Genomic DNA, 54,054 nt, shown 5'->3' on the forward strand with positions numbered 1-54,054 from the left:
AGCCCCCCCGCCAGCCATCCGGTCAGCATCGCACCGCCCATCTTGCCGGCGCCGGCGAGCAGGATGGTGCCGGTGATGTTCTTGAGAGTGCTGTTCGTCATCGCTGTTGCCACAAAATCAGTGTCGTCCCGGCGGAGGCCGGGACCCATAACCACGAATGGTTTTAGTGGATGGGGTTGTTGGCAACAAGCATCGCGCGATCCGGCGAAATCACGCGGTATGGGTCCCGGCCCCCGTGCGCAATTGCGCACTAGGCCGGGACGACGATGATGGAAAGTCGTGGCCCTCTCACCGCGTCGGGGAGGCGGCGTGGTTACGCCTCGCCCACCGTGTCGAACATTGCCGCGTCCATGGCTTCCGTCGTGGTCTTGCCCGCCCACACCACGAACTGGAACGCCGGAAAATAGCGCTCGCAGGCGTGGATGGCGCCGGCGAGCATGGCTTCGCACTGGCCGGTGGAGGCGATGAGCCCGCCCGGCAGCACCAGGGCCTGTCGGTGCATGATCATGCCGGTGTTGGTCCACAGGTCGAAGTGCCCGACCCACAACTGCTCGTTGACCGCGGCGACGAGCCGCTGGACCTCCGGTCGTCGCGCAACCGGAATCTTCATGTCGAACGCGCAGGCCAGATGCAGCGCCTCGATCTCGCCCATCCAGGTGAAGGAGATCTGGTAGTCGGTCCATTGTCCCTTGGAGACAATCGTGAGTTCGTCTTCGCCGGAGCGTTCGAACGGCCAGTTGTTGCTGGCAGCGATATCCTCGACCACCGCGAGCGGATGGCTTTTGGAATCGATAGTGCCTTCGAGCAGGGACATGCCGTCTCGACCTCTTGCCTTTTTGTTGTCTTTGATACGCACGCGGTTGGTCCGGCGCGCGCTCCCTTAAAGTCGTTAAGGCGATCCCTCGTAGTCGCTGTTGCGATCTCCTCGGAGTCGCTCTCGCGATCTCGGGATCAGCGCGGGCTTGTCGCGGATCAACTGATGTGATTTGCGGAATCTGCGCAACTGGCTGCCGAGTCCGTCCACAAGTCAGGACTCGTTCGTCCACAGCTCATCTCCGCCACAATTATTAACGCGGGGAGGACGAACCGGACGAAGGAGAACAAACCGGAATCGGATTCGCCGGTGGCCCGCCAGTCGTCGATTCCGCCGCGGGCCGACTGGACCACCATCGCGGCATGGGACCATGCGGTTTTCCCATGCGGAACACGCTTGCCGCAGCCCCGAACGGGCGTCATATTTCCGTTCAGGCCGTTCATCCCGGACGGCCGATGTTCTCAGGGCGGGGTGAAAGTCCCCACCGGCGGTAAGGGCCGAAAGGCCTAAGCCCGCGAGCGCCTTCCCCAAAGTCTGTTTCTGAGGGGAGGGGTCAGCAGATTCGGTGCAACTCCGAGGCCGACGGTTAAAGTCCGGATGAAAGAGGACGGTCGGTGGCAGACGCATCGCAGGATGCGGCTGTTTGTCGTTCCGTGTGCCCTGATTCTGGTCCTTAACTGAGGAAAGCCATGAATCAGATGTTGCAAGACCCCCAAGTCCAAACTTTCCAGGTCGAAACGTCCCAACCAACCCAAACGCCGCCGCCGGTTCCACAGGATCCCGCGACGGACCATCCGCGCTTCGCCAAACCGCAGCGGGTGGCCTTCGTGCAGGCGTGCTGGCACCGCGACGTCGTCGAGGAGGCCCGCATCGCCTTCGTGAAGGAGGCGGAGGCGCGCCACCTCAATCATGTCGACGTGTTCGAGGTGCCGGGCTCGTTCGAGATCCCGCTGCATGCGCAGATCCTCGCCAAGACACGGCGCTATACCGCGATCGTCGCGGCCGGCCTCGTCGTCGACGGCGGTATCTACCGTCATGAGTTCGTCGCCGACACCGTGATCAAGGCACTGATGGACGTACAGCTGCGTACCGAGGTGCCCGTGTTCTCCGCGGTGCTGACGCCGCAGCAATTCCACGAGACCGAGGTGCACTACGATTTCTTCCGCAGGCATTTTGCCATCAAGGGCGTCGAGGTGGCGGCCGCCTGCGCGGAGACATTGCTCGGGCTCGAACGTCTGCGCGGCCAGGTCGCCGCGGGAATCGTGTAACGCGGCGCAACGACCGTCCCTCATCCCGAGGAGCGCGAAGCGCGTCTCGAGGGATGAGGGGCGATCGCTGCCGTGTTCGTCATCACCCCAGCGACACCCCCGCCTTGGCGCGGCTGATCCCGAGGGTCAGAATGCGTTGAAGGAGGTCCGGATATTTGAGCCCGGCATGTTGAGCCGCCGTGGCGAATTCCTGGCTCTTGGCGATTTCAGGGTTGGGATTGGCTTCGATGAAATACGGCGTGCCGTCGGCGGTGAGACGAAAGTCGATGCGCGCGTAGCCGTCGAGACCAAGCGTCCGGTAGATGCGTTTCGCGGCCCTCTGGATCTTGGCGGTCACTTCCGGCGCCAGATCCTTCGCAGGCCCGTCGACGATGCCGACCTTCTCCTGATAGTCGGTGTCGTGCTTGGCCTTCTCCGTGGCGATGTGCCGTGACGAGCGGCCGCCCATGCTGCCGAATTTCAACTCCCAGACCGGCAGAACGCGTAAGCGATTGTTGCCGAGCACGCCGACGTAAAGCTCTCGTCCCTCGATGAACTGCTCGGCGATGGCGGCGGATTCGACCCGCTCGTGGATGAAGGCAACCCGCTCCGCCAGCTTCTCGTCGGTATCGACGATCGACGCTTGCGAGATGCCGAAGGATCCATCCATGTTCAGGCTCTTGACGATCAGCGGCAGCGCAAGACGCGTCGGGCGCTTTACCTTGCGGCGCATCGGGAAGACCGCAAAAGCCGGTGCGGCAATCCGGCGGTGATGCACCAGCGTCTTGGACAAATCCTTGCCGCGCGCCAGGGTCAGGCCGCGCGGATTGCAGCCGGTATAAGCGACCTTCATCAGCTCGAGATAGCTCGCAATGTGCTGGTCAAAGGCGACGTTGTTGTGGAATTCCTCCAGCAGCGTGAAAACCACGTGCGGCTTGAACTCCTCGATCGCCTCGCGCACCGGCTTGATTTCCTCCTGCGCGCCCAATGGGCGAACCTCATGGCCCGCCGCGCGCAAGGTGCTCACTACGTCGTATTCGGTTTTCCACGCGTTGATTTCCTGCGCGGTGTGTCCGTCGCTGGAGTCCGGCGGCACGAAGTCCGGATGCATGAGGACCAGAATGCGCAGACGTCTCATAGCGCGATCCATTTTCGCCGAGACGGGCCAAACATCGTGTGCATCGTCTTGGCGGTCACGAGAACGGTAAAATCGAGAACAAGCTTCGGTTCGGGACCGACGGCGCGCAGGTCCAGCTCGCGGCAGCGAGAGATCATCTCGTCGAGCACGGCATCGAGTGTAAGCTGATTCTCGCCCGTCCATCGCGCCACCAGCTGCCTGATATGGGCGCGGTGCCGCCGGATCAAGGCCGAAGCCGGCTTCGACCGGTGATGCCGCGGATCGGCCGAAAATAGCCGGGAGAGATCGCGGTCGTAGGTCTTCGGAGGTGTGAAGGTGTAGAACGCCTGCTTCTTCTTGTAGTGGGCTTCGAGCGTCTGGCTGAGCCGACCCAGCGTATCGACACGCTCCCGCGTCGTGATCAGCGGCCGCTTTCCCGCGATCTCGCCCATCAGCTCGTCGACATATTCGAGCTTCTTCAGTGCCGGCCAGCCGGCATAGCGCGTCCGCCAGTTCGAGCGCGGCCGCAGCCACACCGCAAAGGTCTCGGCGAAATCCTCGTCGGGATGGCTCTGCGCATACCACAGCCGCAGATGCTGGACGTAACGCCGGCTGGCCGGATTGGGCCGGTAATAGCGTGGATAGTGTTTCGACGAGGGGCCGAACAGTTGCTGCCAGCGCCGGCGGCGCTGCAATTGGTAGCCGTGCTGGATCGCATGGCCCGCTTCGTGACGGAGGATGGCCATGCACTCCCGCCATGTTCCGCCCTCGACGTCGAACATCATCTTCTTCTCGAGCTTCATCAGGCGCGGATGAGCGAGATAGAACGGAATGGCGATGCCGGGAACGCCGCCCGGACTGAACCATTCGCTCGACATCCACGTGTGCGGCCGCAGCCGGATATCCCGTTCTTCCAGCTCCTCATAGAGCGTGCTGACGCAGTCCTCGAGCCAGGTGCCCTCGACCGTAACCCTCAGGCTGGAGAGGCGTTGCTTGAGCAACTCGTCATCCGACAGCTTCTCCCAGGCAAATTTCCGGCGTGGCATCGGGCATCCAGAGGGCAGAGATGACTCGGGATTCGGATGATGTCATGGGCGGTCGTCGGCAACAATGGGCAGCGGCGGCGGGTGAGGCCGTGGGCAAGGCGAAGCGTGCCCACCGTCTTCATGGCCGCAATAAAAGGTGGACACGGCGGGTTGCGCCCTTTGCCCACCCTGCGATGTCCCGGAAGCGGGCCAGGCAAGAAATCACAAGCAAGAAATTCAGTCGAACAGGCTCGACACCGACTCTTCCGCGGCGGTGCGCGCGATCGCGTCGGAGATCAGGCTGGCGATCGGCAGCGTGCGGATGTTCGGCGCCTTGCTCACCGCGTCCGTCGGCAGGATCGAGTCGGTGATCACGAGCTCCTTCAGCCTGGAGTTCGTGATGCGCGCGGCCGCGCCGCCGGAAAGCACGCCGTGGGTGATGTAGGCGTAGACGTCCTTGGCGCCCTTGGCGATCAGTGCGTCGGCCGCGTTCACCAGCGTGCCGCCGGAATCCACGATGTCGTCGATCAGGATGCAGGTGTAGCCGGCGACGTCGCCGATCACGTTCATGACCTCGGATTCGCCGGCACGTTCGCGGCGCTTGTCGACGATCGCGAGCGGCGTGTTGATGCGCTTGGCGAGGCCGCGTGCGCGCGCGACGCCGCCGACGTCGGGCGAGATCACCATCGTCTTGGAGAGGTCGAACTTGTCCTTGATGTCGCGCACCATCAGCGGCGCCGCGTAGAGATTGTCGGTCGGGATGTCGAAGAAGCCCTGGATCTGGCCGGCATGCAGGTCGAGCGTCATGACGCGGTCGACGCCGGCCTGGGTGATCAGATTGGCGACGAGCTTTGCCGAGATCGGCGTGCGCGAACCCGATTTGCGGTCCTGCCGGGCGTAGCCGAAATAGGGCAGCACCGCGGTGATGCGGCGTGCCGAGGAGCGGCGCAGCGCGTCGGTAATGATCAGCAATTCCATCAGATGGTCGTTCGCCGGGAACGAGGTCGACTGGATGACGAAGGCATCCGAGCCGCGGACGTTCTCCTGGATCTCGACGAAGATCTCCATGTCGGCGAAGCGCCGTACCACCGCCTTGGTCAGCGGCAGGTCGAGACCTTGCGCGATGGCCTGTGCGAGAGCCGGATTGGAGTTGCCGGCGACGAGCTTGATGGAGCCGTTCTTGGCCGACATGGACGCTTCCTCCCGCGCTTTGCTGGACACGATGTTCAACATCAGAGAATACCCACTGGAAGCACGGTTACGACGGGCGAGGAAATATCAGGCCGGGGGCTGCAATGGCAACCCGGGACGCTACGTTTTCCCTGCGAAATCCCGAGTCCGGCCAACGGTTTGCCCGGAAGTTGGGCCCGTGGTTTCGCGGGGGTTATCGCTCCGCATAGCCGAGCGCCGAGGCCGGCATCTCGGCCGCCGGAGCCTCTAGGATCACGCTCGCCACGGCCGGCCCGCGCAAGCCGGGAGCGGAGCCCGGCGCATCCGGCGCGCCGTTGATCATGTTGGAAAGTCCGCTGAATCCGGCCTGGGCGATCTTCCGCAGCACGAGGTCGTCGGCGGCGCCCCAGGGGTCACGTCCACCCCTGGCCGCGGTCGGTTCCTCGCCGGAAAGGCGCAGCGCGCGCTGCTGGTTGGCGTCGTAGACGTCCCAGACCCAGGCGATCACGGTCTTGCCGCGCACGATCTGGGCAGAGAGGTAGCTGCGCACGCGGTAGGCGGCCGTCCCCTCGCGGGAGACCACGGACAGGCTGCGCAGCTTGGATTCGCTGTCGAGCACGCCGACCATGCGGTCGAACACTTGCGGCGGCGGCCCGTCGATTGATTCGAATGCGACCGTCGCCCCGGATCCGGCGCTCGGCGCCATCGCATAGGAGTTCGCAGCACCACCGCCACCGGCACAGCCGCCAAGCGCGGTCGCAGCCGCCAGCAGCATGATCGCCAGCACCCGCGAACCCGCGCGGCGCAAGATGAATGACGCGTCCCTCATGAGGAGGGCAGCGATATCGTTAAAACGCATTAACGTCTAGGGCGGGAGCACCGCAGGCCACAGTCATCGCGCCGGGCTCATCGCCCCGGAATGACGCGGCGTTGCCCTTGTGTTCACGCTTCGAGCGCGATCGCGTGAACGTGACGGCCGTAATCCGGCTCCTTGCGATGCACCGAGCGGCGGTAGCTGAAGAAGCGTTCGTCGGCGTAGGTGTCCAGACCAAGATCGTCGATCATCAGGATGCCTGCGGCTTCCAGACGCTTCCGGATGAAGCCGGCGAGGTCGAACATCGCGTGGCCCTCGCGCACCGACGGGATGAAGAACATGGCGTTGTCCGCATCCGCGTCGATGAAGCGCGCCACGAATTCATTGCCGACTTCATAGCTGTCCTGGCGGATCAACGGGCCGATCGCGGCGATGATGCCGCTGCGCGTAGCGCCGAGTTTTTCCATCGCTGAAATGGTCGACTCCAGCACGCCGGTGAGCGCGCCCTTCCAGCCGGCATGCGCGCCCCCGATCACGCCCGCGTTGGGATCGACGAACAGCACGGGCCCGCAATCGGCGGTGGAGACGCCGAGCGCGATGCCGGGCACCTTCGTCACCAGCGCATCGCCCTTCGGCCGCGGCCCGCCCGGCCACGGGGTGTCGGCGACGAGCACGTCGGGGGAATGGATCTGGTGCAGGCTGAGAAAGCGTTCCGGCGCGACGCCGACATGCTCGGCCATGCGGCGGCGGTTCTCCGCGACAAGGGCCTGATCGTCATTGGAGCCGAGCCCGCCGTTCAGCGCGGAATAGATGCCGTCCGAGACGCCGCCTTCGCGGGTGAAGAAGGCGTGGCGCAGACCGGGCACCGCCGACAGCAGCGAGGAAGCAAGGCTCATGAGGCGCCTCCGGCGCGTTCGAGATCGCTGAGGCCGGCGATACTCGTCAGCCGCCGCTCGGAGATGCCGAGCACCTTGAACATCGAGCCCATGCCGCTGCGTCCGGTATCGGTCAGGCGCTTGAGTGCGATCGAAATATCGGTGGCGACGTCAGGCGTCGCCTTCTGCATCAGCGCGGCTGCACGGGTTTCGATGCCGACGCGCTTGAGGAAATCGCCCTGCGTCACCGGGCCGTGCACGCGGGCGCCGACATCCTCGGCCGCGCGCGCGAGCGCCTGGAAATCGACATGGGCGGTGACGTCGGCCTGGCCCGGCGCCTTCAGGGGATCGGTGAAGGAGTGGCGCGCGATCGCCTGGAAGGTGTCGCCGGCATCGCTGCGCAGATGGCCGTAGTCGACGATCAGCGCCGCGCCGTCCTGGTCGCGCACGCGCGTCGCGAGCTTCATGATCTCCGCATCGGGCCGCCATTCGAACACGGCCCCGACGGGCGCTGCGCGTACCAGAGACGGCAGCAGCACCTCGAAGCGCGGCGTCGGCTCGGAAGCCGCGCCGAACTGAAGTTTTCCGTTGGCATCGATCTCGATCACGCGCTCGTGCCAGCCGTTCTCGTGACGGACCATCTGGTGGATCGGCAGCACGTCGAAATATTCGTTGGCGAGGATGATGCTCGGTCCCTCGGGCACGTCGTCGATGCTGTCGTGCCAGGCGATGTTGCGCACGCCCGACAGCGTCGCATTCTGTCGTTCGCGCAGGACGGGATTGACCTCGACCATGTGGATGTGAAGCGCCTGGTACAGCGGCGGCAGCACGCGGAGCGCGCGTAGCGCATCCGCCATCATGGTGCCGCGGCCGGGGCCGAGTTCGATCAGCCGCAGGAATTGCGGCGAGCCCATCTGCTTCCACACCGAGGCGGTCCACAGGCCCAAGAGCTCGCCGAACATCTGGCTGACCTCGGGCGCGGTGGTGAAGTCACCTTCTCGTCCCAATGGATCGCGCGAGACGTAATAGCCATAGCGCGGGTGCATCAGACACAGTTCCATGTACCGCCAGACCGGCATGGGGCCCGAGGATTTGATCAGCGCCTTGATCTCGTTGAGTAGCGGCTGTTCGGTCACGGTCTATCTTCTCGAAAGGAATTAACTGATAGCCTTTGCGGGCTGCGGCGCACCGCGCCTCACTGCCAATACAATAAGTATGAGGCCTACAATAAGCATCGGGATCGACAACAGCATGCCCATGGTTAATCCGCCCCAGAGAAAGCCGAGCTGGACGTCCGGTTCGCGGAAATGCTCGCCGGCGATCCGGCTCAGACCATAGATCAGGATGAAGGCGCCGAGGATCATGCCCGGCCGCTTCAGGGCACCGAAGCGGATCATGATCGCGAGCACCGTGAACAGCAAAATGCCCTCCATGCCGGCCTCATAGAGCTGGCTGGGATGGCGCGGTAGCTGGGCGGGGTCATTGGGAAAAATCATCGCCCAGGGCAGCTCCGGGTCGGTGGCGCGGCCCCACAATTCGCCATTGATGAAATTGGCGATGCGGCCCAGCAGCAGTCCGACCGGGGCGACGGCGGTGGTGATGTCGCCGAGCGACAGGATCGAGATGCCGTTGCGATAGGCGAACCACATCACCGCGACGACGCAGCCGAGGAAGCCGCCGTGGAAGGACATGCCGCCTTCCCAAAGCCTGAAGATCGCGGCGGGATGCTCGATGAAGAAGGGCAGATTGTAGAACAGCACGTAGCCGGTGCGGCCGCCGAGGATGATGCCGAGCGTGACCCACAGAATGAAGTCGTCGATCTGCAGCAGCGACATCGGCGCCGGACCGCCCCACAGGCGCTCTTTCTTCAGGAGCGAGCGCGCATAGAGCCAGCCGAATACGATGCCGCAGATATAGGCCAGCGCATACCAGCGGATCGCGAACGGACCGATCTCGATCGCGATCGGCTTGAAGGCGGGAAAGTCGATGAGCAGAAAGGGCATCGCGCCTTCTATGTCTAGACCAGATTGCGGCGATAGAGCGCCAGCAGACGCTCCCAATGCCGCTCGGCGGCGTCGCGGTGATAGACCGGACGCTTGGGAAAGGCGAAGCCGTGATGGGTGCCGGGATAGATCTCGACCTCGGCTTTGGCGCCGTTCATGCCCTGCTTCACCTTCTCGATGATCTCGGCGGGCGCGTAGATGTCGGTCTCGGCGCAGGCGAAATAGAGCTCGGCCTCGGTCCTGCCGGCGGCGAGATGCGGGCTGTCGTCCTGGTCGGTTGCTAGCTGCGTGCCGTAGACCGAGGCGGCGGCCTTGACGCAATCGGGAAAATGCGTGGCGGCGTTGATAGCGTAGCGGCCGCTCATGCAGTAGCCGACGGTGCCGACGACATCTGTGTTCGCCGCGGTCCTGCCCTCGGCATAGGCGAGCAGTGCTTTGGTGTCGTCCATGACCATGGGGATCGTGAGCGAGCCCATCAGCGCGAACATGCGCTTGCGCTCCGGCGCGTTCGGATCGGCCGGCAGCGCGCCGAGCTCCATCACGCCCGAGCGGTAATAGAGGTTCGGCAGCATCACGTAATAGCCGGAGGTCGCGAGCCGGCGCGCCATGTCACGCAGCTCTTCGCGGATCGCCGGCGCGTCCATGTAGAACAGGATGACCGGAAACGGCCCGCCGCGTTCGGGATGGCTGATGAAGGTGGCGGTGTGACCGTCCTTGGTGGGGATCGCGATCTGCTGATCGATCATCTTGAGCGCCTTTGTACTTCTTCTTATGCAGGGACGTTGAGTACGATTGCAAGGAAACCGGGGCATGACAAGGATGCCGCCGATCGGCTCTTGAACCGGCCCGATCGGATTGCCATTGTCTTTCCGCGCGCTCGCGCAGAGTTCATCGAAAGCCGCCAGGAGACCGAAATGACCCAGACCAACAACCGGTTTTTCGACGAGATCGGCCGCCTGATGAACGACGCCGCCGGTGCCGCGCAGGGCGTCAAGCGCGAGTTCGACACGGTGATGCGCACCCAGGCCGAAAAATTCCTGCGCGACATGGATCTGGTCAAGCGCGAGGAGTTCGAGGCGGTCAAGGACATGGCGCGGCTGGCGCGCGAGGAGAACGAGGCGCTGAAGGCACGCATCACGGCGCTGGAGGCCAAGCTCGGCGGGTAACTCCGGCGGCTCCATCGGGTCTATCGGGTTCCGCCCGGCGGCCCATTCTCCTTGTCATTTCCGCGTCTTCCGGGTAAAAGCCCGCCACGTCCGCGGCCCCCGCACCCCTGGAGGCTTGCTGCGGCGTATGCCATGGGCCGCCTTGCGGCCCATTAACTTTTGCAAAAACAAGGACTTAACGTTATGGCGACCGTCAAGGAATTGAAGGCGACCGCACGTCCGAAGAGCGGCAAGGGGGCCGCCCGGGCTGAGCGTCGCGCCGGGAGAGTGCCCGGAGTGATCTATGGCAACAACCAGCCCCCGCTGACGATCTCGATCGAAGATCGTGAACTGCGCACGCGCATCCTCGCCGGCCGCTTCCTGACCACGCTGGTCGACATCGACCTTGAGGGCAACAAGCACCGCGTGATTCCGCGCGACTACCACCTCGATCCGGTCAAGGATTTCCCGATCCATGTCGACTTCATGCGGCTCGGCGAAGGCGCCACCATCCGCATCAGCGTTCCCTTGCACGTGGTGAAGGCTGAGGGTTCGCCCGGCGTGAAGCGCGGCGGCGCCGTGAACATCGTTGCGCATGCGATCGAGCTCGAGTGCGGCGTGGAGAACATCCCGCAGTTCATCGAGGCGGATGTCGGTTCGCTTGAAATCGGCCACTCGCTGCATCTATCCGACATCAAGCTGCCGGCCGGCGTGAAGGCGCTGACCTCCGAGGACGCGACCCTCGTCACCATCGTGCCGCCGTCCGGCTACGCCGAAGAGCAGAAGGCTGCGGCTGCTGCTCCGGCTGCGGGTGCTGCTGCTCCGGCCGCTGGTGCTGCCGCTCCTGCTGCAGGTGCTGCTGCTCCGGCCGCGGCTGCCAAGGCTCCGGCTGCCAAAGCTCCCGCTGCCAAGGCTCCCGCCGGCGGCGACAAGAAGAAGTAACTCTCAAAGCCGGCGCGCGGTCCCTGACCGCGCGCCGAGCGAGGGGCGCGCCGCGTCATGCGACTCTTTGTTGGGCTCGGCAATCCCGGCGCGAAATACGCACGCAACCGGCACAATATCGGCTTCATGGCCGTCGACGTGATCGCACGGCGTCATGGTTTCGCGCCCTGGCGCCGCAGGTTTCAGGGCGAGACCTCGGAAGGTTCGCTCGGCACTGAGCGCGTGATCCTGCTCAAGCCGACGACCTACATGAACGATTCCGGCCGCAGCGTTCAGGAAGCGGCAGGCTTCTTCAAGATCGCGCCGGGCGACGTCACCGTATTCCATGACGAACTCGAACTGCCGCCGGGCAAGGTGCGGGTGAAGATCGGCGGCGGCATCGCCGGCCACAATGGCTTGCGCTCGATCTCCGCCCATATCGGCAACGACTACCGCCGGGTGCGGCTCGGCATCGGTCATCCCGGCGTCAAGGAACTGGTGCACGGCCACGTGCTGTCGGACTTCGCCAAAGCCGACAACGACTGGGTAGCGACACTCTGCGACGCGGTGGCCGAGCACGCGGGATTGGTTGCCAAAGGCACGGACGCGACCTTCGCCAACAGGGTGCACCTCGCCATGCAGGCGAAGGGATTTTTGACCAAGGACGACAACGGCAAGGAATAACGCTCGTGGGATTTAAATGCGGGATCGTCGGATTGCCCAATGTCGGCAAATCGACCTTGTTCAACGCGCTGACCGAGACGGCCGCGGCGCAGGCGGCGAACTATCCGTTCTGCACGATCGAGCCGAATGTCGGCGAGGTCGCAGTGCCGGATCCGCGGCTGGAGAAGCTCGCAGCCATCGCCAAGTCGGGCCAGATCATTCCGACCCGACTGACCTTCGTGGACATCGCCGGCCTCGTGCGCGGCGCGTCAAAGGGTGAAGGCCTCGGCAACCAGTTCCTCGCCAACATCCGCGAGGTCGATGCCATCGCGCATGTCGTGCGCTGCTTCGAGGACTCCGACATCACCCATGTCGAGGGCAAGATCGCCCCGCTCGCCGACATCGAGACCATCGAGACCGAGCTGATGCTCGCCGATCTCGACAGCCTCGAAAAGCGCGTCGACAACCTGTCCAAGAAGGCCAAGGGCAACGACAAGGACGCCAAGGAGCAGCTCGACCTCGTCAATCGTACGCTGGTGCTGCTGCGCGAGGGCCAGCCCGCGCGCCTCGTCGAGCGCAAGGCGGAGGAGGAGCGCGCCTTCGGGATGCTCGGCCTGCTGTCATCCAAGCCGGTACTCTACGTCTGCAACGTCGAGGAAGGCTCGGCCGCATCGGGCAATTCGTTCTCGAAGGCGGTGCAGGACCAGGCCGCCAAGGAAGGCGCCATTGCCGTCGTCATCTCGGCAAAGATCGAATCCGAGATCGCCACCATTTCACGTGACGAACGCGCCGATTTCCTGGAGACGCTGGGTCTCGAAGAGGCCGGCCTCGATCGCCTGATCCGCGCCGGCTACACGCTGCTCGACCTCATCACCTATTTCACGGTGGGCCCGAAGGAAGCGCGCGCCTGGACCATCCATCGTGGCACCAAGGCGCCGGGCGCGGCCGGCGTGATCCACACCGACTTCGAGAAGGGTTTCATCCGCGCCGAGACCATCGCGTATGAGGACTACGTCGCGCTGGGCGGCGAAGCCGGCGCCCGCGATGCCGGCAAGCTCCGCCTCGAAGGCAAGGAATACGTCGTCGCCGACGGCGACGTGATGCATTTCAGGTTTAATACGTAAGATCAGCTTGTCGTTGCCGGGCGCGCGAAGCGCGAGCCCGGATGACGGCTACCGCAACCCGCCGCCCTGATCCCTGATCGCGCCGAGGTGCTCGTTGATACGGAAGATGATCAGGATCAGCTCCGCGAGGATGCGCGAGAACACGATCCCGACGACGACGCTCGCGATCGACGATAGCAGCGTCAGGAAGCCGCCGAACGGGCTGATCGCCATCATCGCGAGGCCGGAGAAGATGCCGGAGAGGCCGAACAGGCAGATCAGCGCGATCACCAGCCAGTAGAAGGTCTTGATGATCGTCGGCGTGATGAAGCGGTCCCATTGAAACAGGTCGCTGAATGAAAACATTGCTCTCCCCAGGGCAATTCAGGTGGTGTCAAAACGGGCCTTGCAAGTGGATTCCGGCCCCCGGTTGATCCGACTCAAGACCAACGCCGGCGCGTCGAATGTAGCACGAGCCATGCAGGCCGGCGGGTTGAGATTGCCGCAAAGTGCGGCCACAATCTGTCATTCCCTCAAACCTTTCCCAAGATGACCCTGACCTTCGAAGATTTCCCGCCCGGCCGGTTCGGAACATTCGGCCCGCGCCATGTCACCCGCGACGAGATCCTGGCCTTCGCTGCCGAGTTCGATCCCCAGCCGATGCACCTCGACGAGGAGGCCGCCAGCAAAAGCATGTTGCGCGGCCTGTCCGGCTCGGGCTGGCATCTCTGTTCGCTGATGATGCGGATGATGGCCGACGGCTTCATTACCCGCGCCGCCTCGCTGGGATCTCCCGGCGTCGAGGAGGTGCGCTGGCTGTCGCCGCTGAGACCCGGCGACGACCTCATGCTCGACGTCGACGTCGTGGAGGCTCGCACCTCGAAGAGTCGTCCGGAGCTCGGCATCGTCAAGTTCAAATGCGCCGTGCGTAACGCTGGGGGTGATGCGCTGTGCGAGATGACCTCGCCGATCCTGATCAAGCGGCGCGAGGGGGCGGTCTAATGCCGTTTTTCGAGGAGATCGAGATTGGGCATCGCCGCGAGATCGGCGCCTATATTTTCACGGCGGACTCCATCAAGGCGTTCGCCGCGAAGTTCGATCCGCAACGTTTCCACCTCGACGAGGAGGAGGGCAAGAACTCGCTGTTCGGCGGGCTCGCGGCCTCGGGCTGGCATGTCGGCTCGGCCTGCATGAGCCTGCTTGTCGCCGACGGCCAGCGTCTGGCGCGGGAAGCCGCTTCGCGCGGCGAGGAGGTCGCGGTGTGGGGCCCGTCGCCGGGCTTTCGCGACCTGCGCTGGATCAAGCCGGTGCTCGCCGGCGACATCGTCACCTACGTCAACGTCGTCATCGACAAGCGCAGCTCCGCCTCGCGACCCGGCTGGGGCATCCTGACCGCGCGCACCACCGGCACCAACCAGCGCGGCGAGGACGTCTACGCCATCACCGCCAGTGCCTTCGTGCCGATGCGTGCGAACGGCGGTTAGATCCGTTCCAAGATGAACGGCGAAAACAGCGTGCGAGTGTTGCCTCCGCGCTATGGACGCGATTCCGGGTGGCTGCCATAAGCCTGCGCAACATGGTTTTCCCGCGAAGCAGTTGGCGGAACCATCGAGTTGCTAACCAATTATGAACCTGTCGCTGTCTATTTGAACGATCTGGGCAGAGTACAGGGGACGAGGACCATGGCAGACCGCGGCGCACTCAAGCTGGTCGGATTTATCTTTGCTACCGCGACGCTGGTTGTGATGCTGGTCGCTGGCATGGTGGTGAAGGGCTACGCCGACGGCGCCTACACTCTCGAAGCTTCGACCGTGGAAGCCGCCCGGTAAGACTTCGTTAACTCCGCGGGGCCGCAACGCGGCCTCCGCCTCAGCGGCTATAGACGAACGCCAATATCGCGATCGCAACCGCCAGCAATCCGACAAAGCGCAGCATGATCGTGCCGAACTGGTTCGGCGCGGGCCGCAGCGGTATCGGGTCCGTGTTGTCGGGCCGAATGCTTTCCATCTGAAATGTCCCCAGGCCCGGCCGCGATGGCTGTGGGCGCCTGGCGTTAGTCGCCGGGAGGATGCGGGAAGTTCAAAGTGGTGGCGAGGGAGAGCACATATCCCACGAATCAAAACCGCCGCGCCCCTTTCGGAACGCGGCGGCTGATAATGCGGGATTCAGCGATCAGCTGTTGCGCAGGCCATCGGCGGCGCGCTTCCACTGCGAGACGTTGTCGGCGATCATGCGGGTCGACTTCATCGCGGCCTGGCTGAGCTGGGCGTAGCCGGAGATCTCGCGCTGGACGCGCTGGCCTTCGGCATGAAGCAAGTCGCGCAGGCTTTCGAGCTCGGAGATCAGATTCTCGATCTCGGCGAGCGAGGTGCCGGCGACGCGCTGGATCAGCGAGTTGACATTGGTGACGGTGGCCTCCGCGCTCGGATCGAGCGGCGGCGCGTCCGTGGTCGTCGATGCCGGACGGCGCAGATAGGCGATGTCGTTGCGGACGAAGTCACGGATGCCGGCTTCAACTTCCGTAACTGCGGCGAGGTCGGTGTCGACCGTCTCGGTCTCGGTGGTCTCGGTCTTTTCCGGGCGCATGGCGTTCATCGTTGTTCCCCTGTTCGCGTTGAGCGCAGCGCGAGTGTCCCCCGCACGACGACGTCGGTCAGGACTAGGGCGTCGGATTTTGGCCGCAACTTGGCCGAGGTGCGGCAAGGGCGGTCCATTCGGGGGCTTTGCCGTGGCGTATGGTTACGAGAGTCTGAACGCGGCCCGCGGAGAAGAACCCATCTCCTCATCAGGATGAGGGGAAAGAGTGGGGCCTGGCTACCAGCTCTTCTTGAAACCCGCCGTCAGGCTCTTGTTGATCGTCCCTTGCGAGGTCTCGCCGACCGAACCCGAGACGGTGACGTTGTCGAACAGCTTTTGCTCGGCACCGACCTTGCGCAGCCATTTGTCATCGGTGGTCGACAGCGACTGGCCCGCGGTGATGCTGGTACCGGTGTCGGTGAGGGTGACCTTGGCGGACTGGTCGGTCCCGTAATTGCGCGTGATGTGACCACCGACGCCGGGGAGCGCCGTGGTGCCCTGCTGGTTGACGCTGTAGCCGTTCTGGAGTGTCAGCGAGGTATCGCCCGACAGCGGCACCGACTTGATCAGCGACGCCCCGAGCTTGCTCTGTTCGGCGCCGGGATCGACGCGGGCTTCCACCGCGGTCTTGTCCCAGATCGCGCCTGCGCCCGGGGCGGTCGCGGCCGCCCACGCGCTGCCGGACGACTGAGGCACGCTGCCGCCATTGGTGGCCTTTTGTGCCAGGAGCTCGGACATCGTCCGCGGTTCGCTCGTCACCGTCATGTCGGCGCCGATGCGGGCGTCCCAGAATGAGGATACCGACTGCTTCACCGTCACCGCCGAGGAGCCGTTGGCGTTGGCGTTGGTCGCCCAGTTCAGCCCGTCCTTGGCGGCGGCCTGCGCGCGCTTCTTGGCGGCGATGGTGTCGTTGAGCGTGCCGGCGTCGATCGCCAGCTGGCCCCAGTCGAGCTTGTCGATGTCGATGCCGCTGAGCACGTCGGGGTCGTTGCCGTCGGGGGCCTCCGCCGCTTCGGCGTCCTCCTCGGGCACCGCGGCCGTGGGCGGAATGATCTGCGCCGAAACCGTCAGCACCGATCCCAAGATGAAAACGGCCGCCAGCACCGGCAGCCTGGCCCAGCCAAACCCTGTCGAGAATTCCATCGTCCTGCCCGTCAGCCCAATTCGCGCACAGGATGCGGAACCATCGTTGCGGAATTGTGGCGGTTCCATCAAACGCGAACCAACGGGCCGCGCGAAAGGCGCGCGCCCGATGGCGAGCTTCTCCACGATTGCATCCGGCGGGGCTGGAGGCCAGGACGCGTCGCGGGGAGCATCAGCCATCGGTCCCGAACAGCGGGGCCCGTTGGTGTCCCCTTTCAGCCGACGCTGGTCATCTTCGGCAGATGAATGGCGCGGCCGAGCGCCTGCTCGACCAAATCAAACGTGTCGATCAGCACGCGCAGGCTGGTGAGCTTGCCGGCCCTGAACTGGGCGAACTGCGCCACCCGCAGGCTGATCGGCTTGCTGGAATCCAGCGCGGTGAGCGAATAGCGCAGCATCGAGGCGGCGGAATCGACCCCGAGCATGATGCTCTCGCGGTCAAAGCGGCGGACCTGGAAATTGTCGGCGAGTTGATGAATGACGTCGAGCACGGCATCCTTGCCCTGGCGCGCGCCGAGGAACGGAAACATGTCGATCGGGCCGTACAGCGCCCACTCGACGTCCTCGTCGATCAGGGCTTCGATGTCCTCGAAATGCCGGTCGTTGATCGCGCGGTGCAACGCGCGCGAGAAACGCCAGAGGCTGTGCTCTGTCATTTGGGCAGTCCTGAAGCTGGCTTGCGAAAAAAACGAAAAACAACCCCATGCGCACAGGAAAGGTGCCGCAGGGTCGCTCAACTCATTTGTATACGAACAAAATACGCTGTTTCGGCCAAAACGCAATTCACGTTTTCGCAATGCACAATTGATCGCGGCTTGTGAGATTTACAACAGGACCCCGTATTTTACCGGTCTCGCCCGGTCGGAGAGCGATCTACGCCCCGTCCACCCGCTGGCCCACGATCAATGGTCCGATCTCACGTTCCAGCACTTGCTGCACCAGATCGTAGGAATCGATGATCTCGCGGATCTGCGCGACCTGGCCGTTGCGGCCATGTCGACCTGAATGATGCGGTCGTTGCTGCGCTTCCTGAAGAACACGCGCAAATAGGCTGCCACCGTGTCGCCCTCGGCGACGATCTGCGGCACCTCGTAGCGGATCTCGGCGTATCGCTCCTGCACCGTGCGCCAGAACTCGCCAAGCTCGTTCTTGCCGTGGCAGGGGCCCATGTGCGGCAGCACGTCGATCGGCGCGTGGGTGAGGAAGTCGACGTCGTCGGTGCAGCAGGCGAGCGCAGCCTGGAGATCGCTGCGCGCGATGGCATCGAGCAGATGCAGCACGCGCTGGCGATTGAGCTGCTCGACCGTCATTCCGCCCGTCCTTCGTTGGCCGTGTGGAGTTTGCGCAAAGCTAACGCGCGGCCTCGGACACCGGCAATCCGCAAACCACAGGGATGTTGCAGACGATATGACGCGCTAGCGCAATGCCAGGTTCATGGCTGCAATCGGGGGTTGATAGATCGCGCGCCTGCACGAGTTCACGCAAGCGTTGGGCCGGCTGCAGGGCGCGCGAAGCACAGCGGGCGCAACGATGCGAGGCGGCCGGGAACCGTGACCGGCCTGCGCCCGTTGAGATCGCGACACCGCATCCGGAGATATCGATCCATGAAATCCCTCGCCGCCATCGCCGCCGTACTTCTCATCTGCGGCGTGACCTCCGCCGCCAACGCCAAAGGCTGCATCAAGGGCGCCGTCGTCGGCGGCGTCGCCGGCCACTATGCCGGCCATCACGGCGTGCTCGGCGCCGCCGCCGGCTGCCTGTATGGCCGGCATCATGCCAAGGAGCGGCAAGAGCAGGAGAGGCGGCAGCAACAGCAGAGCCAGGTGAACGGGCAGGGCAAGCTGTAATCCCTCGTCATTCCAGGGCGCGCCCCTCGTTCCGGCAGAGGAAATGGGCGTGACGCGTCTCACATCAGCCCTCCCTGATCGCGGCTAAAATCATCCGCATGTCATCAGGGAGACGTGCCATGGCCGCCATCGCCAGAGTCAGAAAGTCCAGCCTGCACAACGCGCTCGAACGCCTGGCGCTGACCGCGACGCTGCAGAGCTTCCCGACCTTCGCCGCGGCCGCCTTCCTGCTCAAGCTGGTCGGCAATCACGATTTGGTCGGTGATCCCGGCGTCGCCATCTTCGTCGCCATCGCCTCGCTCGCCCATGCGCTGCTCGCGGTGACCTTCGGGCCGAGCTTCCCGGCCTTCTTCAAGACCGTCTACGAACCCAAATTCTTCGAGGCCCATCTGTCGCTCGCCGACAAGATCACCGCATGGCGCACCCAGCCGGTCGCCTCGCTCCAGCTCGTGACCATCGTGCTGCTGCTGTCGGTGATGGCGGTGGTGACGGCGAGCGTGGGGTGAGGGGCGTTCCCATCATTCTCGAGCGCCCCATCCATAAACATGGACGGCGCCGGCGCTCTGCGCCGCCTACCTCTTCTTCCACCCACCCCTATGCCCCGGCGCCCCTCCGCTCGACCGCGGCGATGGCCCGAACTCCGGCCCCGACTGCTTTGAGTCCGTTGGCTGGATGATCCGGCTTTCGCCGCCGAACGGCTTTGACGGCAGCGCGCGGTCGGCGCGATAGGGCAGCGATTCCGGGCCGTGCATCTCGTCCAGATGCGGCTTGTGCACCTTCGAGCCGCTACCGCCGCTCGCCTTCAGCGCGGAGCTCACGGTCTTTTTCTTCATGGCGCTGACGGGCAGGTTTGCCGCGTCGCCGTATTTCTTCGCTCCCGCATAGGCGCCCGCCTTGCCCTGCACGGCGCGCTGCTTGACGGTGGGGTCGTCGACCACGGCGAGCTCGGTGGCGCGCAGGCGCTTGACCTCGTCGCGCAGGCGGGCGGCTTCCTCGAAGTTCAAATCGGCGGCAGCCTCGCGCATCCGTGTTTCCAAATCGCCGAGCACGGCTTCAAAATTGTGGCCGATCGAGATGACATCGTCGGTCATGTCGTGGCCGCCGATCTCGACCAGCACATGATCGCGCTCGTAGACGCTGTTCATGATGTCGCCGATCGACTTCTTGATGCTCTCCGGCGTGATGCCATGCGCCGTGTTGTACTCGACCTGCTTCTCGCGGCGACGGTCGGTTTCGGCGATGGCCCGCTCCATCGAGCCCGTCATCTGGTCGGCATAGAGGATCACCTTGCCGTCGACATTGCGCGCGGCGCGGCCGATGGTCTGGATCAGCGAGGTCTCGCTGCGCAAAAAGCCTTCCTTGTCGGCATCGAGGATCGCGACCAGCGCGCATTCGGGAATGTCGAGGCCTTCGCGAAGCAAATTGATGCCGACCAGCGCGTCAAAGGCGCCAAGGCGCAAATCGCGGATGATCTCGATGCGTTCGATGGTGTCGATGTCGCTATGCATGTAGCGGACGCGAATGCCCTGCTCATGCAGATATTCGGTGAGGTCCTCCGCCATGCGCTTCGTCAGCACCGTGATTAGCGAGCGATAGCCGGCCTGCGCGGTGGCGCGAACCTCGCCGACGAGATCGTCGACCTGGGTGCGGGCGGGGCGAATATGGACGGGAGGATCAATTAGCCCCGTCGGGCGGATCACCTGCTCGACGAACACGCCGCCGCTCTCGTTGATCTCCCAGGCGCTCGGCGTGGCGGAGACCGCGACCGTCTGCGGCCGCATCATGTCCCATTCCTCGAAGCGCAGCGGACGGTTGTCCATGCACGACGGCAGGCGGAAGCCATATTCGGCCAGCGTCGCCTTGCGGCGGAAGTCGCCTTTGAACATTGCGCCGATCTGCGGCACGGTGACGTGGCTCTCGTCGGCGAACACCAGCGCGTTGTCGGGCACGTATTCGAACAGCGTCGGCGGCGGCTCGCCGGGCAGCCGCCCGGTGAGATAGCGCGAATAGTTCTCGATGCCGGCGCAGCTTCCTGTCGCCTCCATCATCTCGATGTCGAAGGTGGTCCGCTGCTCCAGCCGCTGCGCTTCCAGCAGGCGGCCCTGGCCGTGGAGCTGGTCGAGCCGCATCTTCAATTCGGATTTGATCGACTTGATCGCCTGCACCAGCGTCGGGCGCGGCGTCACATAGTGCGAATTGGCGTACATCTTGATGAATTCGAGCTCGTCCTGCTTGTGGCCGGTGAGGGGATCGAACTCCTCGATGCTCTCGATGGTGTCGCCGAACAGGTTCACGCGCCAGGCGCGGTCCTCATAGTGCGCCGGGAAGATGTCGATGACGTCGCCTCTGACCCGGAAAGTGCCGCGGGTAAAATCGGCCTGGGTGCGCTTGTATTGCAGGGCGACGAGGTCGGCGATGAGCTGGCGCTGGTCGATGCGCTCGCCCTTCTTCAAGGCAAAGGTCATCGCGGTGTAGGTTTCGACCGAGCCGATACCGTAGATGCAGGATACCGACGCGACGATGATGACGTCGTCGCGTTCGAGCAGCGCGCGGGTCGCCGAGTGGCGCATGCGGTCGATCTGCTCGTTGATCGAGGAGTCCTTTTCGATGTACGTGTCCGTGCGAGGCACATACGCTTCCGGCTGGTAGTAGTCGTAATAGCTGACGAAATACTCGACCGCGTTGTCGGGGAAGAAGCTCTTGAACTCGCCATAGAGCTGGGCGGCGAGCGTCTTGTTCGGCGCCAGGATGATGGCGGGGCGCTGCGTCGCCTCGATCACCTTGGCCATGGTGTAGGTCTTGCCCGAGCCGGTGACGCCGAGCAGCACCTGCGAGCGGTCGTTGCGCTGGATGCCTTCGACCAGCTCGGCGATGGCGGTCGGCTGATCGCCGCGGGGCTCATAGGACGATTTGATCTCGAAGCGCACGCCGCCTTCGGACTTTTCCGGGCGCGGTGGCCGATGCGGGGTCCACACCTTGGTGGAGCCGTCGTCCTTGCGGAACTCCGGTCGGCCCTCGCGGATCAGCGACTCCAGTGCCTCGGCGGTCGCCTTGACGCCGAGCGCCTCCATCTTGCTGCGCGGCGGACGCGCCAGCGCTTCGGCATCGTCCTCCTCCGTGGGAAGGCCGAGCTGGCGCGCCAGTTCCGGATCGAGCGTCGGTATCGTGGCCGCGGTTCCGTAATTGGCCTGCGGTGCCTCATCGAAGCCCGCGTTGCGGGCCCCGGGCGGCTGCGGATTGGGTCGCAGCGGCATCGGCCGCGCATTGTCCTGCGGAAATTCCTTCGGCGTTGAAGCCCGCGCGCGATGCGCGGCGGCCTCGCCCCCGGAGCGGCGATCACGCGAATTGTCCGGCGGTGGCTGCAGGCCGGTGCCCGATCCGAGCCCGGCGTCGCCGCGATTGATCGCGGGATTGAGCAGCTCGGCCAGCGCCGGCCCGATCGGCTGCACGTCGGGGCGTGACGCCTTTGAATTTGGCGCCTTGGAATTTGGCGCCTTCGAGTTCGACGCCTTGGTCCTGGGGGATTTGCCGGATTTTTCGGAGGATGCAGGGTTCTTCGCCATGCTCCGAATATGGGGCGAGTCCGGCCCTCAGGAAAGGGCGAATGCCCGTCCCGGATCAGACTGCTGACAGCAGGTTGGCAGCAGGCCATAGGATCACCGAAGGTCTCGGGATCACGGAAGGTGTTGGGATCACGATCTTCGGCTCACGCCACCGGCAGCGGGCCCTCATCGTCCCCGGCTGCCACGCGCGGTTCGAGGATGTCGAGGTGGATGCCGCCGCAATCGGTGCAGCGCATGGTCCAGTACTCGCATCCGGCGCGGCCGCCGATCACGCGGAGCACCGTGAGATCGCCGTCGCATTCGGGGCAGCTGGACAGCACATTGCGGGCGTAAATCCTCGGCCGTAGCGTGTCTTCGGATTCGATGACTGACATGACCGGTTCCCCCCTGTTGTGCTGCGCCGTCCCTTGGTTGGCCTGCAGTCCCGCTCGATTATTCGTCGTCGCTGTCGTCGGCACGGCGGCGGAAGCGATCGATGTGATGCTTGGCATCGGCAATCGCGGCGTCGGGATCGGGCCAGGCGAAGCCGACTTCCATGGCCGGAAAAAGCACGCCGTCGATGGCAACCGGGCTGAAGTCGGCACGCCTGATCCGGGCGTGCCACAGCCCCTTGCCAGCTTCGAAGGATTCGATGTCAAAACCGTCGTAGAGGGTCGTCATTGCAGTCCCCAAATGTCCCGTTTGAGCGCCTTGTTGGAGAGTCAGGGGACCACGTTTGCGGATTTCAGGATGTGAAGCCGTTCACAAGCGGCGGACTTTTTTGCCCAAGAATTGGTTGCAGCGTCAGTTCCGAGCGGTGCTGCGGCCGGTCCGCCGGAGCGGACGGGCGGCAGGCTCGGACGCCGCGCGCATGATCCAGCGGCGGAACGCGGCAAAGTCCCGCTGCTCGGTCTGGAAGCTGCGGTAGAGCAGATACCAGCGCATGCCCTTGGGCACGAAGAGGTCGAATGGCGCGACCAACCGGCCGGCGGCGAGATCGTCGTCGATATAGGGCCGGATGCCCATGGCGATGCCGAGCCCGTCGGCGGCAGCCTGAAGCGCCTGGCCGTAGAACTGGAATTCCGGGCCGCGCGCGTTGATGCGCGCGAGGTTCGCGGCCCTGAGCCAGATCGGCCAGTCCTCGGGCGAATGCGCGACGCGGATCAGGCTGGGGCCTTTGAGGTCCGCCGGCCGCTTTAGGTTGGAAGCGAGCCGGGGCACGCAGACCGGCGTGAGGTCGCCGGCGAACAGCGGCTCGGCGACCAGCCCCGGCCAGTCGCCGGTGCCGAGCTTGATGCCGCAGCTCCAGTCCTCGCCGAACGGCACCGATGCGCCGCCGGTGGTGAAGCGCACCTCGATGTCGGGCTCTTCGCCTCGAAACTCCGACAGGCGCGGGATCAGCCAGCGCATCGCAAAAGTGTGGCCGATGCCGATGGTGAGCACGCGGACGCTCGAAGGCGCCGTCACCTGGGCGGTGAGGCTTGCGAGCGCATCGAAGATCGGCGTCAGCCCGCTCTGATAGGCGCGGCCTGCCTGGGTGAGCAGCAGCTTGTTGGCCTTGCGCTCGAACAGCGCGACGCCCAGCCGTTCTTCCAGGATGTGCACCATGCGGCTGACCGCCGCCGCCGATACGCTCAGCTCGAGCCCGGCCGCGGCAAAGCTGCCGGCTCGCGCCGCGGCTTCGAATGCCTTGATGCCGTTGAGAAACAGCAAGCGCCGCAAATAACCGACCCTCAGGAAAGCTGATGCCAGGCCAAGATAACTCAGTTTGCGCGCCGCAGGCAAGCGGGGCACGTTCTTCGTCTCTCCCGTGGCGAGAGAAGCGGAGAGCCTGCGTCCCTGAAATGCCAGGAGAACCCCTTTCGTGACGCCCATCATAATCGCTGCCCTTGGATTGCTGATGGTCGGCACCGCATTCCTGTCGGGGCTGTTCGGCATGGCGGGCGGGCTGATCCTGATCGGCGTGCTGCTGGCCTTGATGCCGCTGCCGACCGCGATGGTGTTGCATGCGATCACGCAGATGGCCTCGAACGGCTGGCGGGCGTTCCTGTGGCGGGCGCATATCCGCTGGCGGCCGGTCGCGAACTATATGGTCGGCGCTGCCGTCGCACTCGCGGCCTGGTCGCTCACCCGCTACGTGCAGGACAAGCCAATGGCGCTGCTGCTGCTCGGCATCACACCGTTCATGGCGCGGCTGCTGCCGTCGAACATCAAGCCGGATCCCGACCGTCTCTGGCAGGGCACCGTCTATGGCACGATCTGCATGGGCCTGATGCTGATGACCGGCGTATCGGGGCCGCTGCTTGACACCTTCTTCCTTGGCGGTGATTTCGGCCGGCGTGAGAAGGTCGCGACCAAGGCGATGTGCCAGCTCATCAGCCATTTCACCAAGCTGATCTATTTCGGCGGCATCATCGACCAGGCGGCAACACTCGATCCCGTGCTTGCAGGGGTTGCGATCGCAGCGTCAATGCTCGGCACCACGCTGGCGCGGCGCATCCTCGAGGCCATGACCGACCAGCAATTCGTGGCCTGGTCGATGAAGCTGATCACCGCCATCGCCTGCTACTACATCGCCTACGGCGGCTGGCTCCTGCTTCGTACGCCCGTGCTGGCAGCCTTCGACAAGGGAGGGTTGCAATGAGCTGTGACGCCGATCCGCTGGTGCTGGATTTCGTCGAATGGGTCGCGCGCGAGCCGCGCGCCTATGCCGAGGTGATCGCGACCTGGAAGTCCTCATGCCCGCGTCTCACCATCTGGGAAGACGCCGCCGACCGCGGCTATGTTGCGCGCGAAACCCTGCCCGGAATAGGATTGATCATCGCGGTAACGGAAGGTGGCGAGAGGTTGCTGCGGATGAACGGGCGCTAGCTCTCGCCACATCCGTCATTGCGAGCGCTCGCGAAGCAATCCAGAATGTCTCCGCGGCGGCAGCCTGGATTGCTTCGTCGCAAGAGCTCCTCGCAATGACGGAGCCTGTGGAGGCACCTTTGTCACTCAAACTTTTCGAACTCGTCGGCACCGACGCCTCGCGACCGTTCAGCCCTTTCTGCTGGCGCACGCGGATGGCGCTGGCACACAAGGGGCTGGCGGCGGAATCGCTGCCCTGGCGCTTCACCGAGAAGAGCGCGATTGCGCCGCACGGGTCGGAGAAGGTTCCGGTGCTGCTGCATCACGATGAGCCGGTGGTCGATTCCTGGGCGATCGCGACCTATCTCGAAGACAAGTTTCCGGACCGTCCGTCGCTGTTCGGCGGCGAGGGCGGCCGCGCCATGGCGTGCATGCTCAATGCCTGGGGCGACATCGCCATCGTCGGCGGCATCTTTCCGCTGATCATCGCCGACATTCCGAAAAATCTGGCGGACGTCGACGCTGCCTATTTCCGCCAAACGCGCGAGGCACGTTTTGGCAAGACGCTGGAAGAAATCATGGCCAGCCGCGATGCCGGGGTGGTCGCCTTCCGCAAATCGCTCGAGGTGATGCGGCAGACCCTGAAGAAGCAGCCCTTCATCGGCGGCGCCGCGCCGAACTATGCCGATTACATCGTGTTCGGCGGCTTTCAGTGGGCGCGCGTGGTCAGCCCGTTCAGGCTGCTCAAGGCCGATGATCCGGTCTACGCATGGCGGGAAAAGCTGCTGGACGGGTTTGATGGTATGGCGCGGAAATCGCCTGGCCATCCCGTCTGAACGGGCGCGAGATTCTATCCCGCGCAGGCTTTCCCCGTCACGCGCTCATTCCTGACCACGGCTTCGACCAGCTTGCGCGCGACGTTATTCAAATCGGCGAGCGCCAGATAGCCTTGCGCATACGCTTCCTGAGTCAGGCGTTCGATGCGCTGGTCCTGCCCCGTCGTCCATTGCTTCGCGATGTAATCGGCGCCGGGTCTGCCGAATGTTTCGGGATAGCGCTCCATCTGGTTTTGGCGCTGATAGTAGTATTCGTCGAGGCCGCTGATGAACTGTTTTCGGCCGTCGCCCGTGCAACGGGCGCCATAGGGCCGTTCCAGCGTGGCGATGGCGCTCTCACGCAGTCTCGCCCTGCCGTCCACTGAGTATTTTTCATTTGTGCCATATCCCGGCCCGTCCATCGGGGCGGCTTGCCGAGCCTTCGGCTCGGGCGCGAACGCCCACGCTGCGACTTGCCAGATGATGATTGCCCAGACGACGAACCAGATGCGGCTCATCTGCGGCTCGCCGATGCACGTTGCCGTGGCAGGCACACGGGCGATGGATCGGACCATAGGCCCGGGCCGGAGAAAGCCAGCACTGTAAGACGGATTTCCGCTGGGAAATCCTCTTGGACGACACCCTTCTGTTCGAAGGCTTCCGCTAGCGCGGCCTTGACGCGTACGTCCAGCGGCGTCGAATACGCCGCGTTGGCCAGGTCGCGTTTCTTTTCGCTGCAGAACATTCCCATGGCCGGGGTCGGACAGTCGTAGATCTTCATGTAGCCACGCGCATAGGCCGACGTGGCCGCAATGAGGTTGGCTTTCATCGTGTTATCGCAAGGCGACATGGCGTAGGCGGTGCCGGCCTGCAAAGCATCCATTCTCAGCGCGTCGAGCTTTGGATCCTTGTCGCTCTGTGCGGTGTGCTCCGCCTCCCACATCTTGCGTTCATAGGCCTTGGCGCTGTCGTCGTCGAATGTTGCGCTAAGCGTCGGCTTCAGCTCCCCGATCGGCGAAAAGGAAGAGGTGGGAAATCCGCGCAACGCCCAGGAGAAACCGACGAAAGTCGTGACGAAGGCCATGCAGGTGAAGAGAATGAACCGGCTCATGTGGGCACTCGAATTGACGCCGCGCAACCTAACCGTGTCTGGTTAATGCTTGCATTAATCCGCAAGTCCCAGCCCGAGAAGGTAAACGCAGGTCTAAAGAGATCAGGCGATTCTGCGGGTCCCGCCCAATCACTCAAATGAAAGAGCCTGGCACCGTCGGGACTATCTCTGCCGCTGCGGACCTGGATCCAACGTTCGCCTTCGAATGAGGTGATCGCCCGCCAGGCCGGCTAGCGAAACGAAATACCTGTGGTCAGTTGCCAGTTCCCACGTCCGCCGCCTTCCGTAAGCATGCCCGGCACAAGCAATCCTCACCCTTGACCGGCATCGGCAGCCGCGCCGTTTCTTCCGCGCACCAGCAAGTGCCCGACAGGTCGCAGCCGAACTCGGTGCCACAGCGGGAGCAGGCGAGGCGGCGCGGTTCCTGCACCGGAATTTCTTGCGAATTCGTCATGATTTGCGCAAAAGCTGTGCTGTCATTTTCATGCCGGGTTCATCTGCCGCTGCGGTATATTACGCTTCGCGCACGGACACGGAAAGCGGTTGGCAGCGCGCGAAGGACACCTCGATGGCCCGCGATTCGCAAGCCGCCCTCGTCGCGCTCAACCGTTTCGGCTTCGGCGCCCGCGGCGGCGCATCCGGCGATCTCATCAACGCGGCCTCCGATCCCCGCGGCTTTGTGAAGGCGGAACTCGCCCGCCCCAATGGTGTGCTGCTGGAGGCGCCTGGCCTACAATCGACACCGCAGCTCGGGCAGGCCGTGTTCGCCTATCAGGACCAGGTCAAGCAGGCGCGCGAGGCCGCCGCCAAAGCCGGCGCGCCGGCTGATGCGCCGCCACAGGCGCCGGCCGATCAGAAGCCCGGACTGCGCCGCAACCTCTCGCTGAACGCCGTGGCAACCGAGATCGCCGGCCAGATGGCCGAGGCCAAGGCGAGTGACAATAAGCCGACTGACAACAAGCCGGCCGACAATATGGCGAAGCCGGACATTATGCAGCCCAACGTCGCCGCGCCACCTCCCGCAAAACCCGCTCCGCAGCCGCTCAACGTCATCCAAAAGACCTTTCGCGCCGAGGCGTTGGCGCGGCTGCAGCGCGCGACGCTGGTCGAGTGCGGCTTCACCGAACGTCTGGTCGTGTTCTGGTCCAACCATTTCTGCATCTCCGCCAGCAAGGGCGAGCTGGCGCGGATATGGGCCGGTGCGTTCGAGCGCGAGGCGATCAGGCCGCACGTGCTCGGGGGTTTCGCCGACATGCTGAAAGCGGTGGAGCAGCATCCGGCGATGCTGTTCTTCCTCGACAATCAGCAATCGCTCGGGCCGGACTCGCGCGCGGGCCAGAACCGCAGGCGCGGACTGAATGAAAATCTCGCGCGCGAAATCATGGAGCTGCATACGCTCGGCGTCGGCGGCGGCTACACGCAGGACGACGTCACCTCGCTGGCGCGCATCATTACCGGCTGGACCTTCGCTGGCCGGCAGGGACAGCTCGGGGCACCCGGCTCCTTCGTGTTCAACGGCAACGCGCACCAGCCCGGGCCGCAAATGCTGCTCGGCAAGATCTACGAGCCGACCGGCCTTGCGCAAGGCGAAGCCGCACTCGCTGACATCGCGCGCCATCGCTCGACCGCGAATTTCATCGCCACCAAATTCGTCCGCCACTTCGTCGCCGACGATCCGCCGCCGGGGTTGGTGGCGCGTTTGCGCGATGTCTTCATCAAGGCCGATGGGGATCTCAAGGCGCTCGCAACGGCACTCGTCGAGGCCGACGAGGCGTGGAAGGCGCCGCTGACCAAGATGCGCAGCCCTTATGACTTCCTGGTCGCGAGCGGCCGCCTGCTCGCGCGCGTGCCGGAGGATCCCGGCGCCTATCTCAACAATCTCAATCTGCTGGGACAGCCGCTGTGGTCGCCCTCCGGCCCGAATGGTTTCGCCGATACCAGCGCCGCCTGGGCTGCGCCCGAAGGCATCAAGCTTCGGCTCGACATCGCCGCGCAAATGGGCGCGCGGCTCGGCAACAACATCGACCCGCTCGACCTCCTGGAATTTGCCGCCGCAGATGCAGCCTCGATCGAAACGCGGCGGACCATCCAGCGGGCGGAGTCGCGGCAGCAGGCGCTGGCGCTGCTGTTGATGTCGCCGGAAATGCAGAGGAGATGATGATGATCGACTGCGCCGAGAACCGGCTCATCACCTCGCGCCGTAGCCTCCTGCTCGGCGGCGCATCTTTCGCGGCGTGGGCCTATTTGCCGAAATTCGCCCGCGCGGCGGACGGTCGCGACCCCCGGCTGATCGTGGTGATCCTGCGCGGCGCGCTTGATGGGCTTTCGACCGTCGCGCCGATCGGCGATCCCGATTATGCCGGCCTGCATGGGTCGATCGCGCTCTCAGCCGACGGCGCGCATCCCGCCATCATGCTCGATGCTTTCTTTGCGTTGCATCCGGCGATGCCTGAGTTCGCACGCATGTATCGCGACAGGCATGCCGCGCTGATCCATGCGGTCGCGACGCCCTATCGCGACCGCTCGCATTTCGACGGCCAGGACGTGCTCGAAAGCGGCTACGCCGGCCCGGGGCGCGTGCAATCCGGCTGGCTCAACCGCGCGCTGGAGGCGCTGCCGCGCGGCGAGCGTGTGTCGAGTGCTCTTGCCGTCGGCCCGACCACGCCGCTGGTGCTGCGCGGCAATGCGCCGACCGTCGGCTGGGCGCCGGTGGCGCTGCCGCAAGCCGACGACGACACCGCGATGCGGCTGGTCGAGCTCTATCGCCATCGCGATCCCGCGCTGGCATTGGTGCTGTCGCAAGGCCTTCAGCTGGAGAAGGCCGCGAGCGGTGACGACATGAAGCCGAAGGGTGGCAATGCGGTCGCGCAGATGCGGCAGGTCGCGCGCGGTGCCGCAAAACTGATGGCGTCCGACGACGGTCCGCGCATCGCAGCGCTCGCGTTCGACGGCTGGGACACGCATGCCAATGAAGGCGGGCCGGTCGGTCGCCTCGCGTTCCTGCTCGGCGGGCTCGACGGCGCGCTCGCTGAATTCGAAGGCGGCCTCGGCGACCGCTGGCGCGACACCGTCGTCGTCGTCGCCACCGAATTCGGCCGCACCGCGCGCATCAACGGCACCGACGGCACCGACCACGGCACGGCAACGATCGCGCTGCTCGCCGGCGGTGCAGTGAAAGGCGGCCGCGTCATTGCCGACTGGCCGGGCCTCAAGCCCGGCAACCTCTTTGAGGCCCGCGATCTCAAGCCGACCACCGATCTGCGCTCCGTGATCAAGGGCGTGCTGCAAGGCCAGTTCGGCCTGTCGGATCGCGTGCTGGCCGAGACCGTGTTCCCCGACAGCGCAAGCGCACGTCCGATGAAGGGGCTGGTTGTCTAAACTGTGATTCCGGGCCCGCGCCTTGCGGCGCGTCGGGGAATGACGACATGATCAGCCGAACATCAGGAGACCATTACTCATGTACATCGCCATGAACCGCTTCCGCGTCACCAAAGGCTCTGAATCCGCCTTCGAGCAGGTCTGGCTTTCGCGCGATACCCATTTGGACAAGGTGCCGGGCTTCGTCGAGTTTCATCTGCTGCGCGGCCCCGAGCTCGAGGACCACACGCTGTACGCCTCGCATACGGTGTGGGCCAACCATGCCGCGTTCGAGGCCTGGACCAAGTCGGAGGCTTTTCGTGCCGCGCATGCGCGGGCCGGCGACACCAAGCCGACCTATCTCGGCCATCCCCAGTTCGAGGGCTTTGAGGTGATGCAGACGGTGGGGCGCAGCGCCAAGTAGCGCGCCGCGCCGCAAAGATCAGCCGAGCGTGATCTTGTCGATCTCCGCCATCTCCTCCGCACTGAGCTTCCAGGCGATCGCCTTCACATTCTCCTCGACCTGCTCGACGCGGGTGGCGCCGGCGATCACGCTCGACACTTGCGGACGCGCGGCGAGCCAGGAGAAGGCGAGCTCGAGCATGCTGTGTCCGCGCGCTTTCGCGAATGCCGTGAGCTTCTCGACGATGTCCTCGTTGCGCGGCGTGACGTAGCGGTCGCGCAATGCCGGGACCTTGCCGAAGCGTGTATCGGTCGGGGCGGCCGCGCCGCGCTGGTACTTGCCGGTGAGCAGCCCGCTTGCGAGCGGGAAGAACGGCAAGAGGCCGAGCTTGTACTCTTGTGCAGCCGGCAGCAGGTCCTTCTCGATGTCGCGCACCACCAGGCTGTATTCATCCTGGCAAGAGACGAAGCGGCTGACATTCATAGCACGCGCGGTGAACTCGGCCTCCGCCATGCGCCAGGCCGGAAAATTGGAATTGCCGATGTAGCGCACCTTGCCCTGACGGATGAGATCGTCGAGCGCGCGCAGCGTCTCTTCCATCGGCGTCAGCGGGTCGTAATCGTGCTGCTGATAAAGATCGATGTAGTCGGTCTTGAGCCGCGTCAGGCTCGCCTCGACGGCGTTCATGATGTAGCGGCGCGAAGCGCCCTGCCTGGTTCCGTCGGTCGCCATCGGCTTGGAAAACTTAGTGGCGAGCACGATGTCCTTGCGGCGGTCGCCGAGCACCGTGCCGAGCACCGTCTCCGAACCGCCCATGCCGGCGTAGATGTCGGCGGTGTCGAACAGCGTAATGCCGAGATCGAGCGCGCGATGGATCACCTTGCGCGAGGTCTCCAGGTCGGTGCGCTGGCCGAAATTGTTGCAGCCGAGCCCGACGGCGGACACGCGCAGGCCGGAGGCGCCGAGATTACGAATTTCCATGGGAGATCCCCGTCAGAGATGGGCAGGAGCGCATTGTGACTGCGATGCGTGGCTGCAGCAAGCTGCGCGCCGCGTTGCTGCCATACTGGCAAGGAATTGCTCGCAAGGAATTGCCGGCAAAAAAATGCGGCCCCTGTCAGACGCGGCGACTGACGGGGACCGCTTGGGGCGCTTGATCGGTGACGGGGGGCTGACCAGACGCAGCTGCAGCCTAGTCACGCTATGTTACGTGCCGGTGACAGGCAGAGTTATCCACAGGCCTCATGATCGCGGGGATCAGAAGATCTTGCGATAGACGATGAAGCCGGAGCGCTCCGCGACCTTGTCGTACAGGCGCTGCGCCGTGAGATTGGTCTCCTGCGTCTGCCAGTAGACGCGCGGGGAGCCTGCGAGCTTCGCGCGCTCGTAGACCCCCTGGATCAGGGCCGAGCCGACCCCCTTGCCGCGTGCGGCCTCGGTCGTGAACAGGTCCTGCAAATAGCAGGACGGCTCGATCGCGGTGGTGCTGCGGTGAAACAGGTAATGCGTCAGCCCGAGCAGGTGGCCGTCGCTCTCGGCGACCAGCGCATGCACCGGCTCATAAGCATCGAAGAAGCGCTGCCACGTCACGCGCGTGATCTCGCCTGAGAGCGCGGTCGGGCCGGAGCGGCCGTAGAAGGCGTTGTAGCCGTCCCACAGCGGCAGCCATTGATCGTAGTCCTGCCTGGTGACGGAGCGAATGGTGAGGGGCATGTGAGAATTCCGCGAACTCGGGGGGGCGTACGCCGAAGAGGCGTCCCTTCATACGTGATGATCGCACTGCGGATCAATCGCCCAGTCGCATCACTCCGCGACGCGTAGATACCGGATCAGCTTGCGGCCCGCGGGATCGCGCAGCGAACGGTAGTAGTCGGCGCGGGACGCAGAATCGGTGTGGCGCACGAGGTCGGTCACGGGCGTGTAGCTCAGCATGCGCCCGCCGTCGGGCAGCGCGGCGCAGACGAAGCGCAGCACCTCGCCGTTGCGCAAGGCGATGTTGATCGGCGTGGCGTCGCCGATCCGCACCATCTCCATGCGCTGTGCGATGAAAGTGCCGAGCTCGTCCTCCGGCAATTCGAACGCGCCGGTGTCGCGGCCGTGATACATCAGCGCGATGAACGGTGGCTTGTCGTCGGCGATGCCGTCCGGCACCGCAAAATAATCGCGGAACGCGCGGTTGATGAATTCGGCGCGCGTCTCGGCATCGAGCAGCACGATGCCGATATCGACCTGGTCGAGCGCGGCCGACAGCCGCGCGGCGGTGGCGTTATTTCGGCGCTCGGCGGCAAAGGTGCCGAGCAGCCGCTGGCGCATCAGGCCGGCGATGCCTGCGCTGCCCGCGGCAGTCGCGGCCAGGAGGCCGAGCCGGATCATATCCGCCGTGGTAAGGCCGGAAACGCCGCGCTGGCTGAGGAACAGCAGTGCGGCGCCGATGACGGCGATGGCTGCGCTGGCGACGGCGGAGGCGAGACCCGAGAGCGCGCCGGCGAGCGCCACGATGCAGACGAGCAACGGGGCGGGCGAGGGAGTGGGGACGAAGCGATCGAGAACCATCGTCAGCAGCAAAGTCGCTGCCGTCAGCGCCGGACCGGAGATCGCGCGCCATCCGAACCGCATGGGCCTGTCTCGCTCCTCCCTGAACGAGGTAAGACGCAACACTGACTGATTATCGCGCCAATGCGATGCCGTTTCGCGCGGTGCGCTTAAGGAGGACTTGCGTCCATGCGCAAAGCTTTCGGATGATTTTAGACCAAGTGCGCGTGCTTGACGCGTTGTTGCAGCGCGGGCGCATTCAGCGTCGACGTCCCTTGGCCCTTGCGCGTGCCGACGAATATCAACAGCGATGCCGCGACGAGGATCGCCGCGGTCAGGGTGATTGCAACGACTACCACAGGTGATTTCATCGACGTCCTGTCGCGATGCCGGTTGGCGCGGGCCACGCGGCGCCTTGAAGGCGGGTCCAGGATGAAACGGGAATCAGACCGGCAGGCCCATCGCCATGGTCGCCTTGGTCGACAGCACCGTCAGAGTGACGATCAGGCATAGCGAGAGCGCGGCGACGGCGAGTGAGGCCGCGACCGCGTTGGTCAGCCGGGAAGACGAAACGGTAGCAGGGTGGCCTTGAAAGCCCGCCGTGCCGGACGCCCGAATCATGGTCTAAATCCTTCAACGCGCGAGCGAATCACTCACGACATCGAACAATTTCACCGTTGCAACCGGCAATATTGCGGCGGCCAATACGCCGAAAATGGCGAGATTGCGGCAACGGCGGCCCTTGTGCCCGCTATTCGCCGGAGCGCGATCGCGCCGTCAGACGCCCGCGGCGATGCTGGCGGGGTCCTCGATCTCGGCCGGCTGCCAGTCCATTGCGACGAAGCCGGGGGCCGCTTCCACGCGCCTCAGCCAGTCCCGGATCGCCGGGAAGGTGGAGAGGTCGAAGTCGCAGCGGTCGGCGAGGTGGGTGTAGCCGTACAGCGCGATGTCGGCGACCGTGAGCTGGCGGGCGGCGAAATAGGCGTTGGTCTTGAGGTGATTCTCCATCACCTGCAGCGCGCCATAGCCACGCTCCATCCAGTCCTCCAGTGCATGGACCTGAAGATCGCGGCCGCCCCTCACCAGCGACAGCCAGAAATAAGCCGCGCCGATGTTCGGCTCCAGCGCGTGCTGCTCGAAGAACATCCATTGCAGCGCCTCGGCGCGGTCGATCCGGTTCTCCGGCGCGAGCGGCGTGCCGACGGCGACATACCAGAGGATGGCGTTGGACTCGGCGAGATAGCGGTCGTCGCCGACCTCGAGCAGCGGCACCTGACCGGACGGATTCTTGGCTAGGAAGTCCGGGGTGCGGCTCTCGCCGCGCAGAATGTCCACCTCGACTGCTTCGTAAGGCAAGTTCAGTAGCGCCAGCGCAAGGCGGACCTTGTAGCTGTTGCCCGAGCGTTGCATCGAATAGAGCTTGTACATTCTGAGGGTGATTCCGGAAGACGGGAAGGCGCGGCGTTTGTTGCCCCGCAACGCGGCTAAACAATGATGCCGATGCGAATCCGCTGCAAGGGCCAGCCAATAGAAAAACTCGAAAACCCTACCGCATTGCAATGCGGCGGAAGATCATTCCCGTGCGACCAAGCAACTCAGTTCACGCTTGCGTCAACGCGCGGGCACATCGCTCCGCGCGATCGTGACCGAGGCTGGAAATCGCATATGGCGGGGAACGTCTGGTGCGTTGACGCTTCCACATCGTCACGGCCATGACAAAGCCGGGCACGACCTGCTGTGGGTGCCGAACGGAGCCAAAATTGCTCGGAGGACAAGGCTTGTCGGATATGTGGGATCTGCCCGGCGAAGTTGCGGAAAGTTGCGGGAATCACGGGTTGATGCGCGGCGGACCCCTAAACTTTTGCGAGATCGGACCGAAGTTTCTTGCGGTGCAACGGCACTCGTTTTAGGGTGGCTCATTCCCACAATCGGAGTCGTGACACCAAAGGGTTCACGACGCTTGTCAGGAGATGACGATGTCCTTCCTTGCCGCTGCGCTCGACCGTGTGAAGCCGTCCGCGACCATCGCGGTCACGGATAAAGCACGTGCGCTGAAAGCGGCGGGCCGCAACGTCATCGGCCTTGGCGCCGGCGAGCCCGACTTCGACACGCCCGCCAACATCAAGCTGGCCGCGATCCACGCCATCGAAGCCGGCAAGACCAAGTACACCGCGGTCGACGGCATTCCCGAGTTGAAGGAAGCCATCATCGGCAAGTTTCAGCGCGAGAACGGCGTCGTCTACAAGGCGAACCAGATCATCGTCGGCACCGGCGGCAAGCAGGTGCTCTACAACGCGCTGATGGCGACCATCAATCCGGGCGACGAGGTGATTATCCCCGCACCGTACTGGGTCAGCTATCCCGAGATGGTGGCGCTCGCCGGCGGCGAGCCGGTGCCGGTGGTCTGCACCGCGGCGGCCGGCTTCAAGCTCCAGGCCGAGGCGCTCGAGCGCGCGATCACGCCGAAGACCAAATGGGTGATCCTGTGCTCGCCGTCGAACCCGACGGGAGCTGCCTACACCAGGAGCGAGCTGAAGGCGCTCACCGACGTGCTGGTGAAGCATCCCCACGTCTGGGTCATGACCGACGACATGTACGAGCATCTCGTCTATGACGACTTCCAGTTCACCACGGTCGCGCAGGTCGAGCCGAAACTCTATGACCGCACGCTCACCGTGAACGGCGTGTCGAAGGCCTATTGCATGACCGGCTGGCGTATCGGCTATGCCGGCGGGCCGGCGCAGCTGATCAAGGCGATGTCGACGATCCAGTCGCAGTCGACCTCGAACCCGTCGTCGATTGCGCAATGGGCCGCGGTTGAGGCGCTGAACGGTCCGCAGGACTTCATCCCCGCCAACAACAAGGTCTTCAAGGAGCGCCGCGATCTCGTCGTCTCCATGCTCAACCAGGCCAAGGGCATCGAATGCCCGCGGCCCGAGGGCGCCTTCTACGTCTATCCGTCCTGCGCCGGCACCATCGGCAAGACCGCGCCGTCGGGCAAGGTGATCGACAATGACGAGACCTTCGTCACCGAGCTGCTGGAGACCGAGGGCGTCGCCGTGGTGCAGGGTTCGGCCTTCGGCCTCGGCCCTGCGTTCCGCATCTCCTACGCGACCAAGACCTCGGACCTCGAAGACGCCTGCAAGCGCATCCAGCGCTTCTGCGGCAATCTGCGATGAACTGGCGGAAATGACGTGACTTCAAAGGGCCCGCGCAATGCGGGCCCTTTTCTTTCAGGTCCGCGCGATCTGGCGCCACCGGAAACGTTGTGGCATAGACCATCGCGCGGCCTGTGCCGCGACTCCATGCTCGCATCACATTCATCGCCGGAGACATTCATGCGCCGTTCACTCCTCCTCGCCGGGCTCACCGTTGCGAGCCTCGTTGCCTTCGTTGCCGGCGCCAGCGCGCAGTCGCGAATGGTGCAGGTGGGCGTGCTCGAATGCCGCGGCGGCGCCAGCGTCGGCTTCATCGTGGGATCGGTGACCAATCTCGGCTGCGTGCTGCGAGTCGATGGTTTGCCGGACGACCGTTATGTCGCGACGATCCGCAAGGTCGGCCTCGACCTCGGCATCACCCAGGAAACGGCACTCGCCTGGGGTGTGTTCGCGCCGGTGAACCGGCTCGGGCCGGGCGACCTTGCCGGCAACTACGCCGGTGCGCAGGGCAGCGCCTCCGTTGGTGTCGGCCTTGGCGGCAACGTGCTGGTCGGCGGCTCCAACAATTCGATCGCGCTCCAGCCGCTCAGCGTGCAGGGCCAGGTCGGCCTCAGCGTCGCCGCCGGCCTCGAGAGCCTGGAACTCCGGCCGGGCCGTTAACAACTTCCCGTGTGCGAAGCGCGTTGCTACGACGCGATTCCGGCAACGACGCACCGCAGCGATTTTTGATGCTTGCCAAATCTCGGGGACGGGCAGAGCATCGGCGTTTGCCGACCCAATCATGGGCCGAGCTCCACACCAAGGAGGCGGCGAATGGGACAAGACGTCAGAAGTCCCCGAGGTCCACGGTGCATTGCGCTGGTGGGCCCTTTCCAAAGCGGTAAAACCACACTTCTCGAAGCAATCTTGGCGCGAACGGGCACAATCCCGCGCGCCGGCAGCGTCGACGCCGGAACCTCCGTCGGCGACGCCACCCCAGAGGCCCGTCATCACAAGATGACCGTCGGGCTGACTGCCGCCACCACGAGTTTCATGGGCGACAGCTACACCTTCCTGGATTGCCCCGGTTCCGTCGAGTTTGCCCACGACATGCGCGCCGCACTGCCTGCTGTCGATGCCGCAATCGTGGTCTGCGAAGCCGACGAGAAGAAGCTGCCGCAACTTCAGATCATTCTGCGCGAGCTGGAGGAGATGAAGATCCCGCGATTCCTGTTCCTCAACAAGATCGACCGCGCCAACAAGCGCATCCGAGAGACGCTCGCAACGCTTCAGCCCGCCTCGCGCGTGCCGCTGGTGCTGCGCCAGATCCCGATCTGGAAGGACGAGCTGATCGAGGGCTTCGTCGATCTCGCGCTGGAGCGCGCGTTCGTCTACCGCGAGCACAAGGCCTCCGAAGTGGTCGCGCTCGAAGGCGGCGATCTCGATCGCGAGAAGGAGGCCCGCTTTTCGATGCTGGAGAAGCTCGCCGATCACGACGATGCGCTGATGGAGCAGCTGCTCGAGGACATCCAGCCGCCGCGCGATGCCGTGTTCGACGATCTCGCCCGCGAATTGCGCGATGGGCTGATCTGTCCCGTGCTGCTGGGCGCCGCCGCACGCGAAAACGGCGTGCTGCGCCTGATGAAAGCGTTGCGCCACGAGGCGCCCGGCATCGCGGAGACCGCAAAACGTCTCGGCGTGCCCGAGACCAGGGATGCGCTCGGCTTCGTCTTCAAGACGCTGCATTCGCAGCACGGCGGCAAGTTGTCGCTGACGCGGCTGCTCGCCGGGCATCTCGATGACGGTGCCACGCTGCAATCCTCTTCCGGCGGGGTCAGCCGCATCTCCGGCATCCTCGCCGTCACCGGGGCCTACGACACCAAGCGTGCTGCGGCGGAAGCCGGCGACACGGTGGCGCTCGCCAAGCTCGACCCGATCAAGACCGGCGACACGGTCTCGAACGGCAAGACCCAGCCGGCAGCGCTCGCCGCCGTAGAACCCACTCCGCCGGTGCTGGCGATCTCGGTTGCCGCCACCGACCGCAAGGACGACGTCAAGCTCGGCCAGGCACTGACGCGGCTGCACGAGGAGGATCCCTCACTCGTCTTCGTGATGAACGCCCAGACCCACGACACCGTGCTGTGGGGGCAGGGCGAGATGCACTTGCGCGTCGCGAGCGAGCGGCTGCGCGACCGTTTCGGCGTCAAGGTCAGCTCGCATCCGCCCGCGATCGGCTATCAGGAGACCATCCGCAAACCGATCGTCCAGCGCGGCCGTCACAAGAAGCAGTCCGGCGGCCACGGTCAGTTCGGCGATGTCGTGCTCGAGATCAAGCCGCTGCCGCGCGGCGAGGGCTTCAAGTTCGCCGAGAAGGTGGTCGGCGGTGCGGTGCCCCGCAACTACATCGGCGCGGTGGAAGAGGGCGTCGTCGACGGGCTCGCACGCGGCCCGCTCGGTTTCCCGGTCACCGATTTGCAGGTGACGCTGACCGACGGCTCCTATCACAGCGTCGATTCCTCCGACCTCGCCTTCCGCACGGCGGCGCGGGTCGGGCTCAACGAAGGCCTGCCGCAGTGCCAGTCGGTGCTGCTGGAGCCGATCCACGTGGTCGAGATCGTCTGCCCGACTGACGCCACCGCCAAGATCAACGCGATCCTGTCGGCGCGGCGCGGCCAGATCCTCGGCTTCGACACCCGCGACGGTTGGAGCGGATGGGACTGCGTCCGCGCCATGATGCCGGAAGCCGAGATCGGCGAGTTGATCGTCGAGTTGCGCTCGGCCACGGCAGGCGCCGGCAGCTTCACCCGCCAGTTCGACCACATGGCCGAAGTCACGGGGCGCGCCGCCGACCAGATCATCGCAGCGCATCAACACGCGGCGTGAGCTGACTCTCGCAGTAAGAGATGCACCGCTCGCCCTCTCTCCGTTTGTGGGGAGAGGGCGACGCAAGGCAGCGCCATCGCTCCTCAATAACGAAGGCGACGGATGTGCAGCCGTGGGGGCGCGAAGCGGCTTGCGTTCGGTTCTGAATGATGTATTTTACATCATTCTGTATGTTCAAAACATCACTTATAACCTTTTATACGTGAGGCCAGGGTGATCACGTCATTTCAGATGCGGGCAGCGCGCGCGTTGCTCGGCATTGACCAGAGGGCCTTGGCGGAGCTCGCAGGCGTTTCGCTGCCCACCATTCAGCGGATGGAGGCGAGCACCGGCAACGTTCGCGGCGTGGTCGAGACCTTGATGAAGGTGGTCGAGGCCTTTGATCGGGCCGGCGTCGAACTGATCGGCGAACAGGCGCGCAGCGAAGGCGGCGGACGTGGCGTCCGGCTGAAGGAGCCGGGCCCGCCGCGTCGGGTGGGAGCGTGATCCCGCGATGATCATGCTCGGGAGCAGACTCAATTAACGCACCGTCGCGCCCAATACGCGGCCGCACGATGCATCGGAGCGTTGTGGGCAGCGGAGCAATTTGCTGAAATGAGCATCACAGGCGAACACGCAGGCAAGCTGCACCAGCTTCGTCGGCCTACCTTTACCGAACTCTATCTGCCGAAGCTCGTCACCGTATGGCGCGAGGGCTATGGCTTGTCGGATTTCCGCGCCGATGTGTTCGCGGGCCTCACGGTCGCAATCGTCGCGCTGCCGCTGTCCATGGCGATCGCGATCGCCTCGGGCGTGACGCCGGACCGCGGACTCTACACCGCCGTTGTCGGCGGCTTCATTGCATCACTGCTCGGCGGCAGCCGGTTCCAGATCGGCGGACCGGCTGGCGCGTTCATTGTGCTGGTTGCGGCGACCGCCGACCGTCACGGGGTCGACGGCGTGATCCTCGCGACCCTGATGGCGGGCCTGTTTTTGGTCGCCGCGGGCTTCCTGCGGATCGGCACCTACATCAAGTTCATTCCGTATCCGGTGACGGTCGGCTTCACGGCCGGCATCGCCGTCATCATCTTCGCGAGCCAGCTGCGCGATCTCGGCGGGATCACGCCGATTGCAAAAGAGCCGAGCGAATTCGTCCCGAAGCTCGTCGCGCTCGCCGGGGGCCTGCACACCTTCAATCCGTCCGCGATCGCGGTCGCGATCATCAGCATCGCCATCATCGCCGGTCTGCGGCGCTGGCGGCCGTCCTGGCCCGGCATCCTGATCGCGGTCGTGTTTGCTGCGGTCGCCACTGCCATGCTGTCGCTGCCGGTCGAGACGGTCGGATCGCGCTTCGGCGGCATTCCGCGCGAACTGCCTTCGCCGGCCTTGCCTGCGTTCTCGCTTGCGAAGGCGACCGCCGTGCTGCCGGATGCGATCGCCTTTGCGCTGCTCGCCGCGATCGAATCGTTGCTGTCGGCGGTGGTGGCCGACGGCATGACCGGACGCCGTCACCGCTCCAATTGCGAGCTGGTGGCGCAAGGCGCCGCCAATGTCGGCTCGGCACTGTTCGGCGGCATTTGCGTCACCGGGCTGATCGCGCGCACCGCCACCAACATCCGCGCCGGCGCGCGGGGGCCGCTAGCGGGCATGCTGCATTCGGTCTTCCTGCTGCTGTTCATGCTGATCGCAGCGCCGCTCGCCAGCTACATCCCGCTGGCCGCGCTCGCCGCCGTGCTCGTCGTGGTGGCCTGGACCATGGCGGAGAAGCACGAATTCGCGACGCTCTTGCGCTCGTCATGGGGCGACGCCGTCGTGCTGCTCGCAACCTTCCTGCTCACCATCTTCCGCGATCTGACCGAAGGCATTTTGGTCGGCTTCGCGCTCGGCGCGGTGCTGTTCATCCATCGCATGGCGGAAATGACTGGTATCGAGGAACGTTCGCCCCTGGTGGCCGCCGATCGTCCCGATGACGGCAATGGCGAGCGCGTGCCTTACGATCCCGCGCTCGCGGTCGACCGCGACGTGCTGGTCTATCGCATCACCGGCGCATTCTTCTTCGGCGCGGCCTCGGCGATCGGCAGCGTGCTCGACGGCATCGCCGACAAGCGCAAGGGATTCGTGGTCGATTTCGCCGCGGTGCCGTTCCTGGATTCGACGGCGGCCAACGTGCTGGCGCGCGTCGCCGCGAAAGCCCACCGCCAGGGCATCCGGCTGTTCATCACGGGGGCATCGCCTGCGGTGCGCCGCGCGCTGCTCACCCACGGCGTCACGCCGCCGCGCGCGCGCTATCGCGAGACCATCGCGCGCGCCGTCGCCGACATCAAGGGTCGCGCGGCACAGCCCGCGGGCGACGACGCGGGCACGACCTAGCGCCGCGCCCTTCCCGAGGCGGCCTGTGTGCTTGACAGAGCCCGCGGGACGCGAAATGGATCGGCTCGCACACGACCCCAAGGGAAGGATGACCGTGACCAAGGCTCCCGCGGCCTGTCTGATCGGATGGCCGGCCGCGCATTCGCGCTCGCCGCTGATCCATCATTATTGGCTGCGCACGCTCGGGATCGACGGCGGCTATGTCATCGAGGCGGTTCCACCCGATAATTTGCGCGACTTCGTGCTGCGGCTGTCGCTGCGCGGCTTCGTCGGCGCCAACGTCACCATCCCGCACAAGGAGGGCGTCCTGGCGCTGTCGACGCCCGATGCCCGCGCGCAGGCGGTCGGTGCGGCCAACACGCTGTGGTTCGCGGACGGCGAGCTACGCTCGACCAACACCGACGTCGAGGGCTTTATCGGCAATCTCGATGCCGGCGCGCCCGGCTGGGACGGCGCCGAAGAGGCGCTGGTGCTGGGCGCCGGCGGCTCCTCGCGCGCCATCGTGTTCGGGCTGCTCGAACGCGGCATCAAGCGCATTCACCTCGCCAACCGCACCATCGCGCGGGCCGAAACGCTTGCAAGGCAGTTCGGACCGAACGTGCATCCCGTTACGTGGGACGGTGTCAACGGCACCCTGCCGCGTGCAAAACTTCTCGTGAACACGACCTCGCTCGGCATGCACGGTCAGCCTTCACTCGACGTCGATGTCGCGCGCCTGCCCGATGGTGCCGTGGTCGCCGATCTCGTCTATGTCCCGCTGGTGACGCCGCTGCTCGCGGCCGCAAAGGCGCGCGGGCTGAAGACCGCCGACGGGCTCGGCATGCTGCTGCATCAGGCGGTCCGCGGCTTCGAATTGTGGTTCGGCCAGCGGCCGCAGGTCACGGCCGAGCTGCGTGCGCTGGTCGAGGCCGATCTCACAAAGACTTGAGAGAATAGCGCGTAATCTCCGGAGTTCTATGTCCGTAGGGACAATAGGACAAGCGGAGACCATCATGTCTGTTCAACGTGCGACTTTCACACGTCCACTCATCGCCGTCGCGATGGTGGCCGTCTCGACCCTCTGTGCTGTTGCGCAAAAGGCGCCGGTGCCGACGCGCGTGCGCGGCACGATCGAAAGCGTCAATGGTGACACGATGCAGGTCAAGTCGCGCAGCGGTGAAGATATCAAGCTGCACATCGCCTCGGACGTGCGCGTCTCCGGAATCACGAAGATATCGCTTGCTGAAATCAAGGCCGGCTCCTTCGTCGGCGCCACGACGGTGCCGGAACCCGATGGCGGCGACAGGGCCGTCGAGGTGCACGTGTTTCCGGAAAGCATGCGCGGCACCGGCGAAGGCTCGCGGCCTTATGACCTCAAGCCCAATTCCAGCATGACCAACGCCACCGTATCGGAAACCGTGGTCGGCAATGACGGCCATACGCTGCTGGTGAAGTACAAGGATGGTGAGAAGAAGGTGTTCGTCCCGGACGATACCCCGGTCGTGACCTTTGTCCCCGGCGACAAGACCGACCTGAAGGCCGGCGCCAAGGTGATCGCCTTCATGAAGCAGCTGCCGGACGGCTCGTTCGAGACCAACCGCGTCAGCGTCGGCCGCGACGGGGTTACGCCGCCCATGTGAGGGGCCATCGCTCTCTCGCTCCCTCGCCCCGTTCTTACGGGGAGAGGGTGGGGTGAGGGGTTCTCTCGACGAGTTCGGCTTCGATTGTGAGCTGAGTATCAAGCTCGACCACCGGAGCCGGATAGATTTTCGTTTTGCCAAACGGCGTGCCTTGCCCCTCACCCGGATTGGAGCGGGGAGAGGTTAGGAATCGGATCACGCCGCAATGATATGATCGTCGATCTCGTCGATCCTGTTGACGCCGCACAGGCCCATGGTGGTGAGCAGCTCCTTCTGGATGATGTCGATCGCCTTGGCGACGCCGGCCTGGCCGCCGGCGCCCAGGCCATAGGCGTAGGCGCGACCGATCATGCAGGACTTTGCGCCGAGCGCGAGCGCGCGCATCACGTCCTGGCCGGAGCGGATGCCGCCGTCGAACATGATCTCCATTTTGTCACCGACCGCCTCGGCGATCTCGGGCAGCACCTCGATCGATGACGGCGCGCCGTCGAGCTGACGGCCGCCATGGTTCGATACGACGAGGGCCTGCGCGCCGGTCTTGGTGGCCTCCTCGGCGTCCTCGACGTCGAGGATGCCCTTGATGATCAGCTTGCCTGGCCAGATGCTGCGAACCCACTCAACGTCCTTCCAGTTCAGGGACGTATCGAACTGCGAGGCCGTCCACTCGGCGAGGCGATTAAGGTCGCCGGTGTTCTTCACATGGCCCGCGATGTTACCGAAGGTGCGGCGCTTGCCTTGCAGCACGCCGGAGACCCAGGCGGGCTTGCTGGCGAAATCCAACAGCTTCGACAGCGACCATTCGGGCGGGACCGTCATGCCATTCTTGATGTCGGCGTGGCGCTGGCCGATCACTTGCAAGTCGACGGTCAGCACCAGCGCGGAGCATTTTGCCGCGATCGCGCGCTGGATCAGTTCCTTGATGAAGCCGCGGTCCTTCATCACATAGAGCTGGAACCAGAACGGCTTCTCGACACTGGCCGCGATGTCCTCGATCGAGCAGATCGACATCGTCGACAGCGTGAACGGGATCCCGGCGGCTTGCGCGGCGCGGCAGGCATGGATCTCGCCATCGCCATGCTGCATGCCGAGCAGGCCCACAGGCGCGAGTATCAGCGGCATGGTCGAGGGCTCGCCGAGGATCGTGGTCGCGGTGTCGCGCCTGGAGACGTCGACCAGGATGCGCTGGCGGAACTTGATCGCCTGCATGTCATCGCGGTTGGCGCGCAGCGTTTCCTCGGCATAGGAGCCGCGGTCGCAATAGTCGAAGAAAGCTTTCGGCACCCGGCGCTGATGCAGTGTGCGAAGATCGTCGATACAGGTGATGTGCTTCATGAACGTTTCCCGGCCCGTCTAGTATCGGAAGTGTCTTGTATCGGAGGAGTCTTGCATCGGAAGAGTCTTGCATCGGAAGATCGAGGGGTCATCTAGCATGGTTGGATGCACAGCCAAATCGTTTGCATCCTTTGTGGAGAGGAAGGCGCCATGACGAGACCGCACACCGGACCGACGCCGGAAGAGATCAAGGAGAAGCATGCTCTCGAAGAAGCGCTGGAAGAAGGTCTGGAAGAGACCTTTCCCGGCTCCGATCCCGTCAATGTCACCCAGCCGGCGCCGAGCCGCGCGGACGGCCATGTGAAGCGCTCGGACTAGGGCTGGTTCCGTCCCGTTCCCGGCGTTTTTGCCGGAAATATAATGTTAACAAGACGTTATCAGCGCGCGGGCGCGCCTGGTTCCGTAATGATTCATCATATTTTTTGAAGCCAAGTTAGCCGCGATGGCTTTATAAGACCTCAGCAAATCAGGGATGCGGGGCCCGCTCGGGCACCCGGAGGTTGTATTTGGCATTCCTGGTTGTTGCGTGGGGGACGATATGAGCCGCAAATATTTCGGGACGGACGGGATCCGGGGCCGCGCCAACGGACTGATCACGCCGGAGCTCGCGCTCAAGGTCGGCCAGGCCGCAGGCCTTGCGTTTCAGCGCGGTGACCACCGCCATAGGGTCGTAATCGGCAAGGACACCCGGCTGTCCGGCTACATGATCGAATACGCAATGGTCGCGGGCTTCACCTCGGTCGGCATGGATGTGCTGCTGGTCGGTCCGATGCCGACGCCGGCGGTTGCGATGCTGACCAAGTCGATGCGCGCCGACCTCGGCGTGATGATCTCCGCCTCGCACAATCTGTTCGAGGACAACGGCATCAAGCTGTTCGGCCCGCAGGGCTTCAAGCTCTCCGACGACGTCGAGAAGCAGATCGAGCAGCTGCTCGACGAGCCCATCGACAAGCGTCTCGCCCAGAGCGCCAGTCTCGGCCGCGCCCGCCGCATCGACGGCGTGCATGACCGTTACATCGAATTCGCCAAGCGCACGCTTCCGCGCGATCTGTCGCTCGACGGCCTGCGCGTCGTGGTCGATTGCGCCAATGGCGCCGCCTACAAGGTGGTGCCGGAAGCGCTCTGGGAGCTGGGTGCCGACGTGATTCCGATCGGCGTCGACCCCGACGGCTTCAACATCAACAAGGAATGCGGCTCCACCTCGCCGGAAGCGCTGTCGAAGAAGGTGCGCGAGATGCGCGCCGACATCGGCATCGCGCTCGACGGTGACGCCGATCGCGTCATTCTGGTGGACGAGCGCGGCCACATCGTCGACGGCGACCAGCTGCTCGCGGTGATCGCGCAGAGCTGGAAGGAAGACGGCCGGCTGTCGCGACCGGGCATCGTCGCCACCGTGATGTCGAATCTCGGCCTCGAGCGATTCCTCAATGGGCAGGGGATCGAGCTCGTGCGCACGCCGGTCGGCGATCGCTACGTACTCGAGCAGATGCTGAACGGCGGCTACAATCTCGGTGGGGAGCAGTCCGGCCACATCATCCTGTCCGACTACGCCACCACCGGCGACGGTTTCGTTGCCGCATTGCAGGTGCTTGCCGTGGTGCAGAAGCTGCGCCGCCCGGTGTCGGAAGTCTGCCACCGCTTCGATCCGCTGCCGCAGATCCTGAAGAACGTCCGCCACAAGGGCGGCAAGCCGCTCGACAATTCCGACGTCAAATCGGCGATCTCCGACGGCGAGCAGCGGCTCAACGGCCACGGCCGGCTGCTGATCCGCTCCTCCGGCACCGAGCCGGTGATCCGCGTCATGGGCGAAGGCGAGGACCGCAGCCTCGTCGAGGACGTCGTCGACACCATCGTCTCGGCGCTCGGGCAGGCAGCGGCGGCCTAGCCGCATCCCAGCCATGGGCGATTGGCGGTGGATCGGCCGCCGCGCGCATCGTAACTAGCGGGTCGCGGCAATCTGCCGCGCCTGCCGGGATGTACCATTGAACAAGCCTGTCGTCGTGTCCGAGGAAGAGCTGACTGAGCCCGTCGTCGTCAGCGACGTGACGCCCGCCGCCAAGTCAACCGCGGCCGCAGGGCCGGCCTATGTCGTGCTTGCCGGCATCAGCTTCTCGCACTTCCTCAACGACACCATGCAGTCGCTGATCGCCTCGGTGTATCCGATCCTGAAGGACACCTACGCGCTCGACTTCGCGCAGATCGGCATGATCACGCTGGCCTTCCAGTTCACGGCCTCACTGCTCCAACCTGTGGTCGGCCATTACACCGACAAGAAGGCGCAGCCCTATTCGCTGTCGATCGGCATGGCCTCGACCTTCTTTGGTCTGTTGCTGCTCAGCGCCGCCCAGCAATACCTCGTCATCCTGGTCGCCGCCGCGCTGGTCGGCCTCGGCTCGGCGGTGTTTCATCCCGAATCTGCGCGTATCGCGCGGCTGGCGTCGGGCGGCCGCTACGGTTTTGCGCAATCGGTGTTCCAGCTCGGCGGCAGTTTCGGCACCTCGATGGGACCGGTGCTCGCCGCGCTCATCGTCGTGCCGTTCGGGCAGGGCAGCATCGCCTGGTTCTCCTCGATCGCCTTCCTCGCGATCCTCATCCTCTGGCGCATCGGCCGCTGGTATGAACCGCAGATCAAGGCCAAGACGACCGCGGTGGCTCACGCCCATCCCGACGCGCCGGGTACGCGCCGCGTCGTCGTTGCACTCCTCGTGCTGGTTGCGCTGCTGTTCTCGAAACAGCTCTACGTCTCAAGCCTGTCGAGCTACTACATCTTCTATCTGATCGACCGCTTTGGCGTGTCGACGCAGGCCGCGCAAATGTATCTCTTCATTTTCCTCGCGGCGAACGCGGTGGGCGCTTTTCTCGGCGGTCCCCTGGGCGATCGCTTCGGCCGCAAGATCGTGATCTGGATTTCGATCCTGGGCGCGCTGCCGTTCACGCTGGCGCTGCCCTATGCCGGGCTCTATGCCAGCGCGGTGCTGTCGGTGATCATCGGTCTGATCATCTCCTCGACGACGTCGTCGATCATCGTGTTCGCACAGGAGCTGGTACCGCATCGCTTCGGCATGATCTCCGGCGTGTTCTTCGGTGTCGCCTTCGGCATCGGCGGCCTTGGCGCCGCCGTGCTCGGCAAGCTCGCCGACCACACCTCGATCGAGTTCGTCTACCAGGTCTGCGCCTATCTGCCGGCAATCGGCCTGCTTGCAGTGTTCCTGCCCAAGCTGCCGCGGCACGCGCGTTAACATATCCCTTCTTGCTGCAACGCGGCTTCATACATCGTTAGGAAATGCGGCGAAGCCGTCGCATTTGCGCTGCATTTCTGCAACGCTCGCGCCGCGCGCGCGTGTGGGTTGAGAAAAAATCAACCTTAAAAATTAGGGTTAAGTGGCGCTTAAACATTTGCTGCCATCGTCCGGGCCGTGAGTTTCCAGAACGTGAGGCGCCGTATTGCCTCACCGGCCAAAAGGACGAAGCCAATGCGTAGCGTTAAGTCTCTCCTTGCCGCGGGTGCGGCAACCCTGATCTCGTCGATGGCGTTCGCCGCCGATATGCCGATCGCGGCGCCCCCTCCGATGTACGCGCCGCCCCCGCCGCCTTCCGACTTCGGTGGCTGGTATCTGCGCGGCGACGTTGGCATGACCAACCAGAGCGCCAAGCGCATCGACAGCGCTTTGCCGGTTGGGTATCAAAAGTCGACAGAGGGACTCGGCTTCGATTCTTCGCCGCTGTTCGATCTCGGTGTCGGCTACCGCTTCAACAACTGGTTCCGCACGGACGTGATCGGCCAGTACCGCGGCAAGGCTAACCTGCACGGCGCGGACAACGTCATCGGGCCCGGCTTCGTCGGCTCCAACAATTACAGCGGCAGCAAGTCCGAGTGGGTCGTCATGGCGAATGCCTATGTCGATCTTGGCACCTGGTGGTGCATCACGCCGTTCATCGGTGCCGGTGTCGGCGGCTCCTACAACAAGATCAGCGGCTTCCGTGACGACGGCGTGTCATACACCGTAGGGGGTACTCCGCCCCTGGCCAACAGCGTCGCCTACTTCGCCGACAACGGAAAGTGGAACCTCGCCTGGGCCGCCCACGCCGGTCTCGCCTACAAGGTCAATCCCGGGTTCACCGTCGAACTGGCCTACAGCTACATGAACCTCGGCGACGCGGCGCCCGGCAACTACCGCTTGTTCGACAACAGCGCTTCCGGTCCGTCCACGATCAAGATCAAGGAGCTCACCTCGCATGACGTCAAGCTCGGCGTGCGCTGGGATCTCAACAGCCCGCCGGCCTACATGCCGCCGCTCGTCACCAAGGGCTGATCGTCAGCCTGACCGGTTAGGACTTCTTAACGGCGCGGGATCATCCCGCGCCGTTTTGCTTTGCGTATTTTTCATGGCGAGCGGCGACGAAAGTCCCCGACGCAACCATTGGTTAAGGTTAACGAGCCATGATCACGAGCGAAAGTTCGAGTTCGATGGAGCGTTCGATGCGTAGGCTTTTGTTGGCGGCGGTGATGTTGGGGACGGTGTCTGCCGCGCACGCGGCCGATCTCTCCGATCTGCCCATCCTGCGCGGCAGCTTCACGGACGGGCTGTCGAAGACGTCCCACAATTGGGACGGTTTCTATGTTGGCGGCCAGTTCGGCTTTGCCACGACCGATGTCGATTTCAGTCACGCCCCGAAGACGATGACCGACTTCATGCTTCGCAACAGCATCCTCGAGGCGCCGGTCGGCGGCTGGGCGCTGCTGCCGAGCAACCACGTGCAGTCGACCGGCTTTGGCGCCTATGTCGGCCGCAATTGGCAGCTCTACGACGCGGTGTTCGGCCTCGAGGCCAATTACAGCTACATGAACAATCTGTCGAGCTCGGCGAGCGACTCCATGACGCGCATTCTCGACGGCGAGACCGCGCCCACTGGCCATACCTATTCCTACGTCACGACGCTCGGCGGTGGTGCTGCGCTGAAACTGAAGGATTACGCCACCTTCCGCGGCCGGGTCGGCTGGGACGGCGGCGACTTCATGCCCTATGCCTTTGCCGGTCTGGCAATCGGACGCGCTGAAGTCTCGCGATTCGCGACCGTGTCCTACATCAAGCACGACGACTACGATCAGTCGGTCGTCTTCGGCGGTGTTACGACGACGATCCATCACCAGGACACGATCGACACGGGCACGTTTAGCAAGACCGAGCTGCGCACCAACAGCTTCATGTACGGCTGGACGGCCGGTATCGGTGTCGAGTACGCGATCTGCGGCAACATCCTGCTCCGCGGCGAATGGGAGCATGTCGGCTTCTCGGACGTGAAGGACATTACGGTCGGCCTGAACAACTTCCGCGTCGGCGCGGGCTATCAGTTCTGAGCCGTCCGCTTCCTGTTGACAGCCTTGTTTCCTGCTGATGCTCTGTCGCTCGAAGGAGGACGGCGGCGATGCGGATCTACGGCGACACCAATTCCGGCAATTGTCTGAAGGTGAAGTGGGTCTGCGACAAGCTCGCGGTGCCCTACCAGTGGATCGAGATCGACACCCGCAAGGGCGAGACTCGCACGCCGCAATTCCTCGAGATGAACGGTGCCGGCCAGGTGCCCACCGTCGCCTTCGACGACGGTCGCGCGCTGGCGCAGTCCAATGCCATCATCCGCTATCTCGCTCGCGACAGTGCGCTCATTCCGCGCGATGCCTTCACTGCCGCCAAGATGGACGAGTGGCTGTTCTGGGAACAATACAGCCACGAGCCCTATATCGCGGTGTGCCGCTTCCAGCTGGTCTATCTCGGCAAGGACGCCTCCGAACTCGATCCTGAAAAGGTCAAGCGCGGCTATGCGGCGCTCGACCGCATGGAGCTGCATCTCGCCGGCAGCCGTTTCCTCGCCGGCGACGCGGTTTCGCTCGCCGACGTCTCGCTGCTCGCCTATACCCGCGTTGCGCATGAAGGCGGCTTCGATCTCGACCGTTTTGCCGCCGTCCGCCGCTGGATCGCCGAAGCCGAGACCTTTCTCGGGCTTCCCAAGGTGGGTTAAGCCGCGTTGAGTCGCGCTGAGGCAGGAGTATCGCAATGAACGACGAATCCGTCTCCATTCGTCCCGCGCGCCGCGAGGATGTTGTTGCGATCGTGGCGATGCTCGCCGACGATCGCCTCGGGAGCGCCCGCGAGCGCGTGGAAGATCCGTTGCCTGCGTCCTATTACGAGGCATTCTCGCGGGTCGAGCGCGATCAAAATCTCCGGCTCGTGGTTGCCGAGAGCGAGGGCAGGGTGGTCGGCTGCCTGCAATTGGCGATCCTGCCTGGTCTCAGCTCGCAGGGCGGCCTGCGCGGTCTGCTCGAAGACGTGCGCGTTGCTTCCGATTGCCGCAGCCGCGGCATCGGCGAGCAATTGGTGCAATGGGCGGTGACGGAAGCGAAAGCGCGCGGCTGCAATCTGGTCGAACTGCTGACGCATCAGTCGCGAGTCGATGCGCAGCGCTTCTACAAGCGACTCGGATTTGCATCGAGTCATGTCGGCATGACTGTCCGCTTTTGAGGCAGCACGCCGCGAGTGTTGCGCGATCAGCGAAATCGGATCGCGCGTTCGTTCATATTAATGGCTGGTAAACTACCCAGCCGTCGTTCACCTTGATGCTGGAACTAATGGTGCTACGCAGCGTCAGACACCGAGCTCGGTCGGTTCGGGGATTTCGATGACAAGCTATTCGATGATCAAGGTCGGCAACGACTACGTTGTGCAGGCCAACGACAAATGCATTTTGAAAGTCGGCAGCCGCCGCCGTGCCGCGCAATTGATCAGCGATGCCACGGGCTTGCTGAACGCGCTTGCCATGGTCGAATCCCCCAAAATCGCGCCGGAGGCCCCATCACTCGCGCGCGAGGCCCCGGAACTTCCTTGACTGGTCTTCCCGATTCCCGTATCAGCCGCGGCGGGACACCTCCCCCCAACGGGAGGCTTACTATCTGGAAGGGTAGACTATGACTGTAGCGAAGCCCGCTTCGCGGCCGAACGTGCCGCATTTTTCCTCCGGCCCCTGCGCCAAGCGCCCCGGATGGAATGCCCAAAATCTCAAGGACGCAGCCCTCGGCCGTTCGCATCGTGCGAAGGTCGGCAAGACCAAGCTCAAGCTCGCGATCGATTTGACGCGTGAAGTGCTTGAAGTGCCCGCCGATTATCGCATCGGCATCGTGCCGGCCTCCGATACCGGCGCGGTCGAGATGGCGCTGTGGTCGATGCTGGGTGCGCGGCCCGTCACCACGCTCGCCTGGGAATCCTTCGGCGAGGGCTGGGTCGGCGACATCGTCAAGGAATTGAAGCTCAAGGACGTCACCAAGCTCAACGCTGCCTACGGTGAACTCCCCGACCTCTCCAAGGTCGATCCGAAGTCCGACGTCGTCTTCACCTGGAACGGCACCACCTCGGGCGTGCGCGTGCCGAACGCCGACTGGATCAGCGCGACCCGCGAAGGTCTGACCATCTGCGACGCCACCTCGGCCGCGTTCGCGCAAGCCCTCGACTGGACCAAGCTCGACGTCGTCACCTTCTCCTGGCAGAAGGCGCTCGGCGGCGAAGCCGCGCACGGCATGCTGATCCTGTCGCCCCGCGCGGTGGAGCGGCTCGAAACCTACAAGCCGGCCTGGCCGCTGCCGAAGATTTTCCGCATGACCAAGGGCGGCAAGATCAACGAAGGCATCTTCGTCGGCGAGACCATCAACACGCCGTCGATGCTCTGCGTCGAAGATTATCTCGACGCGCTGAACTGGGCCAAGTCGATCGGCGGCCTGAAGGCGCTGATCGGGCGCGCCGACGCCAATACCAAGGTGCTCGCCGACTGGAAGGCGAAGACGCCCTGGATCGACTTCCTCGCCAAGGACGCCGCGATCCGCTCCAACACTTCGGTGTGCCTGAAGTTCACCGATCCCGCGATCACCTCGCTCTCCGAGGACGCGCAGGCCGAGTTCAGCAAGAAGCTGGTCGCGCTGGTCGAGAAGGAAGGTGCGGGCTACGACTTCGCCTATTACCGCGATGCGCCCGCCGGCCTGCGCATCTGGTGCGGCGCCACCGTCGAGGCGAAGGACGTCGAACTCCTGACCCAGTGGATCGACTGGGCCTTCGCCGAAACCAAGGCTACGCTCGCCAAGGCGGCGTAAGTTTTCTTTCTTTCCCTTCCCCGTCCGTACGGGGAGGGGAGAAGAAACCGCTCCCAGAAACCAATCTATTCAGGTCGAAGGCCGCCCTTGTTTCAGGGAAGGTAGAGGATCATCCCCATGACCAAGCCCAAAGTTCTCATTTCCGACGCGCTCTCTCCGGCCGCCGTCCAGATCTTCAGGGATCGCGGCGTCGAGGTCGACTTCCAGCCCAACCTCGGCAAGGACAAGGACAAGCTCGCCGAGATCATCGGCAATTACGACGGCCTTGCGATCCGTTCGGCGACCAAGGCGACCGCGAAGATCCTCGAGAAGGCGACCAACCTCAAGGTGATCGGCCGCGCCGGCATCGGCGTCGACAACGTCGAGATTCCCGCCGCCACGGCCAAGGGCATCATCGTGATGAACACGCCGTTCGGCAATTCGATCACGACCGCCGAGCACGCCATCACCCTGATGCTGGCGCTGGCGCGCGAGATTCCGCAGGCGGACGCTTCGACCCAGGCCGGCAAATGGGAGAAGAACCGCTTCATGGGCGTCGAGATCACCGGCAAGGTGCTCGGCGTGGTCGGCTGCGGCAACATCGGCTCGATCGTCGCCGACCGCGCGCTCGGCCTGCGCATGAAGGTGATCGCGTTCGATCCGTTCCTGTCGCCGGAGCGCGCCAGGGACATCGGCGTCGAGAAGGTCGAACTCGATGACCTCTTGAAGCGCGCCGACTTCATCACCCTGCACACCCCGCTGACCGAGAAGACCAAAAACATCATCGACGCGGCCGCGATCGCCAAGATGAAGAAGGGCGTGCGCCTGATCAACTGCGCGCGCGGCGGCCTCGTCGACGAGCAGGCCGTGGTCGACGCCTTGAATTCCAAGCACATCGCGGGCGCCGCCTTCGACGTCTTTGTCGAGGAGCCCGCCACTGCCAACGTACTGTTCGGTCATCCCAACGTGATCTGCACGCCGCATCTCGGCGCGTCCACCACTGAAGCCCAGGAGAACGTCGCGCTTCAGGTCGCCGAGCAGATGTCGGACTACCTGCTCACCGGGGCGATCTCGAACGCCGTCAACTTCCCCTCGATCACGGCGGAAGAGGCGCCGAAGCTGAAGCCGTTCATCACGCTCGCCGAGAAGCTCGGCTCGTTCGCCGGCCAGCTCACCGAAAGCGGCATCCTCAAGGTCGAGATCACCTATGAGGGGCACGTCGCCGAGATGAAGATCAAGGCGATCACCTCCGCCGTGCTGTCCGGCCTGTTGCGGCCGATGCTGGGCGAGGTCAACGTCGTGTCGGCGCCCGTCGTCGCCAAGGAGCGCGGCATGGTGGTGGACGAAATCGTCCGCGCCGCCCAGAGCGATTATGAAAGCCTGATCACCGTCACCGTCACCACCGAGCGGCAGGAGCGGTCGGTCTCGGGAACCGTCTATGCCGACGGCAAGCCGCGCCTCGTCGACATCAAGGGCATTCGCGTCGACGCCGAGTTCGGCAAGTCGATGATCTACGTGACCAACGAGGATAAGCCGGGTTTCATCGG

The 54,054-nt window shown here is 64.5% G+C and carries 62 protein-coding genes, 1 pseudogene and 1 riboswitch (2 of these 64 cut by a window edge); of the genes and pseudogenes, 33 read left to right on the plus strand and 30 right to left on the minus strand.

The features are described from left to right. Positions 1–101, minus strand: the 5' portion of a protein-coding gene (proC, locus tag IVA88_RS03010) for a pyrroline-5-carboxylate reductase (protein WP_247495814.1). The gene continues 724 nt to the left of window position 1, outside the view; 101 of the gene's 825 nt are visible here — the first part of the coding sequence; its start codon is at positions 99–101; its stop codon lies off the left edge, out of view. Between the two features lie 212 nt (positions 102–313). Further along, positions 314–814 (minus strand): YbjN domain-containing protein, encoded by a 501-nt coding sequence (locus tag IVA88_RS03015; RefSeq protein ID WP_247495815.1) that lies wholly within the window; start codon positions 812–814, stop codon positions 314–316. Positions 815–1,267: 453 nt separating this feature from the next. Then, a riboswitch (FMN riboswitch) is annotated at positions 1,268–1,427 on the plus strand. 76 nt (positions 1,428–1,503) lie between these two features. On the opposite strand from IVA88_RS03015, the gene IVA88_RS03020 reads away from it, so the two are divergent. Beyond that, positions 1,504–2,082: a 6,7-dimethyl-8-ribityllumazine synthase gene (locus tag IVA88_RS03020; protein WP_247495816.1), complete on the plus strand. Its 579-nt coding sequence runs from the start codon at positions 1,504–1,506 to the stop codon at positions 2,080–2,082. An 82-nt stretch (positions 2,083–2,164) separates the two neighbouring features. On the opposite strand, the gene IVA88_RS03025 is transcribed toward IVA88_RS03020, so the two are convergent. The 8 genes from IVA88_RS03025 to IVA88_RS03060 form a co-directional block, all read right to left on the minus strand. Then, positions 2,165–3,199: an ATP-grasp domain-containing protein gene (locus tag IVA88_RS03025; protein ID WP_247495817.1), complete on the minus strand. Its 1,035-nt coding sequence runs from the start codon at positions 3,197–3,199 to the stop codon at positions 2,165–2,167. Next, a complete protein-coding gene (locus IVA88_RS03030) occupies positions 3,196–4,224 on the minus strand; it encodes a putative zinc-binding metallopeptidase (RefSeq protein ID WP_247495818.1) in 1,029 nt (342 codons plus the stop codon). Before IVA88_RS03030 ends, IVA88_RS03025 begins: the two co-directional genes overlap by 4 nt. Before the next feature lie 216 nt (positions 4,225–4,440). Beyond that, the gene (locus tag IVA88_RS03035) at positions 4,441–5,394 is read right to left on the minus strand and encodes a ribose-phosphate pyrophosphokinase (protein ID WP_247495819.1); all 954 of its coding nucleotides are present in this window, start codon (positions 5,392–5,394) and stop codon (positions 4,441–4,443) included. A 193-nt stretch (positions 5,395–5,587) separates the two neighbouring features. Beyond that, on the minus strand, positions 5,588–6,202 hold the full coding sequence (locus IVA88_RS03040) for a hypothetical protein (protein WP_247495820.1): 615 nt from the start codon (positions 6,200–6,202) through the stop codon (positions 5,588–5,590). A gap of 113 nt (positions 6,203–6,315) precedes the next feature. Next, positions 6,316–7,083 carry a peptidoglycan editing factor PgeF gene (gene pgeF, locus IVA88_RS03045; RefSeq protein ID WP_247495821.1) on the minus strand — a complete coding sequence of 256 codons (768 nt, stop codon included), beginning with the start codon at positions 7,081–7,083 and terminating at the stop codon, positions 6,316–6,318. Then, positions 7,080–8,198 (minus strand): SAM-dependent methyltransferase, encoded by a 1,119-nt coding sequence (locus IVA88_RS03050; protein WP_247495822.1) that lies wholly within the window; start codon positions 8,196–8,198, stop codon positions 7,080–7,082. Before IVA88_RS03050 ends, pgeF begins: the two co-directional genes overlap by 4 nt. A gap of 21 nt (positions 8,199–8,219) precedes the next feature. Beyond that, entirely contained in the window at positions 8,220–9,065 is an 846-nt protein-coding gene (gene lgt / locus IVA88_RS03055) for a prolipoprotein diacylglyceryl transferase (RefSeq protein ID WP_247495823.1), read from the minus strand. A gap of 14 nt (positions 9,066–9,079) precedes the next feature. Next, on the minus strand, positions 9,080–9,811 hold the full coding sequence (locus tag IVA88_RS03060) for a dienelactone hydrolase family protein (RefSeq protein ID WP_247495824.1): 732 nt from the start codon (positions 9,809–9,811) through the stop codon (positions 9,080–9,082). A gap of 168 nt (positions 9,812–9,979) precedes the next feature. On the opposite strand from IVA88_RS03060, the gene IVA88_RS03065 reads away from it, so the two are divergent. From IVA88_RS03065 to ychF, 4 genes are all read left to right on the plus strand, one after another. Beyond that, on the plus strand, positions 9,980–10,231 hold the full coding sequence (locus tag IVA88_RS03065) for an accessory factor UbiK family protein (RefSeq protein WP_011090176.1): 252 nt from the start codon (positions 9,980–9,982) through the stop codon (positions 10,229–10,231). A 183-nt stretch (positions 10,232–10,414) separates the two neighbouring features. Further along, positions 10,415–11,152 (plus strand): 50S ribosomal protein L25/general stress protein Ctc, encoded by a 738-nt coding sequence (locus IVA88_RS03070; RefSeq protein ID WP_247495825.1) that lies wholly within the window; start codon positions 10,415–10,417, stop codon positions 11,150–11,152. 57 nt (positions 11,153–11,209) lie between these two features. Further along, positions 11,210–11,815, plus strand: a complete 606-nt coding sequence (gene pth / locus IVA88_RS03075) for an aminoacyl-tRNA hydrolase (RefSeq protein ID WP_247495826.1) — start codon at positions 11,210–11,212, stop codon at positions 11,813–11,815. A 5-nt stretch (positions 11,816–11,820) separates the two neighbouring features. After that, entirely contained in the window at positions 11,821–12,918 is a 1,098-nt protein-coding gene (gene ychF / locus IVA88_RS03080) for a redox-regulated ATPase YchF (protein WP_247495827.1), read from the plus strand. Positions 12,919–12,966: 48 nt separating this feature from the next. Here ychF and IVA88_RS03085 read toward each other — a convergent pair whose 3' ends face one another. Then, positions 12,967–13,263, minus strand: a complete 297-nt coding sequence (locus IVA88_RS03085) for a DUF4282 domain-containing protein (RefSeq protein WP_247495828.1) — start codon at positions 13,261–13,263, stop codon at positions 12,967–12,969. Positions 13,264–13,446: 183 nt separating this feature from the next. Between IVA88_RS03085 and IVA88_RS03090 the strand changes: the two genes are divergently transcribed. From IVA88_RS03090 to IVA88_RS03100, 3 genes are all read left to right on the plus strand, one after another. After that, the gene (locus IVA88_RS03090; protein ID WP_247495829.1) at positions 13,447–13,899 is read left to right on the plus strand and encodes a MaoC family dehydratase; all 453 of its coding nucleotides are present in this window, start codon (positions 13,447–13,449) and stop codon (positions 13,897–13,899) included. After that, positions 13,899–14,381, plus strand: coding sequence for a MaoC family dehydratase (locus IVA88_RS03095; RefSeq protein WP_247495830.1), 483 nt, complete (start codon positions 13,899–13,901; stop codon positions 14,379–14,381). The genes IVA88_RS03090 and IVA88_RS03095 overlap by 1 nt, the downstream gene beginning before the upstream one ends. 198 nt (positions 14,382–14,579) lie before the next feature. After that, on the plus strand, positions 14,580–14,726 hold the full coding sequence (locus IVA88_RS03100; RefSeq protein ID WP_247495831.1) for a hypothetical protein: 147 nt from the start codon (positions 14,580–14,582) through the stop codon (positions 14,724–14,726). 40 nt (positions 14,727–14,766) lie between these two features. Here the strand turns inward: IVA88_RS03100 and IVA88_RS03105 are convergent, their stop codons facing one another. From IVA88_RS03105 to IVA88_RS03125, 5 genes and pseudogenes are all read right to left on the minus strand, one after another. Further along, positions 14,767–14,904 (minus strand): hypothetical protein, encoded by a 138-nt coding sequence (locus IVA88_RS03105; RefSeq protein ID WP_187437467.1) that lies wholly within the window; start codon positions 14,902–14,904, stop codon positions 14,767–14,769. A gap of 165 nt (positions 14,905–15,069) precedes the next feature. Next, a complete protein-coding gene (locus IVA88_RS03110; protein ID WP_247495832.1) occupies positions 15,070–15,492 on the minus strand; it encodes a hypothetical protein in 423 nt (140 codons plus the stop codon). Between the two features lie 219 nt (positions 15,493–15,711). Next, positions 15,712–16,617 (minus strand): hypothetical protein, encoded by a 906-nt coding sequence (locus IVA88_RS03115; protein WP_247495833.1) that lies wholly within the window; start codon positions 16,615–16,617, stop codon positions 15,712–15,714. Between the two features lie 215 nt (positions 16,618–16,832). Next, complete coding sequence (locus tag IVA88_RS03120; RefSeq protein WP_247495834.1) at positions 16,833–17,273, minus strand: nuclear transport factor 2 family protein; 441 nt, start codon at positions 17,271–17,273, stop codon at positions 16,833–16,835. A gap of 217 nt (positions 17,274–17,490) precedes the next feature. Next, positions 17,491–17,927: pseudogene (locus IVA88_RS03125) on the minus strand (nuclear transport factor 2 family protein). Between the two features lie 294 nt (positions 17,928–18,221). Between IVA88_RS03125 and IVA88_RS03130 the strand changes: the two are divergent. Together IVA88_RS03130 and IVA88_RS03135 are read left to right on the plus strand one after the other, a co-directional pair. Beyond that, positions 18,222–18,464, plus strand: coding sequence for a hypothetical protein (locus tag IVA88_RS03130; RefSeq protein ID WP_247495835.1), 243 nt, complete (start codon positions 18,222–18,224; stop codon positions 18,462–18,464). A gap of 119 nt (positions 18,465–18,583) precedes the next feature. Beyond that, the gene (locus IVA88_RS03135) at positions 18,584–18,970 is read left to right on the plus strand and encodes a hypothetical protein (RefSeq protein ID WP_247495836.1); all 387 of its coding nucleotides are present in this window, start codon (positions 18,584–18,586) and stop codon (positions 18,968–18,970) included. Between the two features lie 66 nt (positions 18,971–19,036). Here IVA88_RS03135 and uvrB read toward each other — a convergent pair whose 3' ends face one another. From uvrB to IVA88_RS03155, 4 genes are all read right to left on the minus strand, one after another. Further along, entirely contained in the window at positions 19,037–22,027 is a 2,991-nt protein-coding gene (uvrB, locus tag IVA88_RS03140; protein WP_247495837.1) for an excinuclease ABC subunit UvrB, read from the minus strand. A 143-nt stretch (positions 22,028–22,170) separates the two neighbouring features. After that, positions 22,171–22,401: a hypothetical protein gene (locus tag IVA88_RS03145; protein WP_247495838.1), complete on the minus strand. Its 231-nt coding sequence runs from the start codon at positions 22,399–22,401 to the stop codon at positions 22,171–22,173. 58 nt (positions 22,402–22,459) lie between these two features. Beyond that, positions 22,460–22,687, minus strand: coding sequence for a hypothetical protein (locus IVA88_RS03150; RefSeq protein ID WP_027534256.1), 228 nt, complete (start codon positions 22,685–22,687; stop codon positions 22,460–22,462). Between the two features lie 123 nt (positions 22,688–22,810). After that, positions 22,811–23,728, minus strand: a complete 918-nt coding sequence (locus IVA88_RS03155; RefSeq protein WP_247495942.1) for a LysR substrate-binding domain-containing protein — start codon at positions 23,726–23,728, stop codon at positions 22,811–22,813. 142 nt (positions 23,729–23,870) lie between these two features. Here IVA88_RS03155 and IVA88_RS03160 point away from each other — a divergent pair, with 142 nt between their 5' ends. The 3 genes from IVA88_RS03160 (at position 23,871) to IVA88_RS03170 (ending at position 25,692) form a co-directional block, all read left to right on the plus strand. Continuing rightward, entirely contained in the window at positions 23,871–24,650 is a 780-nt protein-coding gene (locus IVA88_RS03160; protein ID WP_247495839.1) for a sulfite exporter TauE/SafE family protein, read from the plus strand. Continuing rightward, complete coding sequence (locus tag IVA88_RS03165) at positions 24,647–24,877, plus strand: hypothetical protein (RefSeq protein WP_247495840.1); 231 nt, start codon at positions 24,647–24,649, stop codon at positions 24,875–24,877. The genes IVA88_RS03160 and IVA88_RS03165 overlap by 4 nt, the downstream gene beginning before the upstream one ends. A 119-nt stretch (positions 24,878–24,996) precedes the next feature. Continuing rightward, positions 24,997–25,692, plus strand: coding sequence for a glutathione S-transferase family protein (locus tag IVA88_RS03170; protein ID WP_247495841.1), 696 nt, complete (start codon positions 24,997–24,999; stop codon positions 25,690–25,692). Between the two features lie 14 nt (positions 25,693–25,706). On the opposite strand, the gene IVA88_RS03175 is transcribed toward IVA88_RS03170, so the two are convergent. The 3 genes from IVA88_RS03175 to IVA88_RS03185 all read right to left on the minus strand — a co-directional run bounded on the left by IVA88_RS03175 (position 25,707) and on the right by IVA88_RS03185 (position 27,236). Next, the gene (locus IVA88_RS03175; RefSeq protein WP_247495842.1) at positions 25,707–26,189 is read right to left on the minus strand and encodes a hypothetical protein; all 483 of its coding nucleotides are present in this window, start codon (positions 26,187–26,189) and stop codon (positions 25,707–25,709) included. Beyond that, positions 26,186–26,782, minus strand: coding sequence for a hypothetical protein (locus tag IVA88_RS03180; RefSeq protein WP_247495843.1), 597 nt, complete (start codon positions 26,780–26,782; stop codon positions 26,186–26,188). The genes IVA88_RS03175 and IVA88_RS03180 overlap by 4 nt, the downstream gene beginning before the upstream one ends. Before the next feature lie 253 nt (positions 26,783–27,035). After that, a complete protein-coding gene (locus tag IVA88_RS03185; protein WP_247495844.1) occupies positions 27,036–27,236 on the minus strand; it encodes a cysteine-rich CWC family protein in 201 nt (66 codons plus the stop codon). A 114-nt stretch (positions 27,237–27,350) separates the two neighbouring features. On the opposite strand from IVA88_RS03185, the gene IVA88_RS03190 reads away from it, so the two are divergent. The 3 genes from IVA88_RS03190 to IVA88_RS03200 all read left to right on the plus strand — a co-directional run bounded on the left by IVA88_RS03190 (position 27,351) and on the right by IVA88_RS03200 (position 30,563). Beyond that, positions 27,351–28,940: a DUF1800 family protein gene (locus IVA88_RS03190; protein WP_247495845.1), complete on the plus strand. Its 1,590-nt coding sequence runs from the start codon at positions 27,351–27,353 to the stop codon at positions 28,938–28,940. A 2-nt stretch (positions 28,941–28,942) separates the two neighbouring features. Further along, the gene (locus IVA88_RS03195; RefSeq protein WP_247495943.1) at positions 28,943–30,160 is read left to right on the plus strand and encodes a DUF1501 domain-containing protein; all 1,218 of its coding nucleotides are present in this window, start codon (positions 28,943–28,945) and stop codon (positions 30,158–30,160) included. 79 nt (positions 30,161–30,239) lie between these two features. Next, positions 30,240–30,563, plus strand: a complete 324-nt coding sequence (locus tag IVA88_RS03200) for an antibiotic biosynthesis monooxygenase (RefSeq protein ID WP_247495846.1) — start codon at positions 30,240–30,242, stop codon at positions 30,561–30,563. Positions 30,564–30,581: 18 nt separating this feature from the next. Here the strand turns inward: IVA88_RS03200 and IVA88_RS03205 are convergent, their stop codons facing one another. From IVA88_RS03205 to IVA88_RS03230, 6 genes are all read right to left on the minus strand, one after another. Further along, positions 30,582–31,523, minus strand: coding sequence for an aldo/keto reductase (locus IVA88_RS03205; RefSeq protein ID WP_247495847.1), 942 nt, complete (start codon positions 31,521–31,523; stop codon positions 30,582–30,584). Between the two features lie 276 nt (positions 31,524–31,799). Next, positions 31,800–32,255, minus strand: a complete 456-nt coding sequence (locus IVA88_RS03210) for a GNAT family N-acetyltransferase (RefSeq protein ID WP_247495848.1) — start codon at positions 32,253–32,255, stop codon at positions 31,800–31,802. Positions 32,256–32,345: 90 nt separating this feature from the next. Continuing rightward, positions 32,346–33,158, minus strand: a complete 813-nt coding sequence (locus IVA88_RS03215) for a PAS-domain containing protein (protein ID WP_247495849.1) — start codon at positions 33,156–33,158, stop codon at positions 32,346–32,348. 128 nt (positions 33,159–33,286) lie between these two features. After that, positions 33,287–33,481, minus strand: a complete 195-nt coding sequence (locus IVA88_RS03220) for a hypothetical protein (RefSeq protein WP_247495948.1) — start codon at positions 33,479–33,481, stop codon at positions 33,287–33,289. 37 nt (positions 33,482–33,518) lie between these two features. After that, complete coding sequence (locus IVA88_RS03225) at positions 33,519–33,695, minus strand: hypothetical protein (RefSeq protein ID WP_247495850.1); 177 nt, start codon at positions 33,693–33,695, stop codon at positions 33,519–33,521. A 156-nt stretch (positions 33,696–33,851) separates the two neighbouring features. Beyond that, complete coding sequence (locus IVA88_RS03230) at positions 33,852–34,502, minus strand: glutathione S-transferase family protein (RefSeq protein WP_247495851.1); 651 nt, start codon at positions 34,500–34,502, stop codon at positions 33,852–33,854. A gap of 548 nt (positions 34,503–35,050) precedes the next feature. Here IVA88_RS03230 and IVA88_RS03235 point away from each other — a divergent pair. From IVA88_RS03235 to IVA88_RS03265, 7 genes are all read left to right on the plus strand, one after another. After that, positions 35,051–36,253, plus strand: a complete 1,203-nt coding sequence (locus IVA88_RS03235) for a pyridoxal phosphate-dependent aminotransferase (protein ID WP_247495852.1) — start codon at positions 35,051–35,053, stop codon at positions 36,251–36,253. Between the two features lie 159 nt (positions 36,254–36,412). Then, positions 36,413–36,892 (plus strand): DUF992 domain-containing protein, encoded by a 480-nt coding sequence (locus tag IVA88_RS03240; protein ID WP_247495853.1) that lies wholly within the window; start codon positions 36,413–36,415, stop codon positions 36,890–36,892. 153 nt (positions 36,893–37,045) lie between these two features. Continuing rightward, positions 37,046–39,094 (plus strand): elongation factor G, encoded by a 2,049-nt coding sequence (locus tag IVA88_RS03245; protein ID WP_247495854.1) that lies wholly within the window; start codon positions 37,046–37,048, stop codon positions 39,092–39,094. A 213-nt stretch (positions 39,095–39,307) separates the two neighbouring features. Continuing rightward, positions 39,308–39,580 carry a helix-turn-helix transcriptional regulator gene (locus IVA88_RS03250; RefSeq protein ID WP_007614761.1) on the plus strand — a complete coding sequence of 91 codons (273 nt, stop codon included), beginning with the start codon at positions 39,308–39,310 and terminating at the stop codon, positions 39,578–39,580. 108 nt (positions 39,581–39,688) lie between these two features. After that, on the plus strand, positions 39,689–41,443 hold the full coding sequence (locus IVA88_RS03255) for a SulP family inorganic anion transporter (protein WP_247495855.1): 1,755 nt from the start codon (positions 39,689–39,691) through the stop codon (positions 41,441–41,443). An 88-nt stretch (positions 41,444–41,531) separates the two neighbouring features. Beyond that, entirely contained in the window at positions 41,532–42,371 is an 840-nt protein-coding gene (locus tag IVA88_RS03260; protein ID WP_247495944.1) for a shikimate dehydrogenase, read from the plus strand. Between the two features lie 64 nt (positions 42,372–42,435). Beyond that, positions 42,436–43,062: a hypothetical protein gene (locus tag IVA88_RS03265; protein WP_247495856.1), complete on the plus strand. Its 627-nt coding sequence runs from the start codon at positions 42,436–42,438 to the stop codon at positions 43,060–43,062. Between the two features lie 195 nt (positions 43,063–43,257). Here the strand turns inward: IVA88_RS03265 and IVA88_RS03270 are convergent, their stop codons facing one another. Beyond that, positions 43,258–44,394, minus strand: coding sequence for an alpha-hydroxy acid oxidase (locus IVA88_RS03270; protein ID WP_247495857.1), 1,137 nt, complete (start codon positions 44,392–44,394; stop codon positions 43,258–43,260). A 150-nt stretch (positions 44,395–44,544) separates the two neighbouring features. On the opposite strand from IVA88_RS03270, the gene IVA88_RS03275 reads away from it, so the two are divergent. From IVA88_RS03275 to serA, 10 genes are all read left to right on the plus strand, one after another. Beyond that, positions 44,545–44,712, plus strand: coding sequence for a hypothetical protein (locus IVA88_RS03275; RefSeq protein ID WP_247495858.1), 168 nt, complete (start codon positions 44,545–44,547; stop codon positions 44,710–44,712). A gap of 220 nt (positions 44,713–44,932) precedes the next feature. Next, on the plus strand, positions 44,933–46,279 hold the full coding sequence (gene glmM / locus IVA88_RS03280) for a phosphoglucosamine mutase (protein WP_247495859.1): 1,347 nt from the start codon (positions 44,933–44,935) through the stop codon (positions 46,277–46,279). A gap of 97 nt (positions 46,280–46,376) precedes the next feature. Beyond that, positions 46,377–47,633, plus strand: a complete 1,257-nt coding sequence (locus IVA88_RS03285) for an MFS transporter (protein ID WP_276577880.1) — start codon at positions 46,377–46,379, stop codon at positions 47,631–47,633. Positions 47,634–47,867: 234 nt separating this feature from the next. Next, on the plus strand, positions 47,868–48,707 hold the full coding sequence (locus IVA88_RS03290) for an outer membrane beta-barrel protein (RefSeq protein WP_247495860.1): 840 nt from the start codon (positions 47,868–47,870) through the stop codon (positions 48,705–48,707). 167 nt (positions 48,708–48,874) lie between these two features. After that, positions 48,875–49,753: an outer membrane beta-barrel protein gene (locus IVA88_RS03295; RefSeq protein WP_247495861.1), complete on the plus strand. Its 879-nt coding sequence runs from the start codon at positions 48,875–48,877 to the stop codon at positions 49,751–49,753. A 68-nt stretch (positions 49,754–49,821) separates the two neighbouring features. Beyond that, positions 49,822–50,412 carry a glutathione S-transferase family protein gene (locus tag IVA88_RS03300; protein WP_247495862.1) on the plus strand — a complete coding sequence of 197 codons (591 nt, stop codon included), beginning with the start codon at positions 49,822–49,824 and terminating at the stop codon, positions 50,410–50,412. Between the two features lie 35 nt (positions 50,413–50,447). Next, positions 50,448–50,912: a GNAT family N-acetyltransferase gene (locus IVA88_RS03305; protein ID WP_247495863.1), complete on the plus strand. Its 465-nt coding sequence runs from the start codon at positions 50,448–50,450 to the stop codon at positions 50,910–50,912. A 172-nt stretch (positions 50,913–51,084) separates the two neighbouring features. After that, positions 51,085–51,276 (plus strand): hypothetical protein, encoded by a 192-nt coding sequence (locus IVA88_RS03310; RefSeq protein ID WP_247495864.1) that lies wholly within the window; start codon positions 51,085–51,087, stop codon positions 51,274–51,276. 79 nt (positions 51,277–51,355) lie between these two features. Further along, entirely contained in the window at positions 51,356–52,528 is a 1,173-nt protein-coding gene (locus tag IVA88_RS03315) for a phosphoserine transaminase (RefSeq protein ID WP_247495865.1), read from the plus strand. 117 nt (positions 52,529–52,645) lie between these two features. Beyond that, a protein-coding gene (gene serA / locus IVA88_RS03320) for a phosphoglycerate dehydrogenase (RefSeq protein ID WP_247495866.1) crosses the window boundary here: on the plus strand, positions 52,646–54,054 show its 5' portion. The gene runs 181 nt beyond the window's last position; only the first 1,409 of its 1,590 coding nucleotides appear in the window; its start codon is at positions 52,646–52,648; the stop codon falls past the right edge of the window.

It is taken from the genome of Bradyrhizobium sp. 149, assembly GCF_023073915.1.
Classification (GTDB): Bacteria; Pseudomonadota; Alphaproteobacteria; order Rhizobiales; family Xanthobacteraceae; genus Bradyrhizobium.

What these genes read in the sequence shown, in the direction of transcription:
- IVA88_RS03015 (WP_247495815.1), bottom strand. Translation starts at nt 814, where the DNA reads ATGTCCCTGCTCGAAGGCACTATCGATTCCAAAAGCCATCCGCTCGCG.
- IVA88_RS03020 (WP_247495816.1), top strand. Translation starts at nt 1,504, where the DNA reads ATGAATCAGATGTTGCAAGACCCCCAAGTCCAAACTTTCCAGGTCGAA.
- IVA88_RS03025 (WP_247495817.1), bottom strand. Translation starts at nt 3,199, where the DNA reads ATGAGACGTCTGCGCATTCTGGTCCTCATGCATCCGGACTTCGTGCCG.
- IVA88_RS03030 (WP_247495818.1), bottom strand. Translation starts at nt 4,224, where the DNA reads ATGCCACGCCGGAAATTTGCCTGGGAGAAGCTGTCGGATGACGAGTTG.
- IVA88_RS03035 (WP_247495819.1), bottom strand. Translation starts at nt 5,394, where the DNA reads ATGTCGGCCAAGAACGGCTCCATCAAGCTCGTCGCCGGCAACTCCAAT.
- IVA88_RS03040 (WP_247495820.1), bottom strand. Translation starts at nt 6,202, where the DNA reads ATGAGGGACGCGTCATTCATCTTGCGCCGCGCGGGTTCGCGGGTGCTG.
- pgeF (WP_247495821.1), bottom strand. Translation starts at nt 7,083, where the DNA reads ATGAGCCTTGCTTCCTCGCTGCTGTCGGCGGTGCCCGGTCTGCGCCAC.
- lgt (WP_247495823.1), bottom strand. Translation starts at nt 9,065, where the DNA reads ATGCCCTTTCTGCTCATCGACTTTCCCGCCTTCAAGCCGATCGCGATC.
- IVA88_RS03060 (WP_247495824.1), bottom strand. Translation starts at nt 9,811, where the DNA reads ATGATCGATCAGCAGATCGCGATCCCCACCAAGGACGGTCACACCGCC.
- IVA88_RS03065 (WP_011090176.1), top strand. Translation starts at nt 9,980, where the DNA reads ATGACCCAGACCAACAACCGGTTTTTCGACGAGATCGGCCGCCTGATG.
- IVA88_RS03070 (WP_247495825.1), top strand. Translation starts at nt 10,415, where the DNA reads ATGGCGACCGTCAAGGAATTGAAGGCGACCGCACGTCCGAAGAGCGGC.
- pth (WP_247495826.1), top strand. Translation starts at nt 11,210, where the DNA reads ATGCGACTCTTTGTTGGGCTCGGCAATCCCGGCGCGAAATACGCACGC.
- IVA88_RS03085 (WP_247495828.1), bottom strand. Translation starts at nt 13,263, where the DNA reads ATGTTTTCATTCAGCGACCTGTTTCAATGGGACCGCTTCATCACGCCG.
- IVA88_RS03090 (WP_247495829.1), top strand. Translation starts at nt 13,447, where the DNA reads ATGACCCTGACCTTCGAAGATTTCCCGCCCGGCCGGTTCGGAACATTC.
- IVA88_RS03095 (WP_247495830.1), top strand. Translation starts at nt 13,899, where the DNA reads ATGCCGTTTTTCGAGGAGATCGAGATTGGGCATCGCCGCGAGATCGGC.
- IVA88_RS03100 (WP_247495831.1), top strand. Translation starts at nt 14,580, where the DNA reads ATGGCAGACCGCGGCGCACTCAAGCTGGTCGGATTTATCTTTGCTACC.
- IVA88_RS03105 (WP_187437467.1), bottom strand. Translation starts at nt 14,904, where the DNA reads ATGGAAAGCATTCGGCCCGACAACACGGACCCGATACCGCTGCGGCCC.
- IVA88_RS03110 (WP_247495832.1), bottom strand. Translation starts at nt 15,492, where the DNA reads ATGAACGCCATGCGCCCGGAAAAGACCGAGACCACCGAGACCGAGACG.
- IVA88_RS03115 (WP_247495833.1), bottom strand. Translation starts at nt 16,617, where the DNA reads ATGGAATTCTCGACAGGGTTTGGCTGGGCCAGGCTGCCGGTGCTGGCG.
- IVA88_RS03120 (WP_247495834.1), bottom strand. Translation starts at nt 17,273, where the DNA reads ATGACAGAGCACAGCCTCTGGCGTTTCTCGCGCGCGTTGCACCGCGCG.
- IVA88_RS03130 (WP_247495835.1), top strand. Translation starts at nt 18,222, where the DNA reads ATGAAATCCCTCGCCGCCATCGCCGCCGTACTTCTCATCTGCGGCGTG.
- IVA88_RS03135 (WP_247495836.1), top strand. Translation starts at nt 18,584, where the DNA reads ATGGCCGCCATCGCCAGAGTCAGAAAGTCCAGCCTGCACAACGCGCTC.
- uvrB (WP_247495837.1), bottom strand. Translation starts at nt 22,027, where the DNA reads ATGGCGAAGAACCCTGCATCCTCCGAAAAATCCGGCAAATCCCCCAGG.
- IVA88_RS03145 (WP_247495838.1), bottom strand. Translation starts at nt 22,401, where the DNA reads ATGTCAGTCATCGAATCCGAAGACACGCTACGGCCGAGGATTTACGCC.
- IVA88_RS03150 (WP_027534256.1), bottom strand. Translation starts at nt 22,687, where the DNA reads ATGACGACCCTCTACGACGGTTTTGACATCGAATCCTTCGAAGCTGGC.
- IVA88_RS03165 (WP_247495840.1), top strand. Translation starts at nt 24,647, where the DNA reads ATGAGCTGTGACGCCGATCCGCTGGTGCTGGATTTCGTCGAATGGGTC.
- IVA88_RS03175 (WP_247495842.1), bottom strand. Translation starts at nt 26,189, where the DNA reads ATGAGCCGCATCTGGTTCGTCGTCTGGGCAATCATCATCTGGCAAGTC.
- IVA88_RS03180 (WP_247495843.1), bottom strand. Translation starts at nt 26,782, where the DNA reads ATGAGCCGGTTCATTCTCTTCACCTGCATGGCCTTCGTCACGACTTTC.
- IVA88_RS03185 (WP_247495844.1), bottom strand. Translation starts at nt 27,236, where the DNA reads ATGACGAATTCGCAAGAAATTCCGGTGCAGGAACCGCGCCGCCTCGCC.
- IVA88_RS03190 (WP_247495845.1), top strand. Translation starts at nt 27,351, where the DNA reads ATGGCCCGCGATTCGCAAGCCGCCCTCGTCGCGCTCAACCGTTTCGGC.
- IVA88_RS03195 (WP_247495943.1), top strand. Translation starts at nt 28,943, where the DNA reads ATGATCGACTGCGCCGAGAACCGGCTCATCACCTCGCGCCGTAGCCTC.
- IVA88_RS03200 (WP_247495846.1), top strand. Translation starts at nt 30,240, where the DNA reads ATGTACATCGCCATGAACCGCTTCCGCGTCACCAAAGGCTCTGAATCC.
- IVA88_RS03205 (WP_247495847.1), bottom strand. Translation starts at nt 31,523, where the DNA reads ATGGAAATTCGTAATCTCGGCGCCTCCGGCCTGCGCGTGTCCGCCGTC.
- IVA88_RS03210 (WP_247495848.1), bottom strand. Translation starts at nt 32,255, where the DNA reads ATGCCCCTCACCATTCGCTCCGTCACCAGGCAGGACTACGATCAATGG.
- IVA88_RS03215 (WP_247495849.1), bottom strand. Translation starts at nt 33,158, where the DNA reads ATGCGGTTCGGATGGCGCGCGATCTCCGGTCCGGCGCTGACGGCAGCG.
- IVA88_RS03225 (WP_247495850.1), bottom strand. Translation starts at nt 33,695, where the DNA reads ATGATTCGGGCGTCCGGCACGGCGGGCTTTCAAGGCCACCCTGCTACC.
- IVA88_RS03230 (WP_247495851.1), bottom strand. Translation starts at nt 34,502, where the DNA reads ATGTACAAGCTCTATTCGATGCAACGCTCGGGCAACAGCTACAAGGTC.
- IVA88_RS03235 (WP_247495852.1), top strand. Translation starts at nt 35,051, where the DNA reads ATGTCCTTCCTTGCCGCTGCGCTCGACCGTGTGAAGCCGTCCGCGACC.
- IVA88_RS03240 (WP_247495853.1), top strand. Translation starts at nt 36,413, where the DNA reads ATGCGCCGTTCACTCCTCCTCGCCGGGCTCACCGTTGCGAGCCTCGTT.
- IVA88_RS03245 (WP_247495854.1), top strand. Translation starts at nt 37,046, where the DNA reads ATGGGACAAGACGTCAGAAGTCCCCGAGGTCCACGGTGCATTGCGCTG.
- IVA88_RS03255 (WP_247495855.1), top strand. Translation starts at nt 39,689, where the DNA reads ATGAGCATCACAGGCGAACACGCAGGCAAGCTGCACCAGCTTCGTCGG.
- IVA88_RS03260 (WP_247495944.1), top strand. Translation starts at nt 41,532, where the DNA reads ATGACCGTGACCAAGGCTCCCGCGGCCTGTCTGATCGGATGGCCGGCC.
- IVA88_RS03265 (WP_247495856.1), top strand. Translation starts at nt 42,436, where the DNA reads ATGTCTGTTCAACGTGCGACTTTCACACGTCCACTCATCGCCGTCGCG.
- IVA88_RS03270 (WP_247495857.1), bottom strand. Translation starts at nt 44,394, where the DNA reads ATGAAGCACATCACCTGTATCGACGATCTTCGCACACTGCATCAGCGC.
- IVA88_RS03275 (WP_247495858.1), top strand. Translation starts at nt 44,545, where the DNA reads ATGACGAGACCGCACACCGGACCGACGCCGGAAGAGATCAAGGAGAAG.
- glmM (WP_247495859.1), top strand. Translation starts at nt 44,933, where the DNA reads ATGAGCCGCAAATATTTCGGGACGGACGGGATCCGGGGCCGCGCCAAC.
- IVA88_RS03290 (WP_247495860.1), top strand. Translation starts at nt 47,868, where the DNA reads ATGCGTAGCGTTAAGTCTCTCCTTGCCGCGGGTGCGGCAACCCTGATC.
- IVA88_RS03295 (WP_247495861.1), top strand. Translation starts at nt 48,875, where the DNA reads ATGCGTAGGCTTTTGTTGGCGGCGGTGATGTTGGGGACGGTGTCTGCC.
- IVA88_RS03300 (WP_247495862.1), top strand. Translation starts at nt 49,822, where the DNA reads ATGCGGATCTACGGCGACACCAATTCCGGCAATTGTCTGAAGGTGAAG.
- IVA88_RS03305 (WP_247495863.1), top strand. Translation starts at nt 50,448, where the DNA reads ATGAACGACGAATCCGTCTCCATTCGTCCCGCGCGCCGCGAGGATGTT.
- IVA88_RS03310 (WP_247495864.1), top strand. Translation starts at nt 51,085, where the DNA reads ATGATCAAGGTCGGCAACGACTACGTTGTGCAGGCCAACGACAAATGC.
- IVA88_RS03315 (WP_247495865.1), top strand. Translation starts at nt 51,356, where the DNA reads ATGACTGTAGCGAAGCCCGCTTCGCGGCCGAACGTGCCGCATTTTTCC.